The organism is Pseudoalteromonas luteoviolacea DSM 6061 (assembly GCF_001625655.1).
GTDB classification, from domain to species: Bacteria; Pseudomonadota; Gammaproteobacteria; order Enterobacterales; family Alteromonadaceae; genus Pseudoalteromonas; species Pseudoalteromonas luteoviolacea.
Window position 1 is genome coordinate 1 of record NZ_AUYB01000085.1, and the last position, 57671, is coordinate 57671.

General features: G+C 42.7%; 48 protein-coding genes (1 of these 48 running past the window's edge). 18 read left to right on the top strand and 30 right to left on the bottom strand.

Annotation, left to right across the window (positions count from 1 at the left end; genetic code table 11):
• Positions 1-470: 470 nt before the first annotated feature.
• From N475_RS05420 to N475_RS05435, 4 genes are all read left to right on the top strand, one after another.
• Complete coding sequence (locus N475_RS05420; RefSeq protein WP_063364810.1) at positions 471-3140, top strand: M16 family metallopeptidase; 2670 nt, start codon at positions 471-473, stop codon at positions 3138-3140.
• Positions 3141-3265: 125 nt separating this feature from the next.
• Positions 3266-4519 carry an efflux RND transporter periplasmic adaptor subunit gene (locus N475_RS05425; protein WP_063364811.1) on the top strand — a complete coding sequence of 418 codons (1254 nt, stop codon included), beginning with the start codon at positions 3266-3268 and terminating at the stop codon, positions 4517-4519.
• A 24-nt stretch (positions 4520-4543) separates the two neighbouring features.
• On the top strand, positions 4544-5242 hold the full coding sequence (locus N475_RS05430; protein ID WP_063356010.1) for an ABC transporter ATP-binding protein: 699 nt from the start codon (positions 4544-4546) through the stop codon (positions 5240-5242).
• Positions 5235-7652, top strand: coding sequence for an ABC transporter permease (locus N475_RS05435; RefSeq protein WP_063356011.1), 2418 nt, complete (start codon positions 5235-5237; stop codon positions 7650-7652). Before N475_RS05430 ends, N475_RS05435 begins: the two co-directional genes overlap by 8 nt.
• Positions 7653-7698: 46 nt before the next feature.
• Here N475_RS05435 and N475_RS05440 read toward each other — a convergent pair whose 3' ends face one another.
• From N475_RS05440 to mnmE, 16 genes are all read right to left on the bottom strand, one after another.
• On the bottom strand, positions 7699-9885 hold the full coding sequence (locus tag N475_RS05440; protein ID WP_155732542.1) for a winged helix-turn-helix domain-containing protein: 2187 nt from the start codon (positions 9883-9885) through the stop codon (positions 7699-7701).
• Between the two features lie 408 nt (positions 9886-10293).
• Positions 10294-10713, bottom strand: coding sequence for a F0F1 ATP synthase subunit epsilon (locus N475_RS05445; RefSeq protein ID WP_063356013.1), 420 nt, complete (start codon positions 10711-10713; stop codon positions 10294-10296).
• A gap of 10 nt (positions 10714-10723) precedes the next feature.
• Complete coding sequence (gene atpD / locus N475_RS05450) at positions 10724-12109, bottom strand: F0F1 ATP synthase subunit beta (protein WP_023400934.1); 1386 nt, start codon at positions 12107-12109, stop codon at positions 10724-10726.
• A 32-nt stretch (positions 12110-12141) separates the two neighbouring features.
• Positions 12142-13002, bottom strand: a complete 861-nt coding sequence (gene atpG, locus N475_RS05455; protein ID WP_063356014.1) for a F0F1 ATP synthase subunit gamma — start codon at positions 13000-13002, stop codon at positions 12142-12144.
• 49 nt (positions 13003-13051) lie between these two features.
• A complete protein-coding gene (atpA, locus tag N475_RS05460) occupies positions 13052-14593 on the bottom strand; it encodes a F0F1 ATP synthase subunit alpha (protein WP_063356015.1) in 1542 nt (513 codons plus the stop codon).
• Between the two features lie 14 nt (positions 14594-14607).
• Positions 14608-15141: a F0F1 ATP synthase subunit delta gene (atpH, locus tag N475_RS05465; RefSeq protein WP_063356016.1), complete on the bottom strand. Its 534-nt coding sequence runs from the start codon at positions 15139-15141 to the stop codon at positions 14608-14610.
• A 16-nt stretch (positions 15142-15157) separates the two neighbouring features.
• Positions 15158-15628: a F0F1 ATP synthase subunit B gene (gene atpF / locus N475_RS05470; RefSeq protein WP_063356017.1), complete on the bottom strand. Its 471-nt coding sequence runs from the start codon at positions 15626-15628 to the stop codon at positions 15158-15160.
• 45 nt (positions 15629-15673) lie between these two features.
• Positions 15674-15907 (bottom strand): F0F1 ATP synthase subunit C, encoded by a 234-nt coding sequence (gene atpE, locus N475_RS05475; protein ID WP_004335261.1) that lies wholly within the window; start codon positions 15905-15907, stop codon positions 15674-15676.
• Between the two features lie 66 nt (positions 15908-15973).
• Positions 15974-16831: a F0F1 ATP synthase subunit A gene (atpB, locus tag N475_RS05480; RefSeq protein ID WP_063356018.1), complete on the bottom strand. Its 858-nt coding sequence runs from the start codon at positions 16829-16831 to the stop codon at positions 15974-15976.
• Positions 16832-16846: 15 nt separating this feature from the next.
• Complete coding sequence (locus N475_RS05485; protein WP_063356019.1) at positions 16847-17227, bottom strand: ATP synthase subunit I; 381 nt, start codon at positions 17225-17227, stop codon at positions 16847-16849.
• A 138-nt stretch (positions 17228-17365) separates the two neighbouring features.
• On the bottom strand, positions 17366-18310 hold the full coding sequence (locus N475_RS05490; protein WP_063356020.1) for a ParB/RepB/Spo0J family partition protein: 945 nt from the start codon (positions 18308-18310) through the stop codon (positions 17366-17368).
• A 15-nt stretch (positions 18311-18325) separates the two neighbouring features.
• Positions 18326-19111 (bottom strand): ParA family protein, encoded by a 786-nt coding sequence (locus tag N475_RS05495; RefSeq protein ID WP_063356021.1) that lies wholly within the window; start codon positions 19109-19111, stop codon positions 18326-18328.
• Between the two features lie 14 nt (positions 19112-19125).
• Positions 19126-19746: a 16S rRNA (guanine(527)-N(7))-methyltransferase RsmG gene (gene rsmG / locus N475_RS05500; RefSeq protein WP_063356022.1), complete on the bottom strand. Its 621-nt coding sequence runs from the start codon at positions 19744-19746 to the stop codon at positions 19126-19128.
• Between the two features lie 15 nt (positions 19747-19761).
• Positions 19762-21651 (bottom strand): tRNA uridine-5-carboxymethylaminomethyl(34) synthesis enzyme MnmG, encoded by a 1890-nt coding sequence (gene mnmG / locus N475_RS05505; protein WP_063356023.1) that lies wholly within the window; start codon positions 21649-21651, stop codon positions 19762-19764.
• 417 nt (positions 21652-22068) lie between these two features.
• The gene (locus tag N475_RS05510) at positions 22069-22512 is read right to left on the bottom strand and encodes a flavodoxin domain-containing protein (RefSeq protein ID WP_063356024.1); all 444 of its coding nucleotides are present in this window, start codon (positions 22510-22512) and stop codon (positions 22069-22071) included.
• Positions 22513-23527: 1015 nt separating this feature from the next.
• Positions 23528-24892, bottom strand: a complete 1365-nt coding sequence (mnmE, locus tag N475_RS05515; protein ID WP_063356025.1) for a tRNA uridine-5-carboxymethylaminomethyl(34) synthesis GTPase MnmE — start codon at positions 24890-24892, stop codon at positions 23528-23530.
• Between the two features lie 125 nt (positions 24893-25017).
• On the opposite strand from mnmE, the gene N475_RS05520 reads away from it, so the two are divergent.
• Positions 25018-27186: a winged helix-turn-helix domain-containing protein gene (locus N475_RS05520; protein ID WP_063364813.1), complete on the top strand. Its 2169-nt coding sequence runs from the start codon at positions 25018-25020 to the stop codon at positions 27184-27186.
• Here the strand turns inward: N475_RS05520 and N475_RS05525 are convergent.
• From N475_RS05525 to rpmH, 7 genes are all read right to left on the bottom strand, one after another.
• Positions 27178-27933 (bottom strand): TlpA family protein disulfide reductase, encoded by a 756-nt coding sequence (locus tag N475_RS05525; protein WP_063364814.1) that lies wholly within the window; start codon positions 27931-27933, stop codon positions 27178-27180. The two genes, N475_RS05520 and N475_RS05525, sit on opposite strands and share 9 nt — an antisense overlap.
• 2 nt (positions 27934-27935) lie before the next feature.
• Entirely contained in the window at positions 27936-28385 is a 450-nt protein-coding gene (locus tag N475_RS05530) for a TlpA family protein disulfide reductase (protein ID WP_063356028.1), read from the bottom strand.
• 22 nt (positions 28386-28407) lie between these two features.
• Positions 28408-29079, bottom strand: coding sequence for a cytochrome c biogenesis protein CcdA (locus tag N475_RS05535; protein WP_063364815.1), 672 nt, complete (start codon positions 29077-29079; stop codon positions 28408-28410).
• Between the two features lie 389 nt (positions 29080-29468).
• Entirely contained in the window at positions 29469-31100 is a 1632-nt protein-coding gene (gene yidC / locus N475_RS05540; RefSeq protein WP_063356030.1) for a membrane protein insertase YidC, read from the bottom strand.
• Between the two features lie 8 nt (positions 31101-31108).
• Positions 31109-31372: a membrane protein insertion efficiency factor YidD gene (gene yidD / locus N475_RS25060; RefSeq protein WP_227008467.1), complete on the bottom strand. Its 264-nt coding sequence runs from the start codon at positions 31370-31372 to the stop codon at positions 31109-31111.
• A 148-nt stretch (positions 31373-31520) separates the two neighbouring features.
• Positions 31521-31934: a ribonuclease P protein component gene (gene rnpA / locus N475_RS05545; RefSeq protein ID WP_063356031.1), complete on the bottom strand. Its 414-nt coding sequence runs from the start codon at positions 31932-31934 to the stop codon at positions 31521-31523.
• Between the two features lie 5 nt (positions 31935-31939).
• Positions 31940-32074 carry a 50S ribosomal protein L34 gene (rpmH, locus tag N475_RS05550; RefSeq protein WP_005492430.1) on the bottom strand — a complete coding sequence of 45 codons (135 nt, stop codon included), beginning with the start codon at positions 32072-32074 and terminating at the stop codon, positions 31940-31942.
• Positions 32075-32757: 683 nt separating this feature from the next.
• On the opposite strand from rpmH, the gene dnaA reads away from it, so the two are divergent.
• The 7 genes from dnaA (at position 32758) to N475_RS05585 (ending at position 42474) form a co-directional block, all read left to right on the top strand.
• Positions 32758-34164 carry a chromosomal replication initiator protein DnaA gene (gene dnaA / locus N475_RS05555; protein ID WP_063364816.1) on the top strand — a complete coding sequence of 469 codons (1407 nt, stop codon included), beginning with the start codon at positions 32758-32760 and terminating at the stop codon, positions 34162-34164.
• 10 nt (positions 34165-34174) lie between these two features.
• The gene (gene dnaN, locus N475_RS05560) at positions 34175-35278 is read left to right on the top strand and encodes a DNA polymerase III subunit beta (protein ID WP_063356033.1); all 1104 of its coding nucleotides are present in this window, start codon (positions 34175-34177) and stop codon (positions 35276-35278) included.
• Between the two features lie 17 nt (positions 35279-35295).
• Positions 35296-36384 carry a DNA replication/repair protein RecF gene (gene recF / locus N475_RS05565; RefSeq protein ID WP_063356034.1) on the top strand — a complete coding sequence of 363 codons (1089 nt, stop codon included), beginning with the start codon at positions 35296-35298 and terminating at the stop codon, positions 36382-36384.
• Positions 36385-36396: 12 nt separating this feature from the next.
• Positions 36397-38814, top strand: coding sequence for a DNA topoisomerase (ATP-hydrolyzing) subunit B (gene gyrB, locus N475_RS05570; RefSeq protein ID WP_063356035.1), 2418 nt, complete (start codon positions 36397-36399; stop codon positions 38812-38814).
• A gap of 172 nt (positions 38815-38986) precedes the next feature.
• Positions 38987-39886, top strand: coding sequence for a glycine--tRNA ligase subunit alpha (glyQ, locus tag N475_RS05575; protein WP_063356036.1), 900 nt, complete (start codon positions 38987-38989; stop codon positions 39884-39886).
• A gap of 2 nt (positions 39887-39888) precedes the next feature.
• Entirely contained in the window at positions 39889-41958 is a 2070-nt protein-coding gene (glyS, locus tag N475_RS05580; RefSeq protein WP_063356037.1) for a glycine--tRNA ligase subunit beta, read from the top strand.
• Positions 41959-42024: 66 nt separating this feature from the next.
• Positions 42025-42474 carry an early set domain-containing protein gene (locus N475_RS05585; RefSeq protein WP_063356038.1) on the top strand — a complete coding sequence of 150 codons (450 nt, stop codon included), beginning with the start codon at positions 42025-42027 and terminating at the stop codon, positions 42472-42474.
• A gap of 39 nt (positions 42475-42513) precedes the next feature.
• Here N475_RS05585 and tusA read toward each other — a convergent pair whose 3' ends face one another.
• The 3 genes from tusA to fadB form a co-directional block, all read right to left on the bottom strand.
• Positions 42514-42753, bottom strand: a complete 240-nt coding sequence (tusA, locus tag N475_RS05590; RefSeq protein WP_063356039.1) for a sulfurtransferase TusA — start codon at positions 42751-42753, stop codon at positions 42514-42516.
• Positions 42754-42943: 190 nt separating this feature from the next.
• Positions 42944-44110 carry an acetyl-CoA C-acyltransferase FadA gene (gene fadA, locus N475_RS05595; RefSeq protein ID WP_063356040.1) on the bottom strand — a complete coding sequence of 389 codons (1167 nt, stop codon included), beginning with the start codon at positions 44108-44110 and terminating at the stop codon, positions 42944-42946.
• A gap of 1 nt (position 44111) precedes the next feature.
• Positions 44112-46274: a fatty acid oxidation complex subunit alpha FadB gene (fadB, locus tag N475_RS05600; protein WP_063364817.1), complete on the bottom strand. Its 2163-nt coding sequence runs from the start codon at positions 46272-46274 to the stop codon at positions 44112-44114.
• Positions 46275-46622: 348 nt separating this feature from the next.
• Here fadB and N475_RS05605 point away from each other — a divergent pair, with 348 nt between their 5' ends.
• The 5 genes from N475_RS05605 (at position 46623) to N475_RS05625 (ending at position 53103) form a co-directional block, all read left to right on the top strand.
• Complete coding sequence (locus tag N475_RS05605) at positions 46623-48533, top strand: transglycosylase SLT domain-containing protein (RefSeq protein WP_063356042.1); 1911 nt, start codon at positions 46623-46625, stop codon at positions 48531-48533.
• A 102-nt stretch (positions 48534-48635) separates the two neighbouring features.
• Positions 48636-49958: a Xaa-Pro dipeptidase gene (gene pepQ, locus N475_RS05610; protein WP_063364818.1), complete on the top strand. Its 1323-nt coding sequence runs from the start codon at positions 48636-48638 to the stop codon at positions 49956-49958.
• A gap of 85 nt (positions 49959-50043) precedes the next feature.
• Complete coding sequence (locus N475_RS05615; protein WP_063364819.1) at positions 50044-50658, top strand: YigZ family protein; 615 nt, start codon at positions 50044-50046, stop codon at positions 50656-50658.
• Positions 50659-50741: 83 nt separating this feature from the next.
• Positions 50742-52193, top strand: a complete 1452-nt coding sequence (locus N475_RS05620) for a TrkH family potassium uptake protein (RefSeq protein WP_063356045.1) — start codon at positions 50742-50744, stop codon at positions 52191-52193.
• A gap of 232 nt (positions 52194-52425) precedes the next feature.
• Positions 52426-53103 (top strand): flagellar brake domain-containing protein, encoded by a 678-nt coding sequence (locus N475_RS05625; RefSeq protein WP_063356046.1) that lies wholly within the window; start codon positions 52426-52428, stop codon positions 53101-53103.
• A gap of 53 nt (positions 53104-53156) precedes the next feature.
• Here N475_RS05625 and trkA read toward each other — a convergent pair whose 3' ends face one another.
• Genes trkA through def form a run of 4 tightly spaced genes read right to left on the bottom strand, consistent with a single transcriptional unit; the run spans position 53157 to position 57319 of the window.
• Positions 53157-54533, bottom strand: coding sequence for a Trk system potassium transporter TrkA (gene trkA, locus N475_RS05630; protein WP_063356047.1), 1377 nt, complete (start codon positions 54531-54533; stop codon positions 53157-53159).
• Between the two features lie 18 nt (positions 54534-54551).
• Positions 54552-55835 (bottom strand): 16S rRNA (cytosine(967)-C(5))-methyltransferase RsmB, encoded by a 1284-nt coding sequence (gene rsmB / locus N475_RS05635; protein WP_063356048.1) that lies wholly within the window; start codon positions 55833-55835, stop codon positions 54552-54554.
• Positions 55835-56779, bottom strand: a complete 945-nt coding sequence (fmt, locus tag N475_RS05640) for a methionyl-tRNA formyltransferase (protein WP_063356049.1) — start codon at positions 56777-56779, stop codon at positions 55835-55837. Before fmt ends, rsmB begins: the two co-directional genes overlap by 1 nt.
• Before the next feature lie 30 nt (positions 56780-56809).
• Complete coding sequence (gene def, locus N475_RS05645; RefSeq protein ID WP_063364820.1) at positions 56810-57319, bottom strand: peptide deformylase; 510 nt, start codon at positions 57317-57319, stop codon at positions 56810-56812.
• Positions 57320-57435: 116 nt separating this feature from the next.
• Here def and N475_RS05650 point away from each other — a divergent pair, with 116 nt between their 5' ends.
• Positions 57436-57671 carry the start of a LysM peptidoglycan-binding domain-containing protein gene (locus N475_RS05650; protein ID WP_063356051.1) on the top strand. 877 nt of this gene lie beyond the right edge of the window, so 236 of the gene's 1113 nt are visible here — the first part of the coding sequence; the start codon lies at positions 57436-57438; the stop codon falls past the right edge of the window.

Sequence of the window (57671 nt, forward strand, 5' to 3'; positions counted from 1 at the left end):
CGTCTGCTTCAGTTGTAGATGTCATTTCTTGTAGCTTTAATACGTTGTTCATAATTTTCTCCAAATTATTGAGTAGTAAGTTAAGTAACTGTTCGGCAAATTACGCTGTGAATACTCCAAAGATTGTCTTCAGGTTTATTGCTTTGCGGTAATTGCTGTAATTTCAAAATATTGTTCATGTTCGTTCTCTTTATTCCATTTTTCGTTTTTTCGTTTTGTTGCTAAACATGATGGCAAATTCTGATTTTTATAAAACTGTAAGAAGTGACATGTTTTTATTTTTTATAACATTTAAAACTTCTTTATATTTGCCATTGCTTAGCGAGCAAATTCATATTATTAAAAATCAAAAAAATGAGTAACTGTCATTTCTTACAGAAACAAAAAACATCTTTAAAAACCTGAAAAAACTAACAGGAAGATATAAGCAGAGATTGAAAATAGAATAAAAACAAATAAGGAGGACGAAAATGAAAAAACATTTAAAAGCAATATTAATAATTACAACTCTATTAATAGGGTGTACAAACACAGCTAATATAGAAAGCAATAAATTAAAGGTATATAAACCTGAAGTTATTAAAACACAACTCAGCAATGGCTTAACAGTAATAGCCCATCAAGATAACCGAGCTCCGATGGTAACCGTAAACATCTGGTATAAAGTAGGTGCGAAGGATGAACAGGCGCAGCACAGTGGCTTCGCACATTTATTTGAGCATTTGATGTTTACTGGCTCTGAACATGCGCCAACCAATCATTTCGCAGCCATGCAAAGTGCAGGCGCGCAAGAGGCCAATGGCACGACTAACCATGATCGCACCCGTTATTTTCAAACTATCCCAAAAGGAGCGCTTGATTATACGTTATGGCTAGAAGCTCAGAGAATGCAGCACTTAACGCAGGCACTCGACAACAAAAAGTTAGAAACTGAGAAACAAGTTGTGCTCAAAGAGTATCAGCAGCGGTATAGCAACCCATTCAATGCCATGATGCAAACACTGACGCAAGCCGCATACCCTAGTTCACATCCTTATCACTTACCACCTATAGGTAATATCGATGATGTAAAATCGGCTTCTTTAGACAAGGTAACAAACTGGTTTAAGCAATATTACAAGCCAAATAACGCTGTACTCGTTGTTTCTGGTGATCTTGACCCGACTCATACGATCGAAAAGGTTAAAACACACTTTGGTGCAGTGTCAGCCGGACCTCTGCCTGTCAGCTATCAACAGCTTGCATTACCCAATGGTGCCAAAAAACACCTTGTGACCACGCATACTCTCGATACGCACCAGTTACTCTTCGCTTGGCATGTACCAGGTCGAAATACTCAGTACAGTGAAGCTTTTAACTTACTTACAAAAGTGCTCAACACACCAAGTACTAGTTATCTTCATAAAAAACTTGTAGAGGATCTGAAACTTGCCAAATCTATTTCATTTATGCACACCGAGCGTCTGCTTTCTAGTCAATTCGTTATCGCCGCCGAGTTAGCTCCCAATACGACGACGCAGCAGTTAGAAAAGGCCTTATTTGAAGCGCTTACGGAATTGCAATATGTACCAGATATGGCCCCTGCGCTGACACGCGCAACAGAAGAGTACGCCATTGAAGTTGCTAAACAAAGTGACGTAATAAGCGGGCAGTCTGGCAGAGCACATTTACTTGCCGCAGGTGAAGTCTACTACAACGACCCACATTACTACTTTACCCGACAACAAAAACATCAAGGACTGGTATGGCAAGACCTTGTAGAGGTTGTACAAACTTGGCTGCACCCGTCAAAAGCGCTCACTATTTCATATCTGCCTGAACAATTAAACTCACCAATGGCTGAACCGTCAAACATCCCACCAGCGATCACTGAAACGCCAATACCAACGCTTACTTCACTACGCTCAAAGAATATTGATGAGCAAAAACAACTCATACACCTCGAACAACCTAGCGACACTGAGTTTGCTCTGACACTCTCTACTAAATCTGGTTTTCTAAATGAGCCCAATCATTTAGAAGGGATCACCGCAGTCTTAACCAACGCACTAAAAGCGAATGCGAAAGCTCAGGGTATCAATTTAATTGGTTATCGATATGCTCACTCTACACACTTCAGTGTTTTGGCACCAAATCAACATAAAAATAAAGTTATGCAGTACCTTGCAGATCTTAAGGCTGGTGAAATACAACTAACAGCCCCTCAATTTAAGCAGGCAAAGCAACAAGTTCTAAAGCACCTAGCACGTCTGCAAGGAGATATGGAAAGCACGGCGCTAAACGAAATATCCAATCATGTTCTCTCAGGCGTGAGCCTAGCACCTCTGACAGGGTTTGGACGATTGGACACTGTTGACGCATTGCGATTGACTGACGCAAATGAATACCTACATGCGCTTTTCAATGAAGACCTTGTTACGTATGCCTCTGTAGGTAATGAGAATATTGAGCAAAAATCGGTTTATATCGCGCCTCTGAGCACAAAGCAAACGGGTACAAAGCAATCTCCTGTTACACGTATACTGACCAACCACCAGCACCCACACACAAAATTGCATATCATCAATAAGCCACAGATGAAGCAAACACTCATTGTCGCAGCGCATGTATTAAATAACGGCGTAAACCAAGTAACTAAAACCGCAAATGCGATCTTTGGAAGCGGTCCAGCATCACGCTTAAATCAGCTGATTCGGAATGAAAAACAGTGGTCTTATGGTGGTGTGACTAAGTTGACGCCACTCACTTCCCAGCACACACTATTCACCCTGATGGCTCCTGTGGCGACCAACTCTACGGGCGCAGCATTGAACGAGTTACAAAGCCTGATGAATAACCCACTGAGCACGAATTTAATGCCCAAGGAATTGGCACAGAGTAAGCGCCAAAGTAGAGTTCGCTTTACTAACTTATTGAGTAATAAACGCAATATGGGCCTATTCCTAGCACTAACTGCTGAGCAAAATACCATAGACACAGTGATTGATTTTGAATCTACACTTCAAGATATTTCACTGCAGCAAATACCAGCGGCAATGAAGGCATTAACCAATGCAACCAATACGCAGTGGATACTTATAGGCGACCAAGCACAAATTGAAGCACAATTAGCTGTATCCAACTTTAAATTTAAGTTGTAACCATATGTTTTATAAGGCTCTTTTTAGAGCCTTATAAAACGCTGTCATTTCTACCAGTTATATCCTTTAAGCACAAAAAGTAATCTTGTATCTAAGTTCATCATCACATGACATTGAAGGTAAATATGGATACCAAGATCGAAAAACCAAAGTCAAAGAAAAGATTAAAAGCAGCGATGGGTATTCTCGGGGCATCCACCGCGATGATCGGCCTATACTCTATGCAAGCGCTTTCTATCCCGAGTAGTGCGCAATCAGTACCTTTAAATAGCATTTCTATTAGTACTGTCAAACAAGGCTCATTTGCCAATAACCTACCGCTACGAGGCCAAGTTGAGCCACGTAAAACTATTTATCTAGATGTTAAATCTGGTGGTGTAATTGAAGAAGTATTTGTAGAGCCAGGCACATTTGTTGAAGCAGGCACACCTATTGCGAGGTTATCAAACACGGATCTGCAGCTTCAGGTGATCAGCCGAGAAGCTCAAGTAACTGAACAGCTTAATTTTTTGCGTAATACAGAAATGGAAATGGAAACCAGCCGCCTCAATATCAAGCGCGACATTATTGAACTGGAATACCAAGTAAAACAACTGCAACGCAAACTGGCACATACAGAAAAACTGGCTAAAAGAGGCCTAGTATCACGAGAAGAGCTAACTGAGCGTCAAGACGAGTTGGTGTACTACAAAAAACAACTTGCACTGTCCTTGGAACGCCAAAAAGCCGATGAAAAAATTCGCTCAGTTCAAAGAGAACAGCTCGATAGCGGCAAACACATGCTTGAACGCAACTTAGAGTATGCGCGACTCAATTTAGAAAACTTGGTAGTCAAATCTCCAACATCGGGCTATCTGAGCCAGCTTGACGCTGAGATCGGTGAATCTAAAGTATCCGGTTCTCGATTAGGGCAAATCGACCTGCCCAATGACAACATTCTTTCTGTCAGAGTAGATGAGTACTACTTGAACATCATCCAAAAAGGTATGCCGGCCAGCATCAATGTAGCAGGCCAAAAATACACAACTCAAGTATCAAAAATAGACAGCCAAGTTGATAACTCTCAGTTTTATATTGAAGTAGATATTCCTAATGGCGTAGAGAATATAAAACGAGGGCAAACATTAGACGTTGAGTTAATGATTGGCGAAGTAAATAAAAATGCAACATTATTAAAAAGAGGTGCTTTCTTTTCTGATACAGGTGGAAACTGGGTTTTTGTTTTAAAAGAAAACAATACTGCTGAAAGACGAAAAATAAAAATATCAGGTAAAGATAAAAACAACTTCAAAATTAGAAGCGGATTAGACAAAGGTGAGAAAGTAATCACCTCGAGCTATTCAACATTTAATAGCGCAGAAAAATTAATATTAAAATAAAACGAATAAAATGGATTGAAGAGAATGATTAAATTAAAAAACCTTATAAAAAGTTATATTACTGAAGATATAAAAACAACCGCAATTAATAATATCGACTTGGAAATAAACACTGGCGACTTCGTGTCGATTATGGGCCCGTCAGGTTGTGGTAAATCTACGCTACTTTCTATATTGGGCATGCTTGATAGCCCATGTCAGGGGGAGTACCTATTCAATGATAAAGATCTGGCAAAGTTAAACGAGAGTCAGCTAAGTGAAATTCGTAAAGCGAACCTAGGCTTTGTCTTTCAAAGCTTCAACTTAATTGACGAACTAACGGTTTTTGAAAATGTTGCACTGCCCTTGATGTATAACAATGCAGATAAGTCTTTGCAAAAAGAACGAGTGAACGGTTTGCTGGAACGTTTTGATATTGCACACAGGGCCAACCACTTGCCTCAACAACTATCTGGTGGTCAACAGCAGCGAGTTGCGATTGCACGAGCACTGGCGACAAACCCAAAACTTATCCTAGCGGATGAACCAACAGGTAACCTAGATTCTAAAAATGGTGAAGAGGTTATGAAGTTGCTTAGTGAGCTAAATAAAGAGGGGACGACCATTGTTATGGTGACGCACTCAGACCGTGATGCACAATACGGTAATAAGGTCATTAAGTTACTGGATGGTAAAATTCACCATAGCCGCCCGACTGAGGTTTTGGAGGTGGAATGTGCTTAAGCTTCAATTTATCACTGCTTTGCGGCTATTGAATAAATACCGTCAGCATTCAATTTTAAACATTATTGGTCTCGCTTTTGGATTGGCTGCGGCAATTTTAGTTTTCCTATATGCTTCTTATGAAACCAGCTACGACACATACCACCCAGCCCCAGAGCATACATATCGAGTTGCACAGAATTGGCCTTCATTGGGACTCAATGCACCGGTAAGTAGTTCTGCTATGAACCCACACTTTTCGGGTGTGGAAGGCGTGTCAGATATCTTAAATTTGATCCACATGAGTCCTGTGATCAACAACGAAGTTAAAATCAATGATAGCCTGCTTAAGCTAGAAAACTTGTATGCAGCCACTGCAAACTTCACCGAGTTTTTTGCATTGGAGGTCATTGACGGAGAGCTTGATAAAGTACTTACGATCCCAAATTATATTGCGCTGTCACAATCACAGGCGCTGCGCCTATTTGGTGAAACGTCCGTATTGGGAGAGACACTTGATAACGAACAAGTCACGTGGACGGTAGGTGCCGTATTTAAAGACTTACCCGAAAATACTCATTTGAAAATAGATTTTTTAACCAGCATCCAAGTGCAATTGTTGGGCGAGCCAAACCCACTCGGCAATGACAGCTTTACCTATATCAAAATCGACCCACAACAGCAGGTAGAAGACGTTGCGACACAATATACGCAACTATATAACGATGTAGTTTATCGTGGCGAAAATATGGTTGAAGTTTCACTACAACGTTTGAGTGATATTTACCTAACCGCCAACTCTCGATTTGAAATGAAAGTTCACGGTTCTCAGTTTGTCGTAGACGTGTGTATTGGCCTCACATTTTTGCTCATCGCAATTGCCTCCATTAACTTCATCAACATGAGTACAGCTCAGGCCGTGCTAAGAGCGAAAGAAGTTGGTGTTAAAAAAGCCATGGGAGCATCAAAACAAAGTCTGATCACTCAATTTTTGTGTGAGTCTTTGGTGATCTCAACCATCGCAACCGTACTCGCGGCAATTTTAGCCGTGGTGTTATTACCTTGGTTTAACGCCGTAATAGAAAAGGAACTCAGCTTTGATATTACACCTATTAGCATTTTATTCTTGCTAGGCATCAATTTAGTCGTAGGCTTATTGGCGGGCCTTTACCCTGCTTTCTTTTTGACAGCATTCGATGCTAAACGCGTCTTAAGTGGTGATCTAACACGTGGTACAACAGCCGTTAGAATTAGAAAAGCGCTCATGATACTGCAGGCGTCTTTATCCATAGCTTTGATCATTGGTGCATTTATCTTACACCAGCAATTAAATTACATGACTACCATAGAGACAGGCTATCAAAAAGAAAATCGTATTGAGATCTCAGGAGTCAACCGTGCGCTGTTATTTGACAACCCAGAGAGAAACTTAGCGCGCGCATTTTCTCAATTGCCATTTATTGACTCAGCCACTATTTCTGATACCTCGCTAACTAAGTCGACCAATACTTCGGCGCGACTGCTGTGGCCTGGTGCTGATCACGATGTGCCAATTTTACCTTTCATTGGCACGGGGTTTGACCCAGTAAAAACCCAAGGTTTGAACTTATTGCACGGTCGTGATTTCAGCGCTACTTACGCTTCTGACTGGCACGCAGTAGACTCACAGGGTAACGAAACGGCAAGTATCATTATCAGTGAATCAGTTGCACGTATGGCTGGTCGTGATGATATGAGCAGTATGATTGGAGAGACCTGGACGTTTACAACTGGTGAAGAGTCCGATCTGATGATCCGTGTAAAAATTGTGGGTATCGTCTCTGATCTGACTATCGGCTCGGCGAAACATGGTGCGTCACCAAGTTTCTTCATCTGCGGCTATAGCTGGATGAATGAAGGTAATGTTGTACTCAACTTCAATACCCCTATCACGCCAGTACACAAGAGCGAAGTGGTTGAATTCGCACAAACAAGATTCAACTTGTTTAACCTACCGATGAATGAGGTTCAATACAACTATGACAACCTTTATAAGTCAGACCGTAAAACGGCCTATATTGTGGCGGTATTCTCTGTGCTGGTGGTTGTGCTGACTTGTGTTGGTATCTTTGGCTTATGCTCATTCTCAGCAAATAGGCGTCAAAAAGAAGTTGCTGTACGTAAGGTACTGGGCGCATCAAAGCTATCTTTAATGAACTTACTTGCAAAAGAATTTGTGGTGTTGACGGTTATCAGTGCAGCAATTGCATTCCCGATCACCTATTTCATCACATCGGATTGGCTAAGTGGCTTTAATGTGCGGATTGACCAACCATGGTTTATCTATGTAACTGCCCTTGTGTTAGTCAGTGCAGTAGTATGGCTGACAGTCGCCAGTATCGCTTATAAAACAGCATCAACGCGGCCTGCAAATAGCTTACGTTACGAATAACTGTTACAGCGAGCGCTACACCCTGTAGGGCTCGCATTTCTCTAACTTATTTCGCCACCGACACGTTTAATAGATGATTGTTTTGAAGTCGTTTAGCATAAACATAGACCTGCCCATCTTGAGCACCCGTAAAAATACCAAAGAAAGAGTCTGTTTTACGCTCGACATTCAGAAGCCTAGTGACTGTTAAGCTTGCCAAGTCCATTTTGCTGACACTGTTCCCTGAGCTGAAGTAAACAAAATCGTCAGTCATAGACCAACTCAAATGTGTCGTGTCTGATAGATCTAACAGCACCTGCTCATTACCAGTTTCTAGTTCACGTTTAAACAATTTGTAATTTTTATCAAAGTAGTACAAATAGGTTTCATCTATCATTCGAGCTGAGTGAATACCTTTCTTAGTTAAACGCACAAACTTTTGCTCTGTTAAGCTATAGCTCCAAGCGTCGCTGGTATCTTTGACCAAAGTCATCACAAGGTTGTCATTGAGTCCCCAACTGGCATCTGCGATGGTATCGCTCACGGCAATACTCTTTACAACGCTGAGATTGTCCATTGCGATGATTTCTAGTTGATTTTGGTATGCCACTAACAACTGACTATCATCTTGCGATAACACTATGTCTACAATCTCAGTTGTTGGCAAATCAAGCAATTTAGTACGCACACCGTCAAGGATCTTCCAAAGTGACTGATTTCTCGCCCCTCTTGCCAAATAGATACCACCCTTTGCGTGATTAAAAGGTGCTACCAAGGACTCAGTCGCGTCTGATACAGAAAATGGAGTGAGGGACGGCTCTGACGTGCTTTCGTCAATTTGATAAATATTGCCATCAAGCAGCTTGGTCGAGAAAATGAGTTGTTCGGGTGACACCACCATGGAACCGTGCATTTCTTTCTCAAGTGGAAAGTACATGCTCGCGACGATTTTACTGGCAAGCTCATACGTCATTAATTTATTTTCATTGTCATCAAACCACATCACTTTTGAATCGTCGCTAGACCACTCAACCGAGCGCAGTCTGTAGTTTAATCGCACCAACAGTTCTTGATCGCTGCCATCTGCATTGGCTTTAAAAATGGCCGTGCCATTTTTTATCGAGCGTAAAAACAAGATTTCGTTCTTGCTATGGGATAACTTAACGTAAAAATCCCCACTAAATCGAATATTCGGTGAGGTAACTTGAAACTCGGTGCCACTTACGAGGTCTTTACTGAAGATAGCTGAAATATAAGGGCGATCACGATAATCATACTTAGTATACAACAAGGTATTTTCTAAGCTGGTGACGCTCATTCTGCGCTCTGCATTGCAATCCCAAACCTTGGTATGATTCGCATCGGTCGAGCCAGGTGTAAAAGTGGCAGACCACAATTCACATACCTTATTCTCCCCTATTCGACTGATTTGGTAATATAAATTTAAACCGTCTGCTGCCCACCCAGTAGGCATGACATTAGCACCGTCCTTCTCCACCAACTTTATATTTTGTAAAGACTTCATATCCTTGACGTACAAAGCCGACGTACGGTTGCCTTCAGCCAAGAATGAGTAAGCTAGAAAAGCCCCATCCGATGACATATCCTGAAAAGCAACGGACCCTTTGCTCCAAGTTAGGATCTCTTTATCTAACTGGGTAATGTATTCTTTGTATTTGCTACTCTGTGGCGCAGCAAGCTCAGGTTCTTCAGTCGCCAATGGCAATTGCGCTTTAAGCATCACGCCAGCCGCCACACAAGCGATGACCCCTACCGCTCCCCAAACGTACTTTGCAATCGATGATGTACGCGACGATGATGAAGGTTGCGTATTATAAGTAGGCTTATCTACGACACTAGGTGCACTTTGTTCTGGCTCCACATTATTTGACTTGGGCTGTGTGCCTTTATAAATAATTTCGACATCGAGTACAAAGCTATAACCAGTACGATAGTGGGTTTTTAATGTTTGGCCACGCTGCTTGTCTGACTTAAGTGCTTTTCTTAATTCAGAAATAGCACGATTGATAGCATTGTCATCCACATAAGGCTGTTGCCATACTTCATCCGATAGCTCTTGACGCGTGACAATGCGGTGACTGTTATCGATAAAATACAACAGCATCCTAAATAGTAATGGCTCCAACTCCCTTTCTATTTTATCGTTGTCAGTCAGTAATTGTTTGTCTGGATATATCGTCCAAGATTCCAGTTTTATTTGTTCTATATTTTTACAAAACGCAACAATATTCATATTATTTTTTGAGGATATAGGAATAAAAGCAGAGTAAATATGCAAAGCTCTTGAACAGCCAAAAGAGCTGATTATCTAATACAATGCACTCAAGTTAAGTACGTCATAGTTATTGGCCGACCATACGGCCCATCTCTATACTATTTTAAATATCCCTCAATGTGAACAATTGTTCACTTATAATCGATGAATAGTCATCAATAAAGCAAAAGTTGGTTTCAGAAGCACTTGTTTCAGTTATTACTTTTTACCTAAATAAATATAAATATTAATAACTTAGTATTAATAACTAAACTTAAGGGTTCTTGATAGGTATTAACGGGGAGTCGTTAAAAGTGGAATGAGTTGCTAATAAAAAGCCCACGCCAAGTAAACTTAGCGTGGGCTTTAAACCAAATAGGTGGTTGGTTATTTGCGCAACTGGCGAATAACGCGTAGCTGTGCAAGCGCTTCTTCTAGCTGTACAGCCGCTCGATCGTAATCAAGGTCAGCCGCAGAGCCCGAAGAGATTTGCGCTTGAGCTTCACGTCTGGCTTCTTCAGCAGCTTGCTCATCAAGCTCTTCACCACGGATAGCAACGTCCGCTAGAACAGTTACTGACTTAGGTTGAACTTCAAGCGTACCGCCTGCGACGTAGATGATCTCTTCAGTACCATCTTCTTTAACCAAACGTACCATACCAGGTTTTAGGCCAGTCAGGAGTGGCGCGTGGCCAGGGTGAATACCTAGTTCACCTTCACTACCTGTTACTTGAATAGTTGCCACAGAACCTGAGAATACACTCTTCTCTGCGCTAACTACGTCAAGTTGTACTGTCATTGCCATCACAACCTCCTAATTACATGTTTTTAGCTTTATCAACTGCTTCGTCGATTGAGCCAACCATGTAGAATGCCTGCTCAGGCATATCATCGTAATCACCGTTTAGGATGCCCTTAAAGCCAGAGATTGTGTCTTTAAGAGATACGTATTTACCAGGTGCACCAGTGAATACCTCAGCAACGAAGAACGGCTGAGATAGGAAACGCTGGATTTTACGTGCACGAGATACAACTTGCTTATCTTCGTCAGAAAGCTCGTCCATACCTAGGATCGCGATGATGTCTTTCAGCTCTTTATAACGCTGAAGTACAGTCTGAACGCCACGTGCAGTCTCATAGTGCTCGTTACCGATTACTTGAGGGTCTAGCTGACGTGAAGTTGAATCTAGTGGGTCTACCGCAGGGTAGATACCAAGAGACGCGATGTCACGTGAAAGTACTACTGTTGCGTCAAGGTGCGCGAACGTTGTAGCTGGCGATGGGTCAGTCAAGTCATCCGCAGGTACGTATACCGCTTGGATTGAAGTGATTGAACCAGTCTTAGTCGAAGCGATACGCTCCTGTAGAACACCCATCTCTTCAGCAAGAGTTGGCTGGTAACCTACCGCTGAAGGCATACGACCTAGAAGTGCTGATACCTCAGTACCTGCTAGAGTATAACGGTAGATGTTATCTACGAAGAATAGTACGTCACGACCTTCGTCACGGAACTTCTCAGCCATTGTAAGACCAGTTAGTGCAACACGTAGACGGTTACCCGGTGGCTCGTTCATCTGACCGTATACTAGTGATACTTTATCTAGTACGTTTGAGTCGTTCATCTCGTGGTAGAAGTCATTACCCTCACGAGTACGCTCACCAACACCTGCGAATACTGAGTAACCGCTGTGCTCGATTGCGATGTTACGGATAAGTTCCATCATGTTTACGGTTTTACCAACACCGGCACCACCGAACAGACCAACCTTACCACCTTTAGCGAACGGACATACAAGGTCGATAACCTTGATACCAGTTTCAAGTAGTTCAACTGAACTTGATTGATCTTCATATGAAGGCGCAGCACGGTGAATAGACATACGCTCTTCTTCACCAATTGGACCTGCTTCATCGATAGGCTGACCAAGTACGTCCATGATACGACCTAGGGTCTTAGTACCAACTGGAACCTTGATTGGCTCGCCTGTGCCTTCTACTGAGATACCACGACGTAGACCGTCTGTAGTACCAAGTGCGATACCACGTACCACACCGCCACCTAACTGCTGTTGCACTTCTAGTGTCAAACCAGCTAGGTCGCCTTCTGTAACTTTTAGTGCGTCATATACGGCTGGCACGTTGTCTTGTGGGAACTCGATGTCCACAACGGCGCCGATAATTTGGACGACCTTACCTAAACTCATGTCTATTCCTCTCGTTAAACTTTGCCGAAGCGTTAAACAGCAGCCGAACCGCCAACAATCTCACTGATTTCTTGTGTGATTGCAGCCTGACGTGCTTTGTTGTAAACAAGTTGCAGCTCATCCATTAGGTCGCCTGCGTTATCAGTTGCGGCTTTCATCGCAACCATACGGGCAGCCTGTTCAGATGCAGCATTTTCTACTACACCCTGGTACACCTGTGACTCAATGAAACGAACCAATAGCGTCTCTAAGATCGCTTCTGGGTTTGGCTCATATAAGTAGTCCCAAGCGTGGGCTGATACTTCTTCTTCAGCTTTTGGCAAAGGTAATAACTGTTCGATCGTTGGCTCTTGCTTCATTGTGTTAACAAATTTGTTGTACACAACGAACAAGCGGTCAATTTTGCCTTCAGCAAATGCGTCTAGCATTACTTTTACAGGACCAATTACGTCCTGAATTGAAGGTGCATCTCCAAGACCCGCTTTTTTAGCGAGTAATTCACCGCCAAAACGATGGAAGAAACCGGCCGCCTTGCTACCTAAAGTAGCATACTCAGCGTCAACGCCTTTTTCTTTCCATGCCTTAACGTCTTGTGTGATTTTCTTAAACTCGTTTGAGTTTAAGCCACCACACAGACCACGGTCAGTTGAGATAACAATATAACCAACTCGCTTCACATCACGCTCTTCTAAGAACGGGTGATGGAAGTCAAGATTTGCTTGAGCAACACGACCGATCACTTTGCGTAAGTTCTCAGCGTATGGACGGCTTGACGCCACGCGGTCTTGCGCCTTCTTCATTTTTGAAGCGGCAACCATCTCCATCGCGCTGGTGATCTTCTGAGTATTCTTAATACTCCCGATCTTGCTTTTTATCTCTTTTCCGCTGGCCATGACTCTCTCTCCGAATCAGTGGTGACCGAAGTCACCATGAATAACTAAATTACCAAGTTTGCGTCGACTTGAACTTCTCTAGAAGTTCTTTAAGTTGCGCTTCAATCTCAGCGTTGTAGTTACCAGTTTCGTTGATTTGAGTCATCAGCTCTGCGTAAGTGCTGTTTGCGAAACCGATTAGGCCTTCTTCGAAATCACCAATCTTGTTGATTTCGATATCTTGTAGGAAGCCTTTCTCAGCAGCAAATAGAGACAGAGACATTTCAGCAACAGACATAGGTGCATATTGCTTCTGCTTCATTAGCTCTGTTACACGCTCACCGTGCTCAAGCTGTGCACGCGTAGCATCGTCAAGGTCAGAAGCGAACTGTGAGAACGCCGCTAGTTCACGGTACTGAGCTAGCGCTAGACGGATACCACCACCTAGTTTCTTAACGATTTTAGTTTGCGCTGCACCACCTACACGAGATACCGAGATACCAGCGTTAACAGCTGGACGGATACCTGCGTTGAATAAGTCAGTTTCTAGGAAGATCTGACCATCGGTGATTGAGATAACGTTAGTAGGTACGAATGCAGAAACGTCACCACCTTGAGTTTCAATGATTGGCAATGCCGTCAATGAACCTGTTTTACCTTTCACTTCACCGTTAGTGAACTTCTCAACGTAATCAGCGTTAACACGTGATGCACGCTCTAGAAGACGTGAGTGAAGGTAGAATACGTCACCTGGGTATGCTTCACGGCCTGGTGGACGCTTAAGTAGTAGAGAGATCTGACGGTAAGCAACAGCTTGCTTAGAAAGATCATCATATACGATAAGCGCGTCTTCACCGCGGTCACGGAAGTATTCACCCATAGTACAACCAGCAAATGGCGCTAGGAATTGAAGCGCTGCTGATTCAGAAGCAGATGCAACAACAACGATTGTGTTTTCAAGTGCACCGTGCTCTTCTAATTTACGTACTACGTTTGCGATAGTAGATGCTTTTTGACCAACCGCTACGTACACACACTTAACGCCTGTGTCTTTTTGGTTGATGATTGCATCGATTGCAAGTGCAGTTTTACCAGTCTGACGGTCACCGATTACTAGCTCACGCTGACCACGACCAACTGGGATCATCGCATCGATAGACTTATAACCAGTTTGTACTGGCTCGTCTACTGATTGACGCTCGATTACACCTGGTGCAATTTTTTCAACTGGCTCGAAACCATCGTTGTCTAGTGCACCTTTACCATCGATCGGTGCACCTAGTGTGTTTACAACACGACCTAGTAGACCACGGCCTACTGGTACTTCAAGGATACGACCTGTAGATTGTACTTTTACGCCTTCTTTAAGGTCTGCGTAAGGACCCATAACTACTGCACCTACTGAGTCACGCTCAAGGTTCAATGCAATAGCATAACGGTTGCCAGGAAGCTCGATCATCTCACCTTGCATACAGTCAGCTAGACCGTGGATGCGGATGATACCGTCAGTAACAGATACGATAGTACCTTCGTTACGTGCTTCACTTACAACTTCAAACTGCTCAATACGCTGCTTGATCAGTGCAGAAATTTCTGTGGAATTAAGTTGCATGCTCTTTTTCCCAATTACGATTGTAGCGACACTGCTAGGCGGTCTAATTTACCGCGTACGCTACCGTCAATTACGGTATCGCCAGCTTTGATAACCAAACCACTTACTACGGTTTCGTCAATGCTACAATTCAGCTTAACTTTGCGTGCGAAACGTTTCTCTAACGCAGCGCCCAATTTATCTTGCTGCTCTTGAGCAAGTTCAGTTGCAGAAACCACGTCAACGTCGATTTCTTTATCATAATCCGCTTTTAGTTCAGCGAATTGCTCAGCAACTGCAGGGACTGCAGATAAACGCTCATTTTCGGCCATCAGCTTGATAAGATTTTGACCTTGTTCGTTGAGTTGTTCAGCACATAGCTTGATGATGACTTCAGACTGCTCAGCCTGCGTAGCAATGCTACCCAGTAGCGCCTGAACCTGCTCATCGCTAGTCACTTGACCAGCGAAGAACAGCATTTCATTCCAAGCTTCAACAGCACCTTTCTCAACGGCAAGTTCAAAAGCCGCTTTAGCGTATGGGCGAGCGATAGTAGTCAATTCAGACATGCTCATACCCTCCTAATTAAAGCTCAGCAACTAGCTTATCAACGATATCGCTGTGTGCGTCTTGATTAATTTCACGCTCTAAAATCTTTTCAGCGCCAACCACTGCTAAAGTAGCTACTTGAGAACGTAGTTCTTCTTTAACACGGTTACGCTCTGAATCAATTTCAGAGTGTCCTTGAGCAATAATCTTCTCACGCTCTTGTTGACCACGAGTTGTCTCTTCGTCAACGATAAGCGCAGCACGCTTTTTAGCTTGCTCAATGATTTCAGCAGCTTGAGATTTCGCTTCATTTAGCTCTACCGCGGCTTCTTTACGAACGCGCTCAAGCTCTTTTTCAGCTTCATCAGAGGCAGCTAAACCATCTTCAATTTTTTTCTGGCGAGCTTCAATCGCACCATTTAGTGGTGGCCATACGTACTTCATACAGAATAATACGAATACCACAAATGCGATTAATTCACCTAGTAGAGTGGCGTTTAAGTTCACAACCGCTCCTCCTTAAAATAGTAAGCTGTTCAAAAAATAAGGCTATTAAAGTACGAACAACAATACCATCGCGATACCTACACCGATCATTGCTACCGCATCGATTAGACCAGCTAGGATGAACATTTTAACTTGTAGTGAAGGTGCAAGTTCAGGCTGACGAGCACACGCTTCTAGGAATTTACCACCCATGTTACCGAAGCCGATAGCAGTACCGATAGCACCGAAACCGATAAGTAGAGCAACAGCGATGTACTTAAGACCTAATACTAGTTCCATTTTTTTCTCCAAAGTTTCATTTGTAAATTAAAGTTAAAGTTAAAAAATCTTTTAAAAATTATATTCTTAGTGGTTATCTGAGCTAGCCATGCTTAGGTATACAATCGTCAGCATCATGAATACGAATGCTTGAAGAACGATAACTAAGATGTGGAAAGCAGCCCAAATGAAGTGCAGAGGTAACTGCATCAAACCAACTGCGCCGATCAAGATGAAGATCAGCTCACCCGCGTAAAGGTTACCGAACAAACGTAGTGCAAGCGAGAAAGGCTTAGCTACTAATGCGATTGTCTCTAGTAACAAGTTACAAGGGATTAAGAAAATCATGCCGATTTTGTTCTTAGTGCTGAACGGGTGAAGCGTTAGCTCAGCAATAAAACCGCCGATGCCTTTCATTTTAATTGAATAACCGATCATCAAGAAGAATACGCCTAGTGCTAATGCAGCAGTCATATTGATATCTGTTGTCGGTACAATCTTCATGTATACATCGTGTGAGTCCATACCAAATGCAGTTTCACCAACGAAACCAGCGAAAGCAGGTAGGAAATCAACCGGAATTAAGTCCATTAAGTTCATTAAGAACACCCAAACAAAAATTGTTAGGGCTAATGGTGCGATTAGAGCACTTTTACCGTGATAAGTATCGCGAACGTTGTCACCAACGAACTCAACAATCATCTCGATGAAGCACTGGAATTTACCAGGAACACCTGTAGTGGATTTTTTAGCGGCGCTACGGAAGATCCATAAAAATACAAGACCTAAACCGATTGACCATGCGAGGGTATCTACGTGCCATGTCCAGAATCCACTATCCGCACATGCTTTATTGAAGGCAAGACCGGCATCGGTCGAACACATCTTGGCATTGGTCAAGTGGTGCTGAATATGGCTTGATAGAGTAACTTCTTCTGCAGCCATGTTTTATCCCAAAAGTTAATGATTAAAAAAAATCGGTGCTAGCCACTGCGAAAACATTACTAGTATGTAACAGCAGAAAAATGGCAACGCCATGACACTTAAATGTTTAAATACCAGTGCAAATATGCAAATGGTTAGCAAAAATTTTAATCCTTTGCCTCGTTTTAACGAGTCATATACTTGCTCTGCTTTACTTGCGCCAACATATCTGAAGGCATACAAAGCAAATACAAAGTTCGGTAGCACAATTGCAACACCGCCCATCAAAGCTGACAGACCGGCTTGAGCTCCCCAACCTACTAAAACTATTACTGCAGCAATGAGTGCTACGATACCCTGAAGCAAGACACCTTTTAATGCGGCACGCCTGTACGGGCCAGCTAACGAATGAGTCACTTTATATTAACCTTAATGACGCTAAAATTTATCAGGGTATAAAAACTGGCGAAATTATACTGATTTCTGCTCAATTTGCAACTTGACGCGACGAAATGACGCATAAAATAGGCACACAATTCGTCGCAAATTTGACCTTTAGGAGGGTTGTTGTAAATCTGGATGGATCCGCCCAAGAATGCCGTCTAATTCATCAAGATCAGCATAAGAAATAACCAGCTTTCCTTTGCCTTTTTGATTGTAGTTGATCTCTACTTTAGCGCCCAAATTTTCTGCTAGCTGCTGTTCTAACAGTTTGACATCTGGGTCCTTTTCTTTTGTCTCTTTTTTAACCACAGGCTCTTGCATCGTACGCACAAGCTTTTCAGTTTCACGTACCGTTAAGCCCTTTGCAACTGCAGTGCGCGCAGCTTCGGATTGTGCTTCACCTTGTAACGATAAAAGACAACGGGCATGGCCCATTTCGATATCACCATGTTCTAACAAGATTTTTACATCATCATTGAGATTGATTAAACGTAACAAGTTAGTAACGGTTGTACGCGATTTACCTACAGCATCAGCGACTTGCTGATGTGTGAGTTCAAATTCATTGAGCAGTCTGTCTAGCGCAACAGCCTCTTCCATTGCATTTAAATCTTCACGTTGAATGTTTTCAATCAGCGCAATAGCAACAGCTGCATCGTCTTCTACATCTTTGAGTATACAAGGTACAACATCAAGGCCGGCCAATTGAGAAGCACGCCAACGACGTTCACCAGCAATAATTTCGTATTGGTTTTGGCTCACTTTGCGAACCACAATTGGCTGCAAAACGCCTTGTGCTTTAATTGAATTAGCAAGCTCTTCTAGTGCTTGCTCAGACATATCTTTGCGCGGTTGGTATTTACCGCGCTGTAGAAACTCAATCGGTAACCGCTGTAATTCGTTTTCAGAAATGTCGACCTGCTCAGTCGCAGAGTGATGTTCAATAGGCTCATGCGATTGCGGTTCTAAAGCTTCCTTTGGTGCAGCAGCTGGTGGCTTAGCAGAGCTGAGTAATGCATCTAACCCTCGCCCCAGTCCTCTTTTTTTCACCGACATGTTTTTATTATCCTCTTACGCTACCGCAGCGGCTTGTTTTTCTTGACGACGTAACATTTCTCCAGCCAGAGCAAGGTATGCTTTGGCCCCGCTTGAAGCGCGATCATAATACATTGCTGGCGCACCGAAACTGGGCGCCTCGGCCAAACGTACATTTCTAGGGATCACGGTGCGGTAAACTTTCTCACCAAAATGTTGTTTTAATTGCTCAGATACATCGTTGGCCAATCGATTACGCGGATCATACATAGTGCGAAGAATACCTTCAATTTGTAGTGATGGGTTCACCAAATTTGAAAGCTGTGTGATTGTGTCCATCAGGGCGGTTAACCCCTCTAATGCATAGTATTCGCACTGCATAGGCACCATCACAGAATCGGCGGCAGCCATCGCGTTAACCGTCAGCATATTTAGTGAAGGTGGGCAATCAATAAAAATAAATTCGTAATCATCTTGCACAGACTCAATGGCATTGCGCAAACGAACTTCACGCGCAAATAGCTCCATCAATTTCACTTCAGCAGCGGTAACATCACCATTGGCGGCAATTAAATGATATTCCCCTGAAGTTTCGGTGCAAATGACTTCATTGATTGGTGTTTCTTCAATCAACAAATCATAAATCGTTGCAACATCAGAATATTTGTCAACGCCACTACCCATAGTCGCATTGCCTTGCGGATCAAGGTCGATCAGCAGTACTTTTCTTTTGGTTGCTGCCATCGAGGCAGCAAGGTTAACCGCAGTGGTTGTTTTACCAACGCCACCTTTTTGGTTTGCAATTGCAATGACTCTAGCCACAGTGCCCTCGACTCTTAGTCTTTTGTAAGAATAATTAAATGACGTTCACCTTCCAGTTTGGGAACTTGCAAGGTGATATTCTGTTCTAAAGAAATGCCAGCAGGCAGACTATCCAGCTCATCTTGCGGATACATTCCCTTGAGTGCTAAGAATCGTCCAGATGTACCTATTAAATGAGTACACCACTGCACCATGTCTTGCAAAGAAGCAAATGCACGACTTAACACACCGTCTAATTTAACACTTGGTTGATATTCTTCAACACGAGACTGCACTGGCGTCACGTTTTTTAGTCCAAGCGCATGTTTTACTTGGGTTAAAAATCGTACTCTTTTTCCGAGACTATCGAGCAGTATAAATTCTGTATCTGGCAATGCAATCGCCAATACAATACCAGGCAGGCCAGGTCCAGTACCAACGTCGATATAATGTTTGCCAGTTAAATGAGGTGCCACAACCAAAGAGTCTAAAATATGCTTCACCATCATCTCTTTTGGATCTCGCACAGAAGTTAGGTTGTAAGCTTTATTCCATTTGTCGAGCAGCCCGACATAATCGACAAGCTGCTGTTTTTGATTTTCGGTCAGCGTAATGTCTGTTTCAGCTAACAGCGCATTCAGTTGTTCTAATAACACAGTTTTCCATCGCTGTTACGCTGACTTGCGTAACAGCCCTTGCTTTTTCAGATACACTAATAATAGCGAAATCGCCGCTGGGGTGATACCAGAAATACGCGAAGCTTGGCCAATCGTTTGCGGACGCGCATCTGTTAGCTTAGCCACAACTTCGTTTGAAAGGCCACTCACTTGGCTATAATCAAACTCTGCTGGCAGCAATGTTTCTTCATGACGTAGCTGTTTATTTATCTCATCTTGTTGACGCGCAATGTAACCGGCATACTTGGTTTGAATTTCAACCTGTTCTAATGCTTGCCAATTTTCATGCTCACTGGCCAAACCATCGATCGTCATAAGCTCGCGATAGCTCACCTCAGGTCGACGGATCAGATCTTCTAAGCTCGCCTCTCTGGTTAGTGGTGATTTAAGCAACGCATTGACTTGATCTAACGCTTCATGATCTTTGTGGATCCAAGTTGAACGTAAACGCTGTGACTCTTGCTCCATGACTTCCAATTTATCATTGTAGGCTGCCCAGCGCTCATCATTGACCAAACCAAGCTCGCGGCCTTTTTCAGTCAATCGCAGATCTGCATTGTCTTCACGCAACAATAAGCGATACTCCGCACGACTAGTAAACATACGGTACGGCTCTTTTGTACCCAATGTTGCAAGGTCGTCAATCAGTACGCCCGTATAAGCTTCATCTCTACGTGGTGTCCATGGTGCTTCACCTTTCACTTGCAAAGCAGCATTCATACCTGCTATCAAGCCTTGTGCACCCGCTTCTTCATACCCGGTAGTACCGTTAATTTGACCTGCGAAGAATAAGCCGTTAATAAATTTTGTCTCTAAAGACTGCTTTAAATCTCTAGGATCAAAGAAATCATACTCAATGGCATAACCAGGACGGCAAATATGTGCATTTTCAAATCCTTGAATTGATCTCACAATGTCTAATTGGATATCAAAAGGTAAGCTGGTGGAAATGCCATTAGGATACAATTCATAAGAAGTTAATCCTTCAGGTTCAACAAAGATCTGGTGTTTCTCTTTGTCAGCAAAGCGCACGATCTTATCTTCAATTGAAGGACAATATCTGGGTCCAATTCCTTCAATCACTCCAGCGTACATCGGAGAGCGATGTAGATTCTCGCGAATAACGTCGTGGGTCTTTTCATTTGTGTAAGTAATATAACAAGGGATCTGTTGCGGATGATCCGACTGTTTACCCATAAAAGAAAATACCGGCGTAGGTGTGTCGCCCGGCTGTACCTGCATTACCGAAAAATCAACAGTTCTTGCGTCAATGCGAGGAGGTGTGCCAGTTTTTAATCGATCAACACGAAATGGTAGCTCGCGTAAACGATGTGCAAGCGCGATAGAAGGCGGATCCCCTGCTCTACCACCTTTATAATTCTCTAAGCCAATATGAATTTGACCACCAAGAAAAGTACCAACTGTCAGTACCACTGATTCAGCACTGAAACGTAAACCCATTTGAGTTACTACGCCTTTCACCTGATCTTGTTCAACAATCAGATCATCACAACTTTGTTGGAAAATCTTCAAGTTTTCTTGGTTTTGTAAAGTATCTTGGATCGCAGCTTTGTATAGTGCTCGATCGGCTTGTGCTCTGGTTGCTCTTACAGCTGGCCCTTTTGAAGAGTTAAGTGTTCTAAACTGGATCCCACCTTTATCAATGGCTTGTGCCATTGCACCACCCAAAGCATCGATCTCTTTGACTAGATGACCTTTACCGATCCCGCCGATCGCTGGATTACAAGACATTTGTCCCAGTGTGTCCATATTGTGAGTTAACAATAAGGTATTCATACCCATACGTGCAGCTGCAAGTGCAGCTTCAGTACCAGCATGACCGCCACCAACAACGATTACGTCAAAATGTTCATGATAAATCATTTACGGGATCCTACTTAAATACAACCAGCAAATTTCGAAAGGGTGCGTATTCTACCTAGAAAAACGCAGAAGTGAAACGATTAAATTTTAACCCATAGGTAAAATGGATCACTAAATATATATAAGGATCTTTTTAAAGATCTTTATTGATCTTATATTTAAAGGCGGTGAGATCTGTGTATAACGTTATATTCCTAAATTGATCCATAGACTTAGGTCAGATCAAATGATGTGAATTAGATCGGATCTCATAGCGTATAAGCTTTGATCAAATCGGCTATTTATACACAGCCACTTGAGTCATTAAATTTATCCAATGGATAAGTAAGTATAGATCATCAGTTAGATCAAGGGTTATCCACAATACCTATAAAATTTCAGTAAATTTGTGGATAACTTATGTGAAACTGATCTTTATTAACTTGCTTTTAAGATCTCACTTAATTCTGGTAGCCATTCAAGTGCTGTGTCTTCAGGCAAAGCTTCATCTAATACATCTATTGTTAGCGTAGGCAATAAAGGTTTCGCCCCTTTGTCTGTTAACAGCTTAGCGCCATTTATCGCGGCATAGTTATAAGTGTCGTAACTGGAATCACCGATACCTACAACTGCAAACTTAATGTGGCTCATATCCGATTTTGCTTGGAGCTGAGAGATAAAAGGTAACAAATTTTCAGGGTAATCACCTGCACCATAAGTAGACGTGACAATTAACCAGGTGTCACCTGTGCATTCTGACAGGTCCGGCTGTTCGTGCAGGTTACAGGAGACTGATCTCGATTCTAGATCTTCTGCAAGCTGCTCTGCAACGTATTCAGCAGATCCCATTTGACTGCCGATTATGATCTCTAAGTTACTCATTTCTTCTCGTGAAATCGTATTTTATGCGGCTCATAATAATGCGCGCTGAGCAGAAGTAAAGAGATAGTTTTTCACTTGGATAAAATTAAACTGGTGAAATATTGGCTTATTGTGGATTTAACTCTTCATCTAACTGTTTTTAATAGATTAAATAAATTATTCCTGTTGCTTTTTTGTCTTATTTTCTGTGGATAAGCAGGTAATAAGATTAAGATAAATAAACTCAAAATAGTGTGTCGATCTGGTGCTTGAGAGTGCGATTAGTTTAAAATTTATTAATGTGGATAATTTTATCCTTCGCTAGATCGATCTTGTTGTTTTTTGACTGCAATATTGGATCTATAAAGTTATCTTTATATAAGAAAATATTCTAAAAAAAGTATATTTATGCTGATTGTAAGACAGGGATCACCAAGATTTAGCCGCTGTTTGATGCTGGATCTGGTTATTTACGCTCTTATTTGAATAGTTCGCAGTGTGAGATATACCTTAAAGTCCGATACTAAAATTACTTATGATTGAAAAGCATACACTTTATAAGTATTTTATGCTCTTTTAATGCCTGTTCGGTACTAAAGTAATGCAAGTTGATTGAATTAATGAACCTATGTAGCTAAGGCCCTGATTATTAAGTGTAAGACTTTAAGCGCTTAAAAAAGATCCTAAAGTACGATCACTTATTAAGATCAAGTACCTAGTTGTCATGTATATACAAGTTTGTCGGCATAATAAGTATTCGTCCGCGCTTAAATTATTGGCTCCCTCATTCAAACAGCATGTTGTAAGGTTTTTAACAAAGCGTCTACAGCGAACTGAGTGATTGGGTATGATGAAAATATTCAGCCTGAGTTTGTGTTTGGTGTATGATACTGAGCCTGCTAAGTGTCTAAATTATGGTAATAAAGAAGCAAAAGGGACTTGGAGAGCGGGTTTTTAAGAGCGGTAAGGCAAGGGGCTGATAAAGACTTAAAACAAGTCATTGAGATGCTCGATGATTTACACCGAGCACAGATGATCATTTACCAATACAGAATGAACTGAAGATCTTACCGAGTAGATCATCCGAAGTGAATTCACCTGTAATTTCATTGAGATACTGTTGAGTTAAACGTAACTCTTCGGCTAATATTTCACCAGCCACATGCATTTCAAGTTGGGTTTGACCGATTTCCAAATGTTCAGCAGCACGTTCAAGTGCATCCAAATGTCTACGGCGAGCCATAAAGCCACCTTCATTGGCACCAGTAAAACCGATACATGCTTTTAGGTGTTCACGTAATGTATCAACTCCTGTATTGGTTTGTGCACTTAGTCGTAATACCGGGTAACTGCCTTGTTGGCATAGCCCTTGTTGCTCATCACATAGATCAATTTTGTTGCGGATGACTGTAATGTCCATGCCTGGCGGTAATTTTTCCATAAACTCAGGCCAGATCTTTAACGGATCGGTTTCAAGTGTTTGGGTACCATCAACCATAAATAGTACGTGATCCGCGCCGCTTATTTCTTCCCAAGCGCGTTCTATGCCTATCTGTTCAACTTTGTCAGGACTTTCACGAAGGCCGGCAGTATCAATAATATGCAAAGGCATGCCGTCAATATGAATGTGTTCGCGCAGCACGTCTCGAGTGGTGCCTGCGATGTCTGTCACTATGGCTGCTTCACGGCCTGCAAGCGCATTTAAAAGTGAAGATTTACCAGCATTTGGGCGTCCAGCAATAACAACTCGCATACCTTCACGCATAATGCTGCCTTGTTTAGCTTGTTGTCTAACTTCAGCTAGTTGATTGATGATTGCTTGTAAGTCACCAGCCACTTTACCATCTGAGAGGAAATCAATTTCTTCATCTGGAAAGTCAATTGCTGCTTCCACATACATGCGTAGGTGAATCACTTGTTCCACCAGCACATTAATATGTTTAGAGAAATCACCTTGCAAAGAGTGTAGGGCGCTTTTCGCCGCTTGTTCACTGGTTGCATTAATCAGATCGGCTATGGCCTCGGCTTGCGTTAAGTCTAGCTTGTCATTCATAAATGCACGCTCGGAAAACTCGCCTGGTTTCGCTAATCTGACACCTTCAATTTGACTGATCTCTTTGAGCAGCATGTCTATGACAACTGGGCCACCATGCCCTTGGAGCTCAAGGACGTCTTCTCCTGTGAACGAATTTGGACCTTGGAAGAATAGGGCGATGCCTTGATCTAATTGTTCACCTGCGAGTGTGTTGAAAGGCAGGTATTCGGCATAGCGTGTTTTGGGACACTTACCGAGGATTTTATCGGCGACGAGTTGAGCTTTGGCACCCGAAATACGGATGATCCCCACGCCACCGCGACCTGGTGCGGTTGCCTGAGCTGCTATGGTATCTTGTGCAATCATATTGTCTCATGCTGAATGACAGTGTTCTGAGCTTAATTGTACAGCAATTGGCTTTTCTCAGGTATAGTGGAGCTAAATGAATAAAGATAATTACTCGAGATGTAGAGATAAGGACAGTCTAAGTCGTGTTGTTATTCAGTCAATTTCGTTTCGACTCTGAGCGTTTAGCACTTTATCGTGGCCAGGTAGCCATCAATTTGCGACCAAAAGTGGCGCAGTTACTCGACTATTTTCTAACTCATCCTAATCAATTAATAAGAAGAGAGCAGCTACTTTCAGCGCTTTGGCAACATGGTGAGTTCCGTGAGGCTGCACTAAATCAAAGTATCACAGAATTGCGCCAAGTATTACAAGATGATGCAAAAAATCCAATTTATATCAAAACATTACCGCATCAGGGTTATGTGTGGATCTGTCAGGTAAAAACCGCCTCTTGTTACAAACAAAGAGTCACCTTGATTGCGAGTGTAGGGCTGACTATTTTAGCTTTAATAGGTGGGTTGTATCGTTATCAATATATATCACCGCCATCCACTCAAGTTCAAGCAAAAACGCAGTTACTTATTCACCCCATGCAAAATCTTACTGGCGTGCAAGCGAACGCTTGGTGGGGGTATGCACTTGAAGGAACTTTACGTGATAGTTTGCAAAGCAATTATCAACTGATCCCCAAGAGTAAAACGCCAGATTACTTGGAGCAATCAGAAAAGGGCGCACCGCAGCAGCTCTTTTTATCTTTGCAGTCCACACAACAACGCTACTTGTTGACAGCCAAATTAGCTGATCGTCAAACTCAGGTGCTTGTTGAGCAGCTTGATGAAAACTTTATAGAAATTGCTCACCAATTAGTGAACGCATTAACCATTAATAAACCTATGTCTATCTCTGAACATAAAGAAGTTAATGGTCTAAGGGACTACTTCCGGGGCATCCAAGCGTTAAATGAACATGGTCCTAAGTTGGCAAAGACATATTTTGAAGCGGCATTAATCCAAGCCCCTGATCATGTGCCTTCTCAAATAGAACTGGCGCGAATTGCGTGGTTACAAGGGAATGTTGAATTGGCCGAATACTACTTTGGAGAGGTTGATATTGTATCTGCCTCTTTAACTTTACAGACGCGATATTATCTTTATCTCGGGGAATTCCAAAAAGTATTGGGTGAATATCAACAAGCGGGTCAAAATGCGCAAAGAGCGTTGAAGTTGGCTGAACACAATCAATTTATAGAACAAATGGCGAGCAGCTATCAATTACTTGCAGATATTGCCTGGAGCACTTTGCAATGGCAGGACTATTCCCATGCTATGAGCGCCGCACATGCACTCATTGGCAGCCGCTCTTTCGCTTACAGCGAAGCACAACGATCGTTTTACTTGGCAAACCCACCCGCCGCAGGACCTGAGCAAAAAAATGTCGTGAACTTAGCACAAAGTAAAGAAGTACTGGCGAGCGCTATTCAATATTACCGGCAAACCAATCAGCGTATAGAGCTCTCCAAAAGTTTGTTTGCTTACGGGCAGAATTATCTAGTCCCTGTTTCTGAAAGTGAAGGTAGTTTGTTAGAAGCGTTGGAAATTGCCGCTAATAGTGGCGATCAATATTTTAAAATGCAAGTACTCACTTACTTAGGGTTTTATTATATTCAGCTTCATCAAGGGCAGAGAGCATTGGATTACCTTAATCAAGTTGAATTACAGCAGACATTTAAGCCTGCATTAGAGCAGCTGAGTTTACTCAAGGCAATGGCCTACATGGATATTGGCCTGACAACAAATCAGCAACAGGCATTAGACACCGCTGAGCAGCTGTTTGAATCCATACTGTTAGCTGAGACAACATCCGCTATGGCAGGCGCCAACGTGAAGCTATTGTTGGCATGGGTGGCGCTAAGGCAAGGAGAGATAGATAAATCGCTGTTGTTATCACATGCAGCTCTAGAGTCGTATGAACAGAGTGGTCTGAGCGATGCGATGACCTACGCAAAATATACGCAAATGTATATCCATTTACTTCAAAATGAGCCTAGAGATGCCCTGAAATTGATGGATTTAGAGCACGATAAAGAAGCACATTTAATGTTGTTTTACTCTGCTGCGGCTGCTCATATGACAGAAAATATGGCACTACTAGAACAGACGCAGAGGATGCTTAGAAACTTAAAAAATAGTGATGCGCTGTTAGCACAGTTAGCGCTATTTAAACAACAACCGCAAGGAGACGCCAAGCTCATTGCTGATCTGCTGGACGCTCCCTATAGTGTTTATTGTCAAAGCAAATGGATTTTAGAGTGACAAGTGATGCGGTTTTGGTACTTGATTGCCTCTGTATACCACTTTGCCCGTGGCATCTTGTACAATCCAATAAGGCAAATCTCTGATCTTAAAGTGACTAAATAACTGGTTTTGTGCATCGAAAACAATGTGATGATTGACATCAAATCGCTTTTTATAACTTAAGGCACTTGCTTGATCAGCGTAAAACGGTTTGATGATCGTTAATACATTTTTTGGCGAGTTTATCGCTAACTGATTATTTTGCCTGATGCGTTGTTGACAGTCCGGAATGTGTTGAAAAGGGCATAGACTGTCACTAAAAAATAGCACCTGATAGTCATGCTGAATCTGACTTATACTCAGGGGCTTGCCTGACAATGTGGCCATCTGTTTGTTGGTCATTTCATAGGCAGTGATTTTGGGGGAGGTTGACAGTGATTCTTTCAATATAACTTTTCCATTTTCTACTATGACACGAGTTGGGGTTTGCCTGACTTGATATTTAAAGGTGAGTTGATTATTGGTGTCGATAGTTAAGTTTGCAAACTCTTGATGAACATCTATAAACTGTTCTAAGCTTGCTTGATCAATATTGATATCTGGCTGTAAAAAAATGCGCTTCCCCTGGGGTTTAGGCATATGGGTGGTTTGGTAGTATGCATCCCAAATATTGATAAAAACATATTCTTTGGTTTTTGCATTGGCACTTTTAATAGTGGCAAGTATTAATAATAGAATGCTTAGATTGACTAGTTGTATATACATTATTATTTCCCTCTTAACTGGGCCAGCTTTTGTGCGAGCTGATCAGTAAATAATCCACTTCGATAGACTTCATTTCCTTGTGCATCAATTAAGATATGTTGTGGTGTTCCAAGCACAGCATAGTGCTTTGTAATGATGCCATCGCTATCAAACACCGTGGGGAAGTTGTAATTGTGTTTGCCTAGATAGCGCTTAACCCCCTCAAGTGTTTGGTTGAACCCAATATTGACTGAGATCACTTGATATGCGCCTTTTGCGTCTTCATAGCTTTGCTGCAATACGGGCATTTCCTCAACGCAGTAAGCGCACCAGGTTGCCCAAAACTTTAAGTATGTGATTTTTCCCTGTGTTGAGATGGTCTGCTCATTGAGAGCTTTCGCTTCTATTGGGGCATATTGTTTGGCATGTGCTGAGAGGCAAAGTATGCTCAGTACAAATATTAGTGTTTTCATTTTAATGTCCTTTAAAAGAATGTTAGAGCCAGCTTTTACCAGCTTGGATTAGAAAATATTGGGCCATAGCAATGAGAATGAGCGTAGTAGCTGTATTGATATGGGATAACCACTTCCCTGATTTTGGGAGCGTTGTTAGCAAACGAGTACTGGTACCTGCGAAAAGCAGTAGGGCGCTCATGCCGAGAGCAAAGCCAAATAACATAAGTCCGCCCAGTAAGGGTTGCTGATTGGCTGCTACAAACACCAGTAAACCGCCAAGTACGGGAGACGTGCATGGAGCTGCTACCAGTGCACTGGCCATGCCCATAGTAAAAGGGACTGTACTTGGATTTTGAGTTAGAGATAGCGATAAAGATGGCAAGGGTAAAATCCCTTTATTGAGTGCTGCAAAGTAAAGTAGGGCATTGGCAAACAATAATAGCACCCAGGGGTTACTGGCAATTTGACCAAACAGGCTGCCACTTAATGCGGCTATAAACCCGAGCAAGGCGTAGATGAGTGAAAACCCAGTACAATAAAGTAGTGGGGCAATACGTGCGTGGTTTTGCCGTGAAAAGGTGGCAATGGTTATTGGCAGAATGGGGTATACACAAGGTGTAAAACTGGTTAAAACGCCAAGCAAAAGAACTGTGGGTATGTGCCACCAGCCTATTTCCGTTGTGTTTAGAGTCTCTAAAAATATTGATTCCATTACTCCGATCTCTTTGGCTTAAAAAGTTGCTTAGAGCATCCTTTAAAACATTGTTGAGACCTATCAAAGTACTATCAAAACGCCATCAAATTTTATCAAACTGTTGTTCTATATTGATAAGTTTTGACCGTCTAAGACTAAAATTTGCTGTGTTTAATCAAAATCATAAGCTTGTGGATAGTGGGGTAGTAAACTGCGACGTTGTTTGTACTTTATTGGTGACCGAACAAACAGTGGCTTTAGGTGATGGGTGCTTAGCTGCCTTTTCATTTACAGTAAAAAGGTAGTTTATTGTAATGATGTGAGTGCAATTAGCTTGTATGTACAACTTTGATAGAAACAAAAAAGCCCGCAAAAATAGCGGGCTTTTTCATTATTGTATCAGCAACTTAGTCGCGCACTTTGATACCTTTTTTCTCCATGCCACGGTAGATAATTAACATCTGGGCGATAGAGATAAGGTTAGACACTAACCAGTATAGAACTAGTCCTGATGGGAACCAGATAAAGAAGATAGAGAACACCACTGGCATGTAGGTCATCATCTTTTGCTGCATAGGATCTGTGATTGTCATAGGCTGCAGTTTTTGAGTTAGGAACATACTTGCACCAAATAAAATTGGTAGTACATAGTATGGGTCCATTGCCGATAGGTCTGTTAACCATAAGCCAAATTCTGCGTGACGTAATTCAGTCGACTCTAAGAATACATAGAAAAGAGCAAGGAAGATTGGCATTTGTAGCAATAATGGGAAGCAACCACCCATAGGGTTCACTTTCTCTTTGCGATACATTTCCATCATAGCTTGACCAAATTTCTGACGGTCGTCGCCATAACGCTCTTTCAATTGCTGCATTTTAGGCTGTAATGCACGCATTTTTGCCATTGATGTGTACTGCGCTTTAGTGAGTGGGTACAGCAGTGTCTTAACAAGAATCGTAATACCGATGATAGCTAGACCCCAGTTGCCTAAAATGCCATAAAGCATTTTAAGTAGCACAAGTAGCGGTTGAGAGATAAACCATAACCAACCGTAATCAACCGTTAGATCTAAGTCATCGTGCAGCGCTTCTAGAGCATCCGTATCTTTAGGGCCCATATAGTAAATAGCTGAAAGCTTTGCTTCTGAATTTGCTTGGATATTTACCGGTTCACCTTTTGCACCAATGATACCTTGGTTATTTCTGATAGAGGTATAAATGGTGTTATTGATGTCCTGCTTTGGCACCCAAGCACTAACAAAGTAGTGTTGGATAAATGAAACATAACCACCTAGCGTATTCTTGTTCAGATTTGCTTCGCGCATCTCGTCAAAAGAATACTTTTCATATGGTTCGTCTTGTGTGCCGTACGCAGTACCTAGGTATGTTTGGTCAACCATACTGTCTTTGTCTTGCGCTGAGCGCTTGATTTGCGTGTACAGCTGCACTTGTACAGGATTGTCAGTGGCGTTTACAACGTCGTATTCCATAGAGACATCATATTTGCCTGCTTTAAATACAAACGTTTTAGTAAACTGAACACCTTTACTATCTACGTAGGAAAGTGGTACACGCAGTTCATCACCTGACAATGTGTAAGCACTTTGCTCAGTCTGATAAACCGGGCGACCAGCACTCGAAGCATCTGGGCCGTTTAGACCAATCAAACCACTTTGCGCTAGGTACTGTTTCCCATCAAATTCACCTAGAAGTAGGTAAGGTATATCGCTACCATGCGTTTCTGCATGCTGAAGTAACTTAGCTTCAACAATGTCACCACCTTTTGTATCGATTTTTACAGCTAGTACGTCAGTTGATACGGTAATAACTGAACGGACTGCTTGAGTTTGTGCAACCGGTACATCCGCTTCGCTTGAAGCTGGAATATCCGCTTGATCGGTATTTGAAGGTGAAGTGGCCACTTGCGTGACTGCACTGGGCTCGGCTTTGCTTTGAGCTTGCTCGTCTTGCCATTCACTGAATAGCAAAAACGACACCAAAAGCAATCCGATCAATAAAAACGTGCGTTGCGATTCCATAACAGCTCTTATTTCTCGTGTTGTTTATCTTGATTCGATTTCTCAGGGACGGGGTCATCCCCACCTGCGCTTAAAGGGTGACATTTTAATATGCGTTTAACCGCTAACCAACTCCCTTTTGCAATTCCGTGTAAATTAATTGCCTGAATTGCATAACTTGAGCATGTTGGGTTGAATCGGCAATGGGGTCCAAGCAACGGACTGATAAATTTTTGATAACCTCGAATAAGGCTTATCAATAATTTACGTATTACCGAAAGCGGATAATCCACAAGTCGTTTACTCTCACTCTTTGTCTTCAAGGCGTGTTTCATAATTGCGAGATAGACTCGTAGTAGAGTGATTAAATGGTGAGCTAACCTTACATTAATTAGCGTGAAATAGCCATGATTGGTCGATTATTGGCACGCAAATATGATGTTATTTTTTAGCTTTATGACGTGTTGGGCGCTTCTTGTGAGGCTTAGGTTTGGGGGCGCCAGGTTTGCAACGCTCATTGATTTTAAGCCAAAGCTTATTCAGTTGTTTTGTAAGCTCTTCATTGCTCAATTCGTCTACGCCAGTTTTAACCATTAAGACAATGTCTATGTTATCTAGTTTGTGTTGATTAAGGCGGAAACTTTCACGTGCAAGACGCTTGATACGATTACGTTGACACGCTTTTTTACAACGTTTTTTTGCAACAGTCAGACCAAGACGTGGACGACCTATATCATTCGGTTTTGCTAGTAGAGTAAATACAGGGGTTGCTGCACGAGCAGGCTCTTGAAATATTCGGGAGTAATGCGAGGGAGTTAACAGACGTAACTCCCTGCTGAAGCCAAAACCTTCCACTTATATTAAGCAGATAGTTCTTTACGGCCTTTAGCACGACGACGTGCTAGTACTTTACGGCCATTTTTAGTAGCCATGCGAGCACGGAAACCGTGAGTACGCTTGCGCTTAAGTACGCTTGGTTGAAAAGTTCTTTTCATAACTAATCCATCCGATCGGTTAAAGTTAAAACATCCTATGCAGGTCGCGATCCTGGCACAGGTGCCATTGCGAGCGCGAGATATTAAAGCTGATGCGCACGAAAGTCAATCATATTTGTGCAGACAAGCTCAATTAGTAGTCTAATTCAAGAAAATTAGCCATCTACTGCATATAAATGTGGTGTGCAATCGATAAGGTCAACAGTTTTTAATAGCTATATAAAGAGTAGAACAAATTGGCAGGATCTTGATGTGAGATCTTGTTGCAAAGATCATGATCAGAGCTTGTGGATCAAGTGTGTTGATCTTTTTCGGGTTTTCCACAGCGCTTGGGTGAAAATTGGCAACATCCTCTGGAAAACTAAAATTGATCTCATTTTTTAGGTGAGATCTTGGTCTTTTTTTGATAAGATCTTTATAAATAAGTGAAAATAAAATCCCTTCTAAAACAAAGGTTTGTGTTTTTTGGTGGTTGAGATCTTATTTTTTAAAAAAGTCAATATTGATGTTGTGGATAAGATCGCTTCATAATACTCGGCTTCCACCTGTGAATAATTGATAATATACAAACTTTTCCGTCGATCTTTGAGTTAGCTGTGAATAACTCTGTTGGTTACTTTGTAAATGAATAAGTAACTAACGCTTATTGATGTACGGGAATAATAAATATTTCGGAGTGCAATGTGTATCTGTCGGTTTGGCAAAGTTGTTTATATGTTTTGCAAGATGAGCTGCCATCGCAGCAGTTCAATATGTGGGTTAGACCACTACAAGCAGAAAGTACCGAAGATACTTTAACCATCTACGCACCAAATCGCTTTGTGTTAGATTGGGTTCGAGAAAAGTATTTAAATCGAATTAATGAATTACTGATTGAAATTTGTGGTGACGAGGCGCCTGAGCTCCGTTTTGACGTAGGCAGTAAGCCTATGGCGCAAGCCCAACCACAAGTTGCTGTTGAAACGCATGCAGGAGAGGCACCAGCGCAATCTCCTCAAGTTGCAACAAGAAATACGACACAGTCACCGGTTAACGAAACTAAAGTTGAGCCGGCTCCGAAATCAAGTGTTAAGTCAAATATCAAAGAAAATTACACCTTTGATAATTTTGTCGAAGGTAAATCAAACCAATTGGCAAAAGCTGCTGCTACACAAGTTGCAGACAATCCTGGCTCTGCTTTTAACCCAGTATTTATATACGGTGGTACGGGCTTAGGTAAAACGCACTTATTGCATGCGGTCGGCAATGGCATCATTGATAAAAAACCAAATGCGAAAATTGTGTATATGCACTCTGAGCGATTTGTTCAAGATATGGTAAAGGCACTGCAAAATAATGCCATCGAAGATTTCAAGCGTTACTACCGAAGTGTAGATGCATTGATGATCGATGACATTCAATTCTTTGCGAATAAAGAGCGTTCGCAAGAAGAATTTTTCCATACGTTTAATGCCTTGCTTGAAGGCAACCAACAAATTATTTTGACGTCGGACAGATACCCAAAAGAAATTGAGGGCGTTGAAGATCGGCTGAAATCTAGATTTGGTTGGGGTTTAACTATCGCAATTGAGCCACCTGAGTTAGAAACACGCGTAGCCATTTTGATGAAAAAAGCACAGCAAAGTAACATTAATTTGCCTCATGAAGTTGCGTTTTTCATTGCTAAAAAATTACGCTCGAATGTGCGCGAGCTAGAAGGGGCGCTAAATCGAGTTATTGCCAACGCGAATTTCACAGGAAGACCGATTTCAATTGAATTTGTTAAAGAGGCCTTACGTGATCTTTTGGCTTTGCAAGATAAGCTAGTGACGATTGACAATATTCAACGCACTGTGGCTGAGTATTATCGAATTCGTGTATCTGACTTATTGTCAAAACGTCGTAGCCGATCCGTAGCGCGACCAAGACAAGTTGCTATGGCATTGTCAAAAGAGTTAACCAATCATAGCTTGCCTGAAATTGGTGATGCATTTGGTGGCCGAGACCACACCACGGTATTGCATGCATGCCGTAAAGTAAAAGAGCTTCGTGAAGAAAGTCACGAAGTAAAAGAAGATTATCAAAACTTGATCAGAACATTGTCATCTTAAGGGTTAAGTGATGCAAATAACGATAGTAAGAGAACAGTTTTTAAAGCCGTTAATGCAAGTGTCAGGTGCGATTGAGCGTAAACACACACTACCTATTTTGTCGAATGTGCTGCTAGAAGTAAAAGATGGCGTGCTCGCAATGACGGGCACAGACTTAGAAATAGAGTTAGTTGCGTCTGTGATTCTGCAAAATGACACGGCCGATGCAAAGCTCACGTTACCTGCAAAAAAGCTACTAGATATTTGTAAGAGCTTGCCTGATAGCTCTGAAATCAACTTGTCTACACAAGAACATCAAGTGCTTTTAACTAGTGGCAAAAGTCGATTCTCTTTGACTACATTGGCAGCAGAAGACTTTCCTAATTTGGAAGAATGGCAAGGTGAGGTTGAGTTTAAACTGACTCGTATGGAGCTTCGTAAATTATTAGAAGCGACACATTTCTCGATGGCAAACCAAGATGTTCGTTATTACTTAAATGGCATGTCATTTGAGGTGGACGGCAATGAAATCAAAACTGTGGCCACAGATGGTCATAGATTGGCGATTGCACAAAAACAAATAGCGCAGTCATTGGGAGCACAACGCCAACTGATTATTCCTAGAAAAGGGGTATTAGAAATTATGCGTTTGCTTCCAGCTGATGATGAAGAGTTGACTATACAATTCGGTGCTAACCACTTTCGAATTATTGATCAGGAAGTTATCTTTACCAGTAAGTTGGTAGACGGTCGTTTCCCTGACTATCGCCGTGTTTTACCTCGTGGTGGCGATAAAATTGTTACCGCAAATAGAGAGTGGCTACGCAGCGCGTTTCAGCGTGTTTCTATCTTATCAAATGAAAAGTTTAGGGGGGTTCGTTTGAATCTCAGCAATGGGGTATTAAAGATTAGTGCTAATAACCCTGAGCAAGAACAAGCTGAAGAGACTGTTGAAGTAAATTATCAAGGCGACGACCTTGAAGTTGGATTTAACGTTTCTTATTTGTTGGATGTACTTAATACGTTAAAAACTGAAGATGTTCAGTTTACTTTAGCTGATTCAAACAGCAGTGCACTGATCGAAGGTGCTGATGAAGAAGATGCTATGTACGTAGTAATGCCGATGCGTTTATAAGAAAAGAAGCGCTCTGAATGAGTTTGACACATATTAGCCTTAATGATTTTCGAAACATTAAGGCACTCTCTTTTTCTCCTTCCAAAGATCTTAATTTAATTCTAGGCCAAAATGGCAGTGGCAAAACAAGTCTACTAGAAGCGATTTATTTCTTGTCGAATGGTCGGTCGTTTCGTACTAATAAGTATAAAATGATGATCAGAAGTGATCAGGATAAATGTGTTGTGCATGGTAAAAAGCAGCTGCACAACTTGTCTATACCAATCGGAATTAGCAAGAATCAAAGTGGTGAAACACAATTAAGAATTCAAGGACAGGCCAGTCGTAAAATTGCAGAGCTCGCCCAGATATTACCAGTGCAGGTAATTACACCTGAAAGTTATGAGTTATTTTTTGGTGGGCCTAAAGAGCGAAGAAAGTTTCTCGATCTTGGAGTGTTCCACGTGGAACATTTATTTTATGAAGTATGGAAAAACTTCAATAAAGTCCTCAAACAACGTAATGCCTTACTTAGAACAAAGCCAACAAACTGTGTGGAACAAATCAAGTTTTGGGACAAGCAGTTTATCGACCTCTCTGAACAAATAAATATCTATCGAAAAGCTTATATAAGTAGGTTTGAAGGCTATTTTTTTGATAAGATAGGGGGGATTAGCTCTGTTTTTGATGGCCTAGAAACTCGCTACGATGCGGGCTGGAAAGGGGAACTAAGTGAAGTACTTCAATCACAACTTGAGCGAGACCTAAAACTTGGTTACACAAGTAGAGGTCCTCACAAAGCGGACTTTAATTTTAAAATCCATGGACATAGTGTTGAAGGAATTATGTCTAGGGGTCAGTTAAAACTGCTTTTGTATGCGCTTAAAATTACACAGAATAATCTGATTGAACAAGAAACTGATAAACAATCAATATTGCTAATTGATGATTTACCATCTGAGTTGAGCTCTGAGACATTAGAATGCGTTGCTAGACTATTGGCGAACTGTAATTCTCAGCTATTTATTTCAGCGATCAGCTCGGAAAGTTTAACGCCTGTTGTGGAACTTCTTGAAAAAGATATTGAGATGTTCCACGTGGAACATGGTCGTTTAATAACAAATTAATTGGAATTAACCATGTCTGATAATTATGATTCATCCAGTATTAAAGTACTGAAGGGATTGGATGCAGTAAGAAAGCGTCCAGGAATGTATATCGGCGACACTGATGATGGAACTGGATTACATCACATGGTCTTCGAAGTAGTTGATAACTCGATCGATGAAGCACTAGCCGGATACTGTGATGATATTTTCGTTACGATTCATACTGACGGTTCGGTCTCTGTAAGAGATAACGGACGAGGAATACCGACCTCAATTCACCCTGAAGAAGGGGTATCAGCCGCAGAAGTTATCATGACTGTCCTGCATGCTGGTGGTAAATTCGATGACAATTCATATAAAGTTTCAGGTGGCCTACATGGTGTAGGTGTTTCTGTTGTTAATGCACTTTCTGAAAAACTACAATTAACTATCCGCCGAGATGGCCAAGTGCATCAACAAAAGTACACAATGGGTGTACCTGACGCGCCACTTGCTGTCATTGGAGAAGCTGAATCAACTGGTACAGAATTAAGATTTTGGCCAAGTCCAGAAACATTTTCTGATATAAATTTTCACTATGACATTCTCGCTAAGCGTTTACGTGAGCTATCATTCTTAAACTCTGGTGTCAGTATTATCCTGACTGACGAGCGAGAAGAGAATAAGCAAGATCACTTCAAATACGAAGGTGGTATTCAAGCGTTCGTTGAATACTTGAACCGTAAGAAAACACCAGTACATCAAAGCGTTTTCCACTTCACTACTGAGCGTGAAGATGGCATAAGCGTTGAAGTTTCAATGCAGTGGAATGATGGATTCCAAGAGAACATATATTGCTTTACGAACAACATTCCTCAGCGTGATGGTGGTACGCACCTTGCTGGTTTCCGTGCTGCATTAACGAGAACGTTGAACACTTACATGGAAAAAGAAGGGTTCAATAAAAAGAATAAGACAAGCGCAACGGGTGATGATGCCCGTGAAGGCTTAACAGCAGTTGTCAGTGTAAAGGTGCCTGATCCAAAATTCTCTTCACAAACAAAGGACAAGCTAGTTTCTAGTGAAGTGAAAGGTGCGGTTGAACAAGCGATGGCTGAAAAGCTCAATGAGTTCCTGCTTGAAAACCCACAAGATGCAAAGACCGTTGTTAATAAAATTGTGGATGCCGCACGTGCACGAGAAGCCGCGCGTAAAGCTAGAGAAATGACGCGCCGTAAAGGTGTAATGGACTTAGCAGGTTTACCAGGTAAGTTAGCGGATTGTCAGGAAAAAGATCCTGCACTTTCTGAACTATACATCGTGGAGGGTGACTCGGCGGGTGGTTCAGCTAAACAGGGTCGTAACCGTAAGAACCAAGCTATTCTTCCTCTGAAAGGTAAAATTCTGAATGTAGAAAAAGCGCGTTTTGACAAAATGCTTTCTTCGCAAGAGGTTGCAACGTTAATTACAGCGTTAGGTTGTGGTATTGGTCGCGATGAATATGATCCTGAAAAGTTACGCTATCACAGCATCATAATCATGACCGATGCAGACGTCGATGGTTCACACATCCGTACATTATTATTGACCTTCTTCTATCGTCAAATGCCTGAAATCATTGAACGAGGCTACGTTTATATTGCACAGCCGCCACTATATAAAGTGAAGAAGGGTAAGCAAGAGCGCTATATTAAAGATGACCATGCTCTTACAGAATACCTAACAACACTTGCGCTTGATGGTGCATCGCTTTACTCAAACGAAGGTGCAGCAGCAATTGAGGGTAATCGCCTAGAAAATCTAGTTCACGATTATCAAAAAACAGTTGATGTTATTGGCCGTCTACAACGTAAATATCCTGCTGCGATCATGAACCGTTTGGTTTACCAACCTGAGTTAGCCGAAGCAGATTTAAGTGATGAATCAAAAGTGACGGCATGGAGTGAAGCACTTGTCGCCGATCTCATTAAGCATGATGACGATGCGACAATATTCTCTGCATCTGTAAGCTATGATGATGAACGCCATATGTATTATCCTGTTGTGAATATTCGCCAGCATGGTGTGGATAAAGCGCATACTTTAAATTATGACTTTATCACTTCTAAAGACTACGCTCGTATTGCTAACACTGGAAAGCAAATTGCGCATATCGTAGAGGAAGGCGGCTATATTCAACGTGGTGAAAAGACACATCCGATTAGCAGTTTTGTTGAAGGCCTTGACTGGTTAATCAATGAATCAAAACGTGGCTTGTATACACAACGTTATAAGGGTCTTGGTGAGATGAACCCAGACCAACTTTGGGAAACAACAATGGATCCAGACGCACGACGTATGCTACGCGTGACAATTGAAGATGCCATTGCTGCTGACCAACTGTTTGCAACTCTAATGGGTGACCAAGTTGAGCCTCGTCGCGACTTTATCGAGCAAAATGCACTGAGAGTGGTTAACCTCGACGTATAGCCACAGCGACGTAAAGCATGATAAAAAAGGAGGGGAAACCCTCCTTTTTTTCTTATAAATGCTTAATTCTGTGCACTGCACACGGTATACTGAGCATAATTTTCAATCATTAAAACTCGATTTAGCAATGCTACTTTGAGTCCCATGTACCAAATAAATATAAAAGCCAACTATGCAAAAATATGATATCAAAACCTTCCAAGGGTTGATCCTGGCTTTACAGGACTATTGGGCACAGCAAGGCTGTGTAATTGCGCAACCACTGGATATGGAAGTTGGTGCGGGCACATTCCACCCGATGACCTTCTTGAAATCTATTGGTCCTGAGCCAATGTCGAGCGCGTATGTTCAACCTTGTCGCCGTCCTACCGATGGTCGTTATGGTGAAAACCCGAATCGACTTCAACACTACTATCAATTTCAAGTTGTGTTAAAGCCTTCTCCAGACAACATTCAAGAGCTTTACTTAGGCTCTTTGGAAGCGTTAGGTATTGATACATTAACTCATGAAGTACGCTTTGTAGAGGATAACTGGGAATCACCCACTCTTGGAGCTTGGGGCCTTGGCTGGGAAGTTTGGTTAAATGGCATGGAAGTGACTCAGTTTACCTACTTCCAGCAAGTTGGTGGCATTGAATGTTCACCTGTAACTGGCGAAATTACCTATGGTTTAGAGCGTCTTGCCATGTATATACAAGGTGTAGATAGCATTTATGATTTAGTCTGGACGGATGGACCAATGGGACGTGTCACTTATGGTGATGTGTTTATGCAAAATGAAATCGAACAGTCTACTTACAACTTCGAGTATGCGGATGTAGATGCGTTATTTGCGCAATTTGACCAATGTGAAAAAGAAAGCCAAAAGCTGATAGAAGCAGGCTTACCTCTTCCTGCTTATGAGCAAGTGATGAAAGCATCGCATGCTTTTAACTTACTAGATGCGCGTCATGCTATCTCTGTTACAGAGCGTCAGCGTTACATACTTCGTGTACGCGCGCTGTCTAAAGCATGTGCACAAGCATATTTTGAAGCACGTGAAGCACTTGGTTTCCCGCTTTGTAAGGACTGATCATGACAACTGAAAATTTACTCGTAGAAATTGGTACTGAAGAGTTACCACCAAAAGCATTGCGAAAGCTAGCACAAGCATTTGCTGACAACATGGTCACTGAGTTAGAGGCCCTTGAACTTGCTCACCAAGGTATCAAGTGGTACGCATCACCGCGTCGTTTAGGTATACAAGTAGCCGCTTTGGAAACTCAGCAGCAAGATAAAGTTGTAGAAAAGCGTGGCCCTGCAATCAAAGCTGCATTTGATGCAGATGGAAATCCAACGAAAGCAGCACAGGGTTGGGCGCGAGGTTGTGGTATTGATGTCAGCGAGGCGGATAAATTAGAAACAGACAAGGGTGCTTGGTTACTTCACAAAGCAACTGTTCAAGGGCAGCAAGCAAGTGCTTTATTAGCAGATGTGATTGCAAAAGCGCTTGCAAAGTTACCTATCCCTAAACCAATGCGTTGGGGTGCAAACAAGACACAATTTATTCGACCTGTTCACACTGTTGCAGCACTACTTGGTAGTGAAATAATTAAAGGTGAAGTGCTCGGAAAGCAAATCAGCAATGAGTTGCAAGGTCATCGTTTCCACCACCCAGCTCGTACAACGCTGGCGCACGCAGATGATATTTTCGAGACTTTGAAACAAGCTTACGTTATTGCTGATTATGAAGCGCGCAAAGCGCAGATCCGCGCACAAATCGAAGCTGAAGCAACTAAGCTTGGTGCACAAGTTGCTATGGATGAAGACTTGCTTGAAGAAGTAACGTCTCTTGTTGAATGGCCTGTGACTCTAACAGCTTCTTTTGATGAAGAGTTTTTATCAGTGCCTGCTGAAGCGCTTATCTATACGATGAAAGACGATCAGAAATACTTCCCACTACTGAATAATGATGGGGAACTAATCAACAAATTTTTGTTTGTCTCGAACATTGAAAGTAAAGACCCAAGCGTTGTAATTTCGGGAAATGAAAAAGTGGTTCGCCCACGTCTTGCGGATGCGCAGTTCTTTTTTGAAACTGATAAAAAGAAAACTCTTGAGAGCCGTTTAGAATCTTTGGGTTCTGTTTTATTCCAAAAGCAATTGGGCACTTTAAAAGACAAGTCAGAGCGTATTGCGGCATTAGCTGGTTATATTGCTGAACAGCTAGGTGCGGATAAAGGTCTAGCTGAGCGCGCAGGCTTGCTCAGTAAAACCGACTTGATGACTGAAATGGTCATGGAGTTCACGGATGTTCAGGGTGTTATGGGTATGCACTACGCGCGTATCGATGGTGAAGCAGAAGACGTTGCACTAGCACAAAATGAACAGTACATGCCGCGTTTTGCCGGTGATGACTTACCGTCAAACCCAATTAGTTTTGCTGTTGCACTTGCCGATAAGTTTGACACACTTGTAGGTATTTTCGGTATTGGTCAAATACCTAAAGGTGATAAGGATCCGTTTGCATTGCGTCGTGCTGCGATCGGTGCGTTACGTATCATGGTTGAAAAGGCCTTACCTTTAGACATCCTAGACATTGTAGCTAAAGCGCAGTCATTATTTGGTGATAAGCTAACGAATGACAATGTGGCCCAAGACGTGTTTGAATTTATGTTGGGTCGTTTCCGTGCTTGGTATCAAGATGAGGGGATCAGCGTTGATGTGATTCAAGCTGTATTGGCTCGTCGTCCTACTCAGCCTGTTGATTTTGATCGCCGTGTGAAGGCTGTAAGTCACTTCCGTACATTGGAAGAAGCAGAAGCGTTAGCTGCGGCGAACAAACGTGTAAACAATATACTGGCGAAAAACAATGTAACCAGTGATGCGGCAGTGTCATCTGAGTTACTCGTTGAAGCGGCTGAAAAACAGCTGGCTGAACAGGTGGCAGCACTGACTGAGGAGCTTGCACCAGTATATGAACAAGGTGATTATCAGCAAGCCTTGACTCGCCTAGCAAGCCTTCGCGAAGTTGTAGATACTTTCTTTGATAATGTGATGGTTATGGCAGATGATGAAGCAGTGAAACAAAATCGTCTCGCACTGCTTAGTCAATTAAGCCGCTTGTTCTTGAATACTGCAGATATCTCAGTATTACAAAACTAAGAATTTAGCGTTGATTTGAGCCAGCAATTTTTGCTGGCTTTTTTATTTTTATGATCGGTTAGAGAAATGCAAAAGATTGCTGCTATATCATTCATGCTGGTATTAGGTATCACGGGGTGTGCATCTCCAAAAATCACACCTGAAGGATCGACCTCTATCCAGCGCAGTGCCAAGTTACTTGATAGACCCATGTACTTGCGTGGTGACTTCAGTTTATGGGATGCAGAAGATATTTATCGTCTTCAACCGCAAGGTGACGGTCGTTATCTTGTTCGCGCCAGGTTCATGAGCCCGGGCAAGGTCTATGAGTTTAAGATCGCAGATGAAAAGTGGAGCGAAGGATATAATTGTGGGTACCGTTTTCAAGGTACACTTAAAATTGGTCAGCCACTTCCCGTTGATTGTAATACGGTTTACAACTACTTTAGCTTTGCTCCAGACAAGAAAGGCTGGTATGCAATAACACTCGATTATCGAGACAGTCGTAATCCAACTGTATTGGTGCAACGAGACTAATTGTTAATTCAGGAAAGGTCGAAAGGACTAGTCTGGTTCTTACTTTCCTTTTTTCAAAAGATAGCGATAAGGGACATCATCCGTTTCTTTTGCCACCAGAGTATGATCCATAAATTCGCAAAAACTGGGAATATCTCGAGTTGTAGATGGATCATCGGCTAAGATTAAAAGCGTTTCACCATTGTTCATTTTACGTACCATGCCTCTGATCATCATCACAGGTTCTGGGCAGCGCAGTCCAATTGCATCCAATGTATGGTCGGTATTATCAAAGCTCATAAAGTAACTCTTGAGAAAAATATAAAGGCGCTATTTTAACGTGCTAAGTATAGTGATTTAAAGAGGGTTAAGTATAAATGATGGGGCAAGAGTGTAAGTAAATAAATCCATGGTAAAGAAAAAGGCAAAGTACCAAAAGTCACTTTGCCTTGGTCACCAAGTTGAATTTGGCTATGACAACAAATAGGCGTTATTCAACGCGCTCAAATACGGTAGCAATACCTTGGCCTAAACCGATACACATAGTCGCTAGGCCATACTTCGCATCTTTTTCTTCCATAATATGAATAAGTGAAGTGCTGATACGAGAGCCTGAACACCCTAGTGGGTGACCTAGTGCGATCGCACCACCATTTAAATTTACTTTTTCATCAGCAACGTCTAACAGACCAAGATCTTTCATTACTGGCAAGGATTGTGCTGCAAAAGCTTCATTCAGCTCTACCACATCAAGGTCTTCAACATTAATCCCTGCTTGCTTAAGTGCTTTTTGGCTCGCTGGTACGGGTCCATAACCCATAATTGAAGGATCACAACCAGCAACCGCCATTGATTTAATGCGTGCTCGGATAGGTAAACCGAGTTCTTTTGCTTTTGCCTCGCTCATGACTAACATTGCAGATGCGCCATCAGAAAGCGCCGATGAAGTACCAGCTGTTACGGTGCCACTTGCTGGGTTAAAAACAGGGCGCAGTTGGCTTAGTCCCTCAAGGCTTGTCTCAGGTCTAATGACTTCATCTTGCTCTACAAGGACGGGAATGCCATTTTCGTCATGGCCTTCTGTCGGCAATATCTCTTTTGCAAATCGACCTTCTATACTTGCAGCGTGCGCGCGTTGATGTGAACGCACAGCAAAAGCATCTTGTTGCTCACGACCTATACCGTGTAAGCTTGCAAGGTATTCAGCGGTTAGGCCCATTACACCTGCGGCTTGTGCAACGGAGGTTGATAGCCCTGGGTGAAAATCTACACCATGAGTCATGGGTACGTGGCCCATATGTTCCACACCACCTATTAAATAGGTATCGCCTGCACCAGTCATAATAGCGCGAGCCGCATCGTGGAGTGCTTGCATAGAAGAGCCACATAAGCGGTTTACAGTAACCGCAGGCACTGAGTGAGGAATTCCAGCTAACAGTGCTGCATTACGCGCGACGTTAAAGCCTTGCTCTAAAGTTTGCTGTACACAGCCCCAATAAATGTCATCAATTGATTCGGGGGCAACCTGAGGGTTGCGATCAAGAATGCCCTTCATAAGGTGAGCACTTAAATCCTCTGCACGACGATGTTTGAATACACCGCCTTTGGAGCGACCCATCGGTGTACGAATACAATCTACAATAACTGCTTGTTCCATGTTACTGGCCCTCCACTTGATAGAACACTTTACCTTCAGCTGCCCATGCTCGAGTTTGCTTAGATACTTGGTAAATTTCACCTAAGTCAGCATACTTGTCGGCCATGGCGACAAACTCGCTCAAACCGATTTGATCTAAGTAACGGAAAGCACCCCCTCTAAATGGTGGGAAGCCGATACCGTAAATGAGTGCCATGTCGGCTTCTTGTGGGGAAGCGACGATACCTTCTTGCAGGCATAATAAAACTTCGTTAATCATCGGAACCATGCAGCGTTCGATAATTGTCTGTTTATCAAACTGCTTATTGTCATCACAAATTTGGCTAAGTAGTTCAACGGATTGTGTATCTTTTGACTTCTTCAGACGGCCTTTGCGATCTGGTGCGTATTGGTAGAAACCTTTCTGATTTTTCTGACCAAAACGCTGCGCGTTTGCAAGCAATGCCACCGGGTCTTTTTCTTGACGAGCCATACGTGTAGGGAACCCATCAGCCATGACGCCGGTACAATGGTTTGCAGTATCTATGCCGACAACATCTAGCAGATAAGCGGGGCCCATCGGCCAGCCAAAAACATTTTCCATGACTTTATCGATTTGCGTAAAGTCCGCGCCCTCGACTACTAGTTTGCTAAAGCCAGCAAAGTAAGGGAAAAGGACACGATTCACAAAGAACCCAGGACAATCATTTACAACAATGGGTGACTTACCGAGTTTTAGTGCGTAGTCGACAACTGCGGCAATGGTCTCATCTGAAGTCTTCTCACCACGAATAATTTCAACCAGTGGCATTTTTGGCACTGGGTTAAAAAAGTGCATGCCGCAGAAGTGCTCAGGGTTGCTTAGCGCGGATGCCAATTCATCAATACGAATGGTCGAAGTGTTTGAAGTTATTACAGTACCGGTTGGCAATTGTTTTTCGAGCTCAGCAAGAACAGACTTTTTAACTTGTGGATTTTCAACGACTGCTTCTACAATTATGTCTGAGTTTTCTAAATCACGGTCATTAAGTGTTGGCTTAATCTTACCAAGTGTTGCAACCATTTTATCGGTGGCCATATGCCCGCGCTTAACTTTCTTACCTAAGATAGTGGCTGCTTCGTTCATGCCTAAATCAAGGGCTGCTTGATTGATGTCCTTCATGACAATTGGCGTGCCTTTATAGGCAGATTGATAAGCGATGCCACCACCCATAATGCCAGCACCGAGCACAGCTGCTTGTTTGATCTCATTTTGGTTGAGCTTTGCCTGTTTCTTAGCAACGCCTTTGATGTATTGATCTGCTAGGAAAATACCTGTCTGGGCAGCTGCTTCTGCCGTTTTCGCTAGTTTAGCAAAGTTTGCATTTTCAATTGCCATTGCTTCTGCGCGCGTGTGATTGGCTGCTGCTTTGATGGTTTTTACAGCCATAACTGGGGCTGGGTAATGACCTTTTGTTTTGGCCATTACCATACCCTCGGCCATCGCAAAGCTCATGCCTTGCTCAACACGGTTCATTTTCAGTGGACTAAGTTTAATTTGTCTTTTAGCCTGCCAATCCAGCTTGCCATCAATAGCTTGTTCTAGTGTTTTAATTGCCGCATCACGTAGTTTGTCGGCTTCTACGACGGCATCAACAGCACCTACTTTGAATGCGTCAGCAGCGCGGTTTTCTTTACCTGTGGTAATCCACGTCATTGCATTGTCGGCACCGATGACACGAGGTAGTCTCACAGTACCGCCAAAACCTGGCATGATCCCCAGCTTAACTTCAGGTAAGCCGATTTTTGCATTTGGTGTAGCTATACGATAATCGGTAGCAAGTACCCACTCACATCCACCGCCAAGTGCAAGACCGTTGATTGCAGAAAGTGTTGGGAATGGTAAGTCTTCAATCGCGTCAAAGACGTCAGTGGCATCTTTGATCCAACCTACAAGCTCTTGCTCAGGTCTATTGAACGTGGGTAAGAATTCGAAGATATCAGCACCGACAATAAAGTGGTCTTTATCACTGGTAAAAATAAGGCCTTTTACATCATCTCGTGCACTTAATTCGGCTAGTGCTTGAGCACAGTCTTGTAGGGTTTGCTGAGATAGCTTGTTGACCGAGCCTGGCGTACAAAACTTAAACTCAGCGATATTGCCTTTGCAAAATTCAACAACAAAGGACTCGCGTTTGATTAACATACTGGTTCTCCGTGACACTGGTACGATGAGTTGTCATTTCATCCAGTGTGGCTTCTTTGAATGAAAATTGCAATGAAAAATTTACCGCAGATTTACTGAAAACCAAGAATCGGGATGATAAGGTGGCTAAGTGCATGGATTGAACTAAGGTGTCTTATGGTTAGCGCATTCAGTTTATTTAAACCTTTAATCATGCATAACTTTGTGAAGAGGTATGTTGAAAGATATATACCCGTCGCGCATTGCGCGTAAAAGTTAAGGAGAATGCCTGAGTCTATGTTTAGTTTTTTATTTTTATCTCTCTCAGCGCATTGATATACAACGCATTTATGTAAAGTATAGGTCGTTATGAAATTATGGTTCTCTGGTCTTGTTGCCAGTAGTATTTGCGCCTGTTTTTCTATTGTGAGTGTGAACTCATACGCGCAAAAGGCACATCAAGATTTTCTCACTGCTGAGCGTGTTGCTTGGTCTGGCAATCATGCCAAGTTCAAGCAGTCTCTGGTCTCTTTAGATCACCCGCTCAAACCCTATGTGGAAATGACATTTTATAAACGTCATCCAAAATTAAAATATCAAGATGATATTGCACAGTTTTTGTCTGTGTATGATCACACCCCTCTAGACTGGCCAGTAAGAAAAAGCTGGTTAAATTACCTTAAACGTCGCGGTAAAAAAGCACTTTTTATAGAGCACTATCAAGAAACAAATAATGCCGATTTGAAATGTAGCTACTTACAATTTCAACTGGACTTGGGCGCACCGCAAAAGGCCATCTTGGATCAAGTAGCACCGCTTTGGGTGGTTGGAAAGTCTCAACCTAAAGCGTGTGATAAGTTGTTTTCAGCGTGGCAAAAAGCCGGCTATCGTTCCCAAGAGTTAATTTGGCAGCGTATCACTAAAGCCGCACAGGACGGGCAAACGTCTTTGGTCAAATATCTCAAAACATTGTTGCCTAGAAATGAGGCCTATTTGGCTGACTTGTATGTAGCTGTGCGCAGAGATCCAAGTGCTGCTGCGGGATTGTATCGCTATAAAAAACGCACATTGAAAGAAAGCGAAATCGCGGTTTATGGTGTTCGCAGGCTAATTTGGCGAGATCCAAAGTTAGCTTTGCGCGCATGGGATAAGCTACAAGGGATGTTTGATTTTAGTCAGGCGCAAAAGGACAGTGTGGCCTATCGGTTTGCTCTGGCGTTGGCGTCAAAAGGCCATGAACAGGCACGCTTTTGGTTGAACAAAGTGCCAGTAGAAAAACAGGACGTCAAGCTTCGTCAGTGGTTAATGAGTAATATGCTCAAAGAGCAGGATTGGGCTGGCATTGCTGCTTTATTTACGGGTATGCAAAACCTCAGCAATGGGCAAACTTACTGGTTAGGGTACAGCTATTTTAAGCGGGGTGATAATGCGAAAGCCACAGCTCTTTGGCAAAACCTTGCGTTAAAGCGAGATTATTATGGCTTCCTAGCGGCGGCACGTTTGGACTTACCACCAGCAATGAACGCCAAAGAGTTGGATGTGGCAGATCACACATTGCAAACAGTCTCACAAGCTCCGGGGTTTAAAAGAGCGAAAGCATTATACGAGTTAGACCGGTTTACTCAGGCAAGGCGAGAGTGGAACTACTTGACCAATACCTCGAGTACAGAAGAAAAGCTTGCGGCTTCTTTATTAGCTGCTGAACTTGACTGGTATGACAGCACCATTTATACCCTTGCGCAGATCAAGGCGTGGAACTACGTTGATCTGCGCTTTCCTATGGCATTTGATACTTTATTCGAACGCTACAGTGAGCGAAACCGAGTTGACTTGGCATGGAGTTATGCAGTTGCCAGAAGAGAGAGTAGCTTTGCACCGGATGCCCGTTCAACCGCAGATGCATATGGATTAATGCAACTCCTTCCGAGTACAGCTAAATATGTCGCTAAAAAACGAGTGACAAAACAACAGTTAATGAAACCGGCAACAAATATCCGTTTGGGTACGGACTATTTGGAGTATTTGAAACGCAAAACTCGTGGTAATGAGATTCTTGCAACGGCGTCTTATAACGCGGGCTATCATCGTGTAAAACGTTGGGTACCAAGCGAAGCCATGCCTGCTGAATTATGGATAGAATTAATTCCGTACCGTGAAACCCGTGACTACGTAAAAAATGTAATGGCATACCGGCAGGTTTACCACACTAAATTAGGGCGAGAAGGGAATGTGTTGGCAGGGATCTTGGATATGAGTATAGGTGGCAAACCCAAACGCTAGTTGCGGTTTTTCACAATGCAGGGTCGACTGCATGGCATCGTTTTTAGGACGGTGCTATGTTAGACTCAGTGACTATAAAAATTAAATTAATATGGGTACACCGTGGACACATTAGCCAACTTGTATGCAGAGCATATCACCACGCTTCAAGCGCGCACAAAAACCATTGTAGAACGAGAAGGTTTAGATGGTTTGGTTATTCACTCTGGTCAAGCAAAACGCCAGTTTTTGGATGACATGTATTATCCGTTTAAAGTTAATCCGCAGTTTAAAGCTTGGTTGCCAGTGATTGACAACCCGCACTGTTGGCTGGTGGTGAATGGTGTCGATAAACCAAAACTAATTTTCTATCGTCCAATAGATTTTTGGCACAAAGTACCTGATGAGCCGAATGATTTTTGGGCTGATTATTTTGATATCACGTTACTGGTGCAGCCAGAGCAAGTCGAAAAGCTACTACCGTACGACAAAGAGAAGTTTGCCTACGTTGGGGAATATCTTGAAGTTGCACAGGCACTTGGCTTTGGTCAAATGAATCCTGAGCCAGTCATGAACTTCTTACATTTTCATCGTGCATATAAGACTCAGTACGAAATGGCGTGTATGCGTGAAGCAAACCGCATTGCAGTGTTGGGCCATAAAGCGGCGCGAGATGAGTTTTATGCTGGTGGTTCAGAGTTTTCGATTCAACAAGCTTATTTAAATGCGACTGCACATATGGAAAACGACACGCCATATGGCAATATCGTTGCGCTGAACCAGCATTGTGCGATTTTGCACTACACGCACTTTGAACGCCAAGCGCCAAGTCAGCATTTATCATTTTTAATTGATGCCGGTGCTAACTTCAATGGCTACGCCTCAGATATTACCCGTACGTATGATTTTGCCAAGCAGGGTGAATTTGCAGAAATGCTGGATTCTTTAAATGCCCATCAAATTGCTCTCGGTAAAGCGCTTGAGCCGGGTAAATTGTATGGTGAGTTACATATTGATTGCCACCGCCGTATGGCACAAATTTTAGCGGATTTCAAAGTGGTCAACTTAGGCGCTGACGAGATTGTAGAAAAAGGTATTTCATCTACGTTCTTCCCGCATGGCCTTGGTCACCATATTGGATTGCAAGTACATGATATGGGTGGATTCATGGCTGATGAACAAGGGACACACCAAGCGCCACCAGAGGGTCATCCATTCCTTCGTTGTACAAGAAAAATTGAAGCTGGCCAAGTGTTTACAATTGAGCCAGGGCTTTATTTTATTGATTCATTACTGGCAGATTTGGCGAAAACCGATCACGGGAAGCATGTAAACTGGGACAAAGTTGCGCAGTTTAAACCGTACGGTGGTATTCGTATTGAAGATAACATCATCGTCCACGAGGATCGCCTTGAAAATATGACGCGAGATTTCAATCTCGACTAATTCGTGTATTGCGCGATTAAAGTCATATCGATTAAAACCATAAAAGGAGTCTCAAAGGGCTCCTTTTTTCACAACTATGTAGTGTATGTCAGAATATAATATCCCCAGTGAAACAATTCGTTATCACGAAGAAATAAAGAAAAGCACCTTCATTGTACATATTGCTCATACGCCAACATTGGAGGAGGCGAAGGCATTTATTAGCAGTATCAATGAAGAGTTTCCTGATGCTAGACACAATTGCTGGGCGCATGTTGCGGGAGCGCCTGGTGGGAGTCACGTCTTGGGTTTCTCTGATGATGGGGAGCCAAATGGGACCGCTGGCAAACCCATGCTCAATGTTTTAATGGGTTCGGGCATTGGTGAGGTCACAGCTGTGACAACACGCTACTTTGGTGGCATAAAACTGGGTACTGGTGGTCTAGTACGCGCATATGGTGGAACTTTAAATAATGCGTTGAGAGAGCTGCCAACGGCGCTCAAAGTGCCATCTGTTATTTTGTTTGGAGATTCTGACTATGCGTTACAAGGAGTCATTGAGCAGCATCTTGCAAGTCTTTATCAAGTACTCGGCATTAAGCATACTTTTGCTGCAACCGTTGGCTGGCAAATAGAGATTGATGCAAGAGAGGCGGAGACCGCGATTCAGTCTATCTATGATTTAACCCATGGTAGTGTGTCATTTAAAATACAAAAGTGATTGATTTCACATGTTACGTGGTTTACTAACGCCTGAGGGTATTAGACAATCAAAACTAATCATAACAACAAGCGATCTGCGTTATGCAATTTCGTACCATCATAAAAATTCTCGGCCAACTTGTTGCGCTGTTTAGCATTACTATGGTGCCACCCGCGATTGTATCTTTGATATACAAAGATGGTGGTGGTGTACCATTTGTACTTGCTTTTATTTTCAGTGTACTCATTGGTCTTATGGCCTATTACCCCAACCGCAAGGAGCGAGGCGAACTCAAAGCCAGAGAAGGCTTCTTAATTGTGGTTCTTTTTTGGCTGGTACTGGGCTCTTTTGCATCAGTGCCCCTCATATTCTTAGACGAACCGAACTTATCCTTTGCAGATGCCGTATTTGAAGCTTTCTCCGGTCTAACTACGACAGGTGCTACGGTGTTAACTGGGATAGAGTATTTGCCTAAATCGGTTTTATTCTATCGCCAGCAACTACAGTGGCTTGGCGGTATGGGTATCATTGTTTTGGCCGTCGCTGTACTACCTATGCTAGGCGTCGGTGGCATGCAGTTATACCGAGCAGAAACGCCGGGGCCTGTTAAAGACTCAAAAATGACGCCGCGCATTGCTGATACTGCAAAGCACCTTTGGTACATTTATGTTGCGCTCACCGCCGCTTGTACAGCCGCATATAAGGTTGCTGGTATGGGCTGGTTTGATGCAATTTGTCATGCTTTTGCGACAATAGCAATCGGTGGATTCTCCACCTACGATGCCTCAATTGGTCATTTCGACAGCCCCATGATCAACTTTATTTGCGTGGTATTTTTGTTGATAGCCGCAATCAACTTTTCACTTCATTATGCAGCTGTTGCTAGTCGCAGTGTACGAGCGTATCTGCGGGATCCCGAGTTTAAAGTTTTCCTGTTTATCCAATTGGCGCTGGTGGTTATATGTTTTGCAGTATTGTCTTCAAATCAAGTTTATAGCGATGGCGACGAAACGCTTGATCATGCGTTGTTTCAAGCCGTATCAATTAGTACCACAGCGGGCTTTGCGACAGATAGCTTTTCGGCATGGCCCTTATTTTTGCCAATACTGTTAATATTTTCTAGCTTTATAGGCGGGTGTGCTGGCTCCACGGGAGGAGGCATGAAAGTGGTGCGTGTATTCTTGCTGTATTTACAAGGGATCCGAGAGCTCAACCGTTTAGTACACCCAAGGGCAATATATTCCATCAAACTTGGCCGCAAAGCATTACCTGATAAAGTAGTTGAAGCTGTATGGGGGTTCTTCTCAGCCTATGCATTGGTATTTGTAATTATCATGATTGCTTTGCTTGGTACTGGTCTAGATAACATTACAGCGTTCTCTGCAACAGCTGCTTGTTTAAATAACCTGGGTCCTGGTTTGGGTGATGTGGCTGCCCATTATGGTGATATCAGCGATACTGCAAAATGGATACTTACATTGGCCATGGTTTTTGGTCGTTTGGAAATATTTACTTTACTCGTTCTCTTTACCCCTACCTTCTGGCGTGGTTAATCTGCTAATTTTCAAAAGATTAACGCGGATTTAGCCCCATGGATGGGGCTAAAAAAACCTTCTCATAACAAAGCATGGCATCGGCTTTTTTCATCACTACTATTTCTTAGTTATCTGAAATTATTAAAGTTTTTGTTCTTTTGGACGATAAAAGGACGGTAGTTAAATTATGGCGTCATAAAATTTTGCCATGCTGCTAAAATTAAGACTAAATAAGTAAAGGGCTTTTATCATGACTAAAAGTGAGTTGGCAGAAAACCGTTTGCAGGTGCTACAAATGCAAGCGGGTAGTATTGTTGATATGGAAATCGTATTGCCAGCGAATCGTAAGCGTATCAAAACAGAGTTTGTGGGTGCATTAGAAAACCAGTTTATTATTCTCAATCAGCCTAGTCATCAGCGCTTGGGAGCTGCACTTGACTATGTCAAAGAGGGCACAGAGGTTATTGTTCGCGCTCTACCTGAGGAGGCTGATGGACAAATTATCGCATTCAAAGAAACCATCAAAGCGGTCACCACACACCCAGCCCGCTTAATTTACCTCTATTACCCGAATGAAGTACAAACCTATAAATTGCGTGCACAAACACGTATCCCAACTTTAATACCCGCGGTGTTGAGTGTTGAGGGTAAGAGTGAAGTTGGGGTGATAAAAGATATTTCACTGGCGGGCTTAATGTTTGATGTGCAAAGAACACACCTACCTGAAGAGTTAAAAGAGTTGACCTGTGAAATCTTAATTGAAGGTAAAGAGTCTCAAAAAGCGGTGCTGACTGGCACTGTGTGCCGCGTCAAAGAAAGCCATGAAGACATCATCTCATTGGGGATACACCTAGAAAGTCAAGACAAAGAAGTGCAGGCAATTTTAAAAGATTACTTAATTGATATCTCTGCACTCAATCACGAGTAAAATTGGTATAGAGGCGGCATGTTTGTTATCAAACATGCCTGATTGGGAGCGAATTAGACAAATAAAGCACTGACTTGGAATAGCTTTTCAACTACGCCTATTTGTTTTTTATCAATTAAAAACATAATGACATGATCGCCAGATTCGATGACGGTGTGGTCGTGAGCAATTAGTACTTCGGAATCGCGAACAATTGCGCCTATGGTTGTACCATGTGGGAGCTTGATATCGCGAATAGCTCTTCCCACCACCTTTGACGTATTTTCGTCACCATGGGCAACTGCTTCAATCGCTTCTGCTGCACCCTTACGCAATGAATATACGTTGACGATGTCGCCTCGTCTAACATGGGTCAACAGTGCAGAAATAGTGGCTTGTTGTGGAGATATAGCGATATCTATTTCACCACCTTGTACCAAATCCACATAGGCACTACGCTGAATGAGCACCATCGTTTTTTGTGCGCCCATGCGTTTTGCGAGCATGGCCGCCATAATGTTGGCTTCATCATCATTAGTCACAGCGATAAAGACATCAACTTGCTCGATATGTTCTTCGGATAATAACTCTTGATCAGAGGCATCGCCACAAAATACGACAGTGTTATCAAGCATTTCAGACAACTGAGACGCCCGGCCGAGGTTACGCTCAATCAGTTTTACACTGTGGTTCTTTTCAAGCGAACGAGCGAGCCCCGCTCCAATATTGCCTCCGCCTGCAATCATTATTTTTTTGTATGATTGCTCAAGCTTTTGAAGTTCATTCATGACTGCGCGAATATGTTTTGTCGCAGCAATAAAGAAAACCTCATCATCTGCTTCAATCACGGTGGTACCAAGCGGTTTTATGGCTTTACCTTGACGGTAAATGGCCGCTACGCGTGTGTCAACATTCGGAATATGCTCTTTTAAAGCCGATAGAGCATAACCTACTAATAGACCACCATAATAGGCTTTTACAGCTACCAATGACAGCATACCATCAGCAAATTGCAGTACTTGCAGTGCACCTGGGTAGTCAATTAAGCGGCGGATATATTTGGTGACCAGTTGTTCTGGGGCAATGTAGTGATCTACTGGTAAATCATCGTTATGAAATAGCTTTTCTCGATAATCTAGGTATTGCTCGGAGCGGATCCGAGCAATCTTAGTCGGCGTATTGAAAATACTATAGGCAACCTGACATGCGATCATGTTCACTTCATCTGAGCTGGTAACTGCGATGATCATATCGGCATCTTCAGCACCTGCTTGCCTTAATACCTCTGGGTGAGCACTGTGCCCATTCACGCCTTGTAAGTCGTACTTGTCTTGCAATTCGCGAAGGCGCTCTCCATCGATATCAACGACGGTGATTTCGTTTTGTTCACCGACGAGGTTTTCAGCGAGTGTGCCACCAACTTGTCCGGCACCTAAAATAATGATTTTCATAGCTCAAACTTACAGTTTTTATTGTTTTTGCAACTTGGCGTAATAGAAGCCATCCGTGGTACCTGGCAATAATTGCAAACCGGGTTGTTCGGCGTTGTCTTTCTCGTGCAGTGGAATATGCTGAGCATTGTCTGTACGCGCTAAAAAGGCTTTAATCTGCTCATGATTTTCATCCGGAAGCACTGAACAAGTGGCGTACACTAACGTACCGCCAGTTTTTAACAATGGCCAGATATTGTCTAAAATCTTGGCCTGCAATGTCGCCAGTTCGTCAATATCAGCAGCCCTTCGTAACCACTTTATATCTGGGTGTCGGCGTATCACTCCAGTTGCAGAACAAGGTACGTCCAACAGAATACGATCAAATTGTTCGCCTTGCCACCAATCGTCTGGCTGATCAGCCAAACCGTGTACGCAATCGGCATGTAAAGAGAGACGGTTTAGATTGTCGGTTACGCGTTCTAGTCTTTTGGCATCAGCATCTAGCGCTGTGACCTTTGCATCAGCAAGTTCTAAAATATGACAGGTTTTACCTCCCGGCGCAGCGCACGCGTCAAGGATGTTATCGCCATCTTGCGGGGCCAGCAGTCTGCCAGCCATTTGCGCCGCGGCATCCTGAACAGAGCTTGCGCCTTGTTCGAAATCAGGCAATTCTTTTACATCGACTGGACGAGTAAGCAATATGCCGTCTTCAATCTCGCTATTCAAACTGTGGGCAATACTCGCTTTATCTAGTTTTGCAGAGTAAGCCGCTGTGGAACCTTGTTGTTGATTCACACGTAACCACATGGGGGCCTGTTGCTGGTTCGACTCTAAGATAGTTTGCCAATCTTGTGGGTAGGCAGCTTGCAGTTTTTTAATAAACCAACTCGGATGATTGTATTGGCATACCAAAATTGCATTGGCGCTTGCTTCCAACTCAGTTTGTTGGCGCTGAAAGTTGCGTAAGACTGCATTGACGAGGCTTTTCATTCCTGGTGCACGCAGCGGGTTTAAGGCGTTTACTGTTTCTGCAACTGCAGCGTGTGCTGGTACGCGCATATGTTGTAATTGGTAGATACCTACATACAACAAGAACTGAAAAACGCGTCGTTTACCACGAAGAGGCTGGTCCAATAAATTTTGGCAATAGTGCTCAAGACTGGGTAAATAACGCAGAACGCCGTAACACATTTGCTGCAGTAGAGCACGGTCTTTAGGTGGCAGTTGCTGGCTAGCATAGGGAAGCTGCGCGGTCAGTGAGTTTCCTTTATCCACAACTTGAAATAATGTTTGCGCCGCCAGCGCGCGTACATTTGCCATTATGCGCCCACCTTATTGCCCGGTGTTACCCAATCAGCACGGCCATTTAAAAAGTCTTGTGCCGTCATGGGCTTTTTACCTTGGGGTTGTAGTTCTGTGATTTGCAGTGCATTTTCTCCGCAGGCAATAATGATCCCTTGTTTGGAAGCGTCGATGACTGTGCCTGGCTCACCTGTTTGCGCAACAACTTCTGCGTGCCAAATTTTCACTGTTTGCGATTGCATTTGGGTGAAGCACATTGGCCATGGGTTGAATGCGCGAATGTTACGTTCGATTTGTTCAGCACTCATTTGCCAGTCAATTTCAGCTTCTTGCTTGGAAAGCTTTTTAGCATAATTAGACAGGGCATCATCTTGCTTTTCTGGAGTGATTTCACCAGCAGCTAGTTTATCAAGTGTTTCGACTAGTGCGCTTGGCCCCAGCTCTGCTAACTTAGCATATAGGCTGGCGCTGGTTTCTTTATTATCAATTGGACAGGTTGCAATATGTAGCATATCTCCTGTATCTAATCCTTCGTCCATCTGCATGATAGTAACACCCGTTTCGCTGTCACCCGCCCAGATTGAACGTTGGATTGGCGCAGCACCGCGCCAACGAGGTAATATTGAACCATGAACATTGAGGCAGCCCAGTTTAGGCGTCTCTAAAATTGCTTTTGGCAATAGCAGCCCGTAAGCAACAACGACCATTACATCTGCGTCGAATGCCGCTAGTTGCGCCGCTGCCTCATCATTTTTTAATGAGGCTGGCTGCACAACGGGTAGATCGTGTTCTAAAGCCAAGGTTTTCACCTCACTGGCTTTTAGTTTCTTACCACGACCAGCAGGTTTGTCTGGTGTGCTATATACAGCAACGACTTCGTGATGTGAGTCGATTAATGCTTGGAGATGTCGCGCGGCAAAATCAGGCGTGCCCGCAAATACAATACGCAGTGGGTTATTCACTAATAAACTGTCCAATTAAATTATGTCTGACTATGCTTTAGCCGCTAGGCGGGCTTCTTTTTCAATTTTCTTTTTGATGCGTTGACGCTTGAGAGGCGACAAATAATCAATAAATAGCTTGCCAACTAAGTGGTCTAATTCGTGTTGAACACAGTTAGAAAGCAGCTCTTGCGCTTCGAATTGATACTCTTCACCGTGTTCATTAAGTGCTTTAACCGTCACTTTCTCAGCGCGATCTACTTTTGCATATGAATAAGGCACTGACAGACAACCTTCTTCGCATACCATATTGCCTTCATTGGCAACGATTTCAGGGTTGATCAATACATATGGCTCATTACGCTCTTCCGAGACATCGATCACCACAATACGTTGATGAATATTTACCTGAGTTGCGGCGAGGCCAACACCATTTTCGTCATACATTGTTTCTAGCATGTCTTTAACGATTTGACGGATTTCATCATTTACTTCTTCAACGGGCTTTGCAACGGTACGCAAACGCTCATCAGGAAACTTAAGCACTTCTAACTTTGCCATAGATACCTTTTACAGTCTTTCTAAATGGGGTAATGTATGCTCTTATTTTAGCCATTCACGTTCCCCTTTAACAGGTTTTGGTGGATAATATCTAAAAATAACTCAAGGAAGCATGCATGAAATCTCAAATTGCCGCCTTATTCATCGCTGCTGCTGCCGTCCTACCTGCCATTGCAGACACGTTAACGGTAAAAGCAGATGCACCCAAGCGCTATGTTGTCAAAAAAGGGGACACGCTCTGGGATATTTCGAGCTTGTATTTACGTAGTCCATGGAAGTGGCCTGAGTTATGGCAAAATAACCCCCAGATAAACAATCCCCACCTGATTTACCCAGGTGACATTCTTTCGCT

Bases quoted from the DNA above. Each gene is read 5' to 3' on its own strand.
- N475_RS05420 (WP_063364810.1), top strand. From the start codon at position 471: ATGAAAAAACATTTAAAAGCAATATTAATAATTACAACTCTATTAATA.
- N475_RS05425 (WP_063364811.1), top strand. From the start codon at position 3,266: ATGGATACCAAGATCGAAAAACCAAAGTCAAAGAAAAGATTAAAAGCA.
- N475_RS05430 (WP_063356010.1), top strand. From the start codon at position 4,544: ATGATTAAATTAAAAAACCTTATAAAAAGTTATATTACTGAAGATATA.
- N475_RS05440 (WP_155732542.1), bottom strand. From the start codon at position 9,885: ATGAATATTGTTGCGTTTTGTAAAAATATAGAACAAATAAAACTGGAA.
- atpD (WP_023400934.1), bottom strand. From the start codon at position 12,109: ATGAGTTTAGGTAAGGTCGTCCAAATTATCGGCGCCGTTGTGGACATC.
- atpG (WP_063356014.1), bottom strand. From the start codon at position 13,002: ATGGCCAGCGGAAAAGAGATAAAAAGCAAGATCGGGAGTATTAAGAAT.
- atpA (WP_063356015.1), bottom strand. From the start codon at position 14,593: ATGCAACTTAATTCCACAGAAATTTCTGCACTGATCAAGCAGCGTATT.
- atpH (WP_063356016.1), bottom strand. From the start codon at position 15,141: ATGTCTGAATTGACTACTATCGCTCGCCCATACGCTAAAGCGGCTTTT.
- atpE (WP_004335261.1), bottom strand. From the start codon at position 15,907: ATGGAACTAGTATTAGGTCTTAAGTACATCGCTGTTGCTCTACTTATC.
- atpB (WP_063356018.1), bottom strand. From the start codon at position 16,831: ATGGCTGCAGAAGAAGTTACTCTATCAAGCCATATTCAGCACCACTTG.
- N475_RS05490 (WP_063356020.1), bottom strand. From the start codon at position 18,310: ATGTCGGTGAAAAAAAGAGGACTGGGGCGAGGGTTAGATGCATTACTC.
- mnmG (WP_063356023.1), bottom strand. From the start codon at position 21,651: ATGATTTATCATGAACATTTTGACGTAATCGTTGTTGGTGGCGGTCAT.
- N475_RS05510 (WP_063356024.1), bottom strand. From the start codon at position 22,512: ATGAGTAACTTAGAGATCATAATCGGCAGTCAAATGGGATCTGCTGAA.
- mnmE (WP_063356025.1), bottom strand. From the start codon at position 24,892: ATGATTGCACAAGATACCATAGCAGCTCAGGCAACCGCACCAGGTCGC.
- N475_RS05525 (WP_063364814.1), bottom strand. From the start codon at position 27,933: ATGTATATACAACTAGTCAATCTAAGCATTCTATTATTAATACTTGCC.
- N475_RS05530 (WP_063356028.1), bottom strand. From the start codon at position 28,385: ATGAAAACACTAATATTTGTACTGAGCATACTTTGCCTCTCAGCACAT.
- N475_RS05535 (WP_063364815.1), bottom strand. From the start codon at position 29,079: ATGGAATCAATATTTTTAGAGACTCTAAACACAACGGAAATAGGCTGG.
- yidC (WP_063356030.1), bottom strand. From the start codon at position 31,100: ATGGAATCGCAACGCACGTTTTTATTGATCGGATTGCTTTTGGTGTCG.
- rpmH (WP_005492430.1), bottom strand. From the start codon at position 32,074: ATGAAAAGAACTTTTCAACCAAGCGTACTTAAGCGCAAGCGTACTCAC.
- dnaN (WP_063356033.1), top strand. From the start codon at position 34,175: ATGCAAATAACGATAGTAAGAGAACAGTTTTTAAAGCCGTTAATGCAA.
- recF (WP_063356034.1), top strand. From the start codon at position 35,296: ATGAGTTTGACACATATTAGCCTTAATGATTTTCGAAACATTAAGGCA.
- gyrB (WP_063356035.1), top strand. From the start codon at position 36,397: ATGTCTGATAATTATGATTCATCCAGTATTAAAGTACTGAAGGGATTG.
- glyQ (WP_063356036.1), top strand. From the start codon at position 38,987: ATGCAAAAATATGATATCAAAACCTTCCAAGGGTTGATCCTGGCTTTA.
- glyS (WP_063356037.1), top strand. From the start codon at position 39,889: ATGACAACTGAAAATTTACTCGTAGAAATTGGTACTGAAGAGTTACCA.
- N475_RS05585 (WP_063356038.1), top strand. From the start codon at position 42,025: ATGCAAAAGATTGCTGCTATATCATTCATGCTGGTATTAGGTATCACG.
- tusA (WP_063356039.1), bottom strand. From the start codon at position 42,753: ATGAGCTTTGATAATACCGACCATACATTGGATGCAATTGGACTGCGC.
- fadA (WP_063356040.1), bottom strand. From the start codon at position 44,110: ATGGAACAAGCAGTTATTGTAGATTGTATTCGTACACCGATGGGTCGC.
- fadB (WP_063364817.1), bottom strand. From the start codon at position 46,274: ATGTTAATCAAACGCGAGTCCTTTGTTGTTGAATTTTGCAAAGGCAAT.
- N475_RS05605 (WP_063356042.1), top strand. From the start codon at position 46,623: ATGAAATTATGGTTCTCTGGTCTTGTTGCCAGTAGTATTTGCGCCTGT.
- N475_RS05615 (WP_063364819.1), top strand. From the start codon at position 50,044: ATGTCAGAATATAATATCCCCAGTGAAACAATTCGTTATCACGAAGAA.
- N475_RS05620 (WP_063356045.1), top strand. From the start codon at position 50,742: ATGCAATTTCGTACCATCATAAAAATTCTCGGCCAACTTGTTGCGCTG.
- N475_RS05625 (WP_063356046.1), top strand. From the start codon at position 52,426: ATGACTAAAAGTGAGTTGGCAGAAAACCGTTTGCAGGTGCTACAAATG.
- trkA (WP_063356047.1), bottom strand. From the start codon at position 54,533: ATGAAAATCATTATTTTAGGTGCCGGACAAGTTGGTGGCACACTCGCT.
- rsmB (WP_063356048.1), bottom strand. From the start codon at position 55,835: ATGGCAAATGTACGCGCGCTGGCGGCGCAAACATTATTTCAAGTTGTG.
- def (WP_063364820.1), bottom strand. From the start codon at position 57,319: ATGGCAAAGTTAGAAGTGCTTAAGTTTCCTGATGAGCGTTTGCGTACC.